This is a genomic window from Dyadobacter subterraneus, assembly GCF_015221875.1.
GTDB lineage: Bacteria > Bacteroidota > Bacteroidia > Cytophagales > Spirosomataceae > Dyadobacter > Dyadobacter subterraneus.
In genome coordinates this window covers 1,499,456-1,557,126 of sequence record NZ_JACYGY010000001.1, presented here as the reverse complement: position 1 = coordinate 1,557,126, position 57,671 = coordinate 1,499,456, and the positions used below count along the sequence as shown (strand labels likewise).

The window sequence follows — 57,671 nt, the reverse complement described above, 5'->3', positions numbered from 1 at the left end:
AAAAACCTTTCAAAAATGTTATCATGATAAATTTTGTCAATTCCGGGACCATTATCTTTAAAACTGATTGTTACATGGTCCGCATTACATTTGCAGCATATTTCCATCGCCAGACCATTTCCTGAATATTTAATCGCGTTGTCAATCAGATTATAAAAAATATTGGTCAAATGAACCGGATCCCCGAATACAAAACATGGTTCTTCCGAGGCATCAAATTGGATACTCGCATGACTGTTCATTAATTGCAGCTGCATCGACGAAATTACCTGCTGCAAGCCTGATTGCACATCATAAAGTTCCAGTTTAAGCGGTTGTTCCGTTTCATTTCCTTTGCTGATATTCAATACTTTTTCCACCATCAAATCAAGTCTTTTCAATTCATGCTGACTGATATCCAGATAATTTTGCAGCGTTTCCGGATTGTTGATCAGATTATATTTTTTGATTGATTCCAGTGCAAGCGAAACGGTTGCAATAGGCGTTTTAAACTCGTGGGTCATGTTGCTGGTAAAATCTGCCTTCGCATCGGCGTATAATTGTTGTTTTCGCAGCAGTCTCAATATATAATAAAACGCAGTGCAAGTCAGCAAAATCATGAGTAAAGATGAAGCCAGATAATACCGCATCCTGTACCAGACTACATTGTCAACGGAAGGTAATACTAATTGATATCTGTATATATTTTGTATGTTATACAGATATTTGCTACTGACAAAATCCGGACGTAATTGTTTTGGGACGTTGCTTTTAAATACTTCATTACTGTCGTAAACATAAATATTGTCGTAAAGGGGCGACGTGATTCCTATTTTCCTGAGCCCTTTCTCAACCTTTTGTTTCATAATCACAAGTGATAAACTGTCACTTATTCGCAGCTCTTCCGGAGTTTTTCCTGTATTCTTAACCACAGGTCGCCTCCGCTTCCTTTTGACCACATTGTCTTTCATACTGAAATGCATACTTACCGAAGTACTGTCATCCTCAATGGTGATGCTGGCTGTGGAACTCAGGTTATCCATTTTCATATTATCAAATGCCCGGCGAAGCTGCTCCCATTGCGGAGACAAAAAGAGCTGTTTAATCTGCCGAACATTTCCCGGGTTTTCAAAGGAAGTAATGCTGTAATACATATTTGTCTGAGCGGTTGAGCTTACAAAATGCTCTATCTCTTCTTTCAGCTGTTTCTGCTGCGCAAAAAAAAGTTGCTGCAGCCATACGATCTGCAACCCGCCGCTCAGAAGCAGCGAAAGCACGATCAGCACATATGTATATTTTGATTTAAACCATTTCATGCTGTGAAGTTGCTGATAATTTATCTTCTACCATCCTGTCAAGATAACGATTTAACTCTATTTAACTGAACTTAACCCCCGTTTAGGAAGCAGCGAAGTAGGTTTGTGTCGTAATCAAAAATAGACATGAAAACGATACTTAACATTTTACTCCTGCTGCTTTCTTTTCAACTATTTGCACAGCAAAATCTGACCGGAATTGTCAGTGATGAAAAAGGCCAACCACTTGATTTTGCCACAGTAACACTTTCCCAAAACGGACAGGTGTTAACCAGTCAGTTGACTGAGGCTGGAAAATTTACATTGACAAATTTGAATCAGTCGCCCTATGAACTTGCGGTTTCGCTGATTGGCTATAAATCTGTTTTGCGTGTATTCAATATGCCAAAGGATAGTCTCAATATTACCTTATTAAATGATGATCTTCAACTGAACGAAGTTTCTATTGTTTTTAAAAAACCAACGATTGAACGACAAATAGACAGAGTTGTCTTTAATGTTGCAAATAGTATTCTTGCCAGCGGCGGCACAGCCTGGGATGCATTAAGCAGAGCACCAGGCGTACAGACTGGCAATGACGGCGGCGTAAAAGCGAACAATAAAAAAGTCACCGTTTATATGGATGGAAAACCTGTACGTTTGTCGGGCGATGATCTCTCTGCTTATCTGCAAAGTATTCCGTCTGATAATATTGCCAAAATAGAAGTGATGCCAAACCCGTCGTCAAAATACGAAGCTCAGGGTGGTGCGGTGATTAATATTATATCAAAAAAGGCGACAATGGATGGTTTCAACGCCAGTTTGAGCGGTGGTTATACACGCGGACAAATGAACAGGTATACCAGTAACGGGGTTTTCAACTATCGCAAAAACAAGTTGAACATTTTTGGAAGTTACGGCTACTCCGACCGTAGTATTCAGCGCGACATCAACTTTTATACGAATTACCAGACACCGACCTCTTCTGCTTACTGGGACCTGAACAAGGTCACTGTAGTCAAAAGCAAAATCAATAATTATACCGCCGGAGCTGATTATAATCTAACGGAAAATCAGGTTGTTGGTGTGCTTATTACCGGTAATAATACTGCAAATGCCGGATATGGTACGGCCATTACCGACATTTATAACAATCATAAACCAAAGGCCGATTCTGTTTTAAATACATTGAGTACCAACCGTGGACATGCAAATCAATATAGTTTCAATCTGAATTATAAGATTAAACTGGATAGCGCCCGTGGCGGCGGACCGGGTAGAAGCCTGAATATCGATCTGGACTATGCTCCATTTTCAAAAGATAATGTGCAGAACCTGAAAAATTCAATGATTTTGCCGGATGAAAGTTTAGCATTTGCTCCGTATCAAACTTCCTCTCCTTCCATCCAAAAAATAGATATCTGGTCTGGTAAAGTCGATTATGGTTATTCGCTTGGCAAAATACTGACGATGGAGTCCGGTTTGAAATACACCAGCATCACCAGTGAAAACCAGTTTGATTTTTACAACACACCAGATGTTGTGCCCGTTTTGGATCCGACCAGAAGTGACAGATTTCAATATACTGAAAATACCGCGGCAGCTTATACCAGCTTGGCAGGCGTTTCAAGTAAATGGAATTTTAAAGGTGGCTTACGTGCAGAATATACACGCACGAAAGGATTTTCGCATTCTCTGGATTCTATCAACGTGAAAAAATACCTGCGCATTTTCCCAACGGCATTTGTAACCTACAAAGCCTCTGAAAACAGCGAGTTTGGTTTTGCTTATTCCAAAAGAATTGAGCGTCCGGATTACAGACAACTGAATCCGGCGAAAAATTATTCGAGCCCATACAACTACCAAAGTGGAAATCCATTTTTGAGACCTGCTATCATTAACAATCTCCAAATCAGATACACACTTCATCAAAATTATACTTTCTCGGCCGTCTACACGACGACAAAGGATATGGCCAGCAACGTTACCGTCCAGAATAATGATACTAAAACTTTCTACGATACCCAGCAAAACATTGGAAGTATCAGAGATATTGGTATTGAATTTTCGTCTATTCATCATGCCGCTTCCTGGTGGGAAATTAATAATACCGCACAAGGATATTTTAGAAATCAAAGCTCCAATCAGCCTGGAAATACATACAGCGACAAGCAGTTTTATTTTTATCTAAGAACTGATCATGCCTTCACCATTGACAACAACAACGGATTAAAAGCGGAAATGAGCGCCTGGTATAACAGCGCCGTGCAACAGGGAACGCTGAAACTTGCCAGAACTTACGATTTAAGTATCGGAATCAGCAAACCGGTTTTTAATAAACAGGGAACAATCCGGCTGAGTGCATCAGATATTCTTCTGGGCAATCCTTACCGAATTATAATCAATAACCAGGGACAAAATAATGGTATCTATCAAAAAAATGACACGCGCACTTTCACGGTAAGTTTCTCTTACAAATTGGGAAAAAACCTGGCCGCCGCACGTAAAAGAACAACAGCGAGTGAGGAAGAAAAAAGAAGAGCAAACTGAGTTTTAAAAAAGATTGTTAAAGAGTTTGGCTGCCATGAAATAGCAACATATTTCATGACTACCGGGCTCTTTGATATTTTTTTCGCATCATACTTAAAAATACCGGCGTAATTCCCAGATAAGATGCGATATGTTTTTGGGCGATACGTTGTTCCAGTTTTGGATATTGGTTTTGAAATAACTGATAGCGCTCTTCCGCCGGCATTGACAAATTCGATATAATTCGTTGCTGATATAAACTAAAACCATTCTGGATCATGATCCGAAAGAAACGTTCCAGTTTGGGAACTGTCTGGTAAAGCTCTTCAAGCACGTTGTAATTAAGATAAAATAGCTCTGTTTTCTCCAACGAACTTATGGTATAGAAAGCAGGCTTTTGTTCTGAAAAACTGGTCATATCCACTGCCCACCAATTTTCAGGCAAAAACAACAAATTATGTTCTTCGCCTTTTTCGTCAGTATTGAAGATCCGCAGGCAACCCTGGTTTACAAAATAGAAATTCCTGCAAACTTCTCCGGATTTCAGCAGCAGCTCATTTTTCTTCACTATTTTATATTCCAATTTCAACTTAATCTCTTCGATTTCTTCCATGCTCAATGTTATGTGCATGGCAAAATTGGCAAAAATGAGCTCATACATATTTTTTTCCTCCGAAGGTAAAGATAAGATTTATGGCTCAATTCCGACTAGCCAATATTGGTTAAAGGACCAAAAAAGCTGACAATTCGTGTGATCTGGTAGCTTTCGTTAAACTCAAAATAATCAAACCCTTCCCGAGTTTCTCCGGGTAATTCTACCTTCCAGGTGTAGCGGCCTACGTTATGGTGATAGTCCGGAACCGTCAGTTCAGAAAAAGTCCTGACAGGAAAAGTTTCAAGCGATTTGTGCGCCAGTCCTGCAATTCCATCTACACCGTTAATGTTATCAAAGTTCGGATCGGTATAGGCACCATCTACTGCCCAACATTTAGCGAATTCTCTTTGGTATTCCTCGATCCCCGTGCCATTCCATGCATTCATATATTGGCTTATCATTTCTTCAACTGATGTTATCATATCCATTTGATTTTTCGTGATATACAAAACAACAGAATGGAAATCTGAATAAAATTAAACTAGTTTAATAAAATGAAATCTTGATATATTATTATAACTTTAAACATATATCATTTTTCAATCTGAGAAACGTATATTAGGCATGGTTTTTGTATTTACTAATTCACTCAACCGGTTACGTTACCTTAAATGTTATTATGAAATTAGGCATTATTGATGATGAATGGATTTGTAGCTTTCTTGCTCAAAAGCTGATTCAGAAAGTTGTGCCTGATTCTGAAATTTCGCATTTCAAAAATGGGCTGGAAGCAATTGATTTTATGAAGCAAAACCGGCTGAGTCCTTTATCTCTTCCAGAATTTATCCTACTTGACATTAACATGCCAGTGGCGAACGGGTGGGATTTTCTGGATATGTTAAACGATCTTGAAATAAGCAATTACCATCCTGTAATCTATATATCCAGCTCATCACAGGATCCGGAAGATATAGCAATGGCCAAAAAGTACGCTTCCGTTAAGGGATTTCTCCCCAAACCATTAACACCTTTCAAGCTTGCAGGTGTACTTGACAATATTGGAGAATAAAATCTCTTTCATACCTTTCAAAAATATTTCAGATTTATTCCTACTAACAATTTCGAAAATTCGAGCAAAATTACCTGTGCCAGTTATAAAATTATTTCAACCCGGTTTGGCAGAATTTGTATATTTTTTGTCATTTCAGACAAGGAGACAATCAGCTATATTTGTTACGTAATCAGGTTCTAAACAGAACCAATTTTGGTAACAAAAAAGCTAAGAATATGAAAATTGCAATCAATGGTTTCGGAAGAATTGGACGTATGACTTTACGTGCATTACAAAATAAGGAAAATGTTGAAGTTGTAGCGATCAACGATTTGACTGATATAAAAACGCTTACACACCTACTTAAATACGATTCCTCACATGGCCACTTTCCAGGCCAGGTTTCGGAAGACGGTACTCATATCAAAGTAAACGGAAAGGATATTGTTCTTTTAAGTGAAAAAGATCCTGAAAAACTTCCCTGGAAAAATCTTGATATTGATGTTGTTATTGAATCGACGGGCCGGTTTACAGATCGTAAACATGCACAGTCGCATATTAACGCCGGTGCAAAAAAGGTACTGATTACAGCTCCTGCAACCGGTGGTGTCAAAACGATTGTGAGCGGTGTTAACAATGACATTATTACCGCCGATGATGATATTTATTCAACGGCTTCCTGTACAACCAACGCGATTGCCCCTGTTCTTCATGTACTTGATAAGGAATTCGGAATTGAATCCGGTTATATGAGTACGGTTCATGCTTTCACCGCCGATCAGGTTTTGCAGGATGCGCCTCACCGGGATTTAAGAAGAGCCAGAGCTGCGAGTCAATCCATTATACCAACCACAACTGGTGCAGCAAAAGCGATTGGTGATGTTTTGACAGGTTTAAAAGGCAAACTGGATGGATTTTCTTACCGGGTTCCTGTGGTGGATGGTTCAATTGTCGATCTTTCTCTGAATTTGTCGACTGAGGTTTCGGCTGATGATATTAATGAAGTATTGAAAAAATATGCGTCCAATGAGCTGAATGGCGTGCTTGAATATACAGAAGAACAATTTGTGTCGGTTGACATTTTAGGTAATACGCACTCATCCATTGTCGACGGAACGCTGACAAGAAGTATTGGAAAAATTGTGAAGGTGGTTGCCTGGTACGACAATGAAGTCGGAATTTCAAACCGGATTTCCGAACTTGTCTCCGAACTCATAAATACTACAAAATAAGTGAATGAATTGCAAGTAACGAAGCACTCAAAACTTGTTGTAATCGTCGCATTCCCGAACCTGCCATTACTCGAAATTGCAGGTCCGGGCGATGTGTTTTATCAGGCATCCAAAGTTCTTCATGAAAAGGTTGGCATTGAAAACGCTTATAAAGTCATTGTAGTCGCCGCCGACCGTTCCAATGAAGTCGTAACAAGATCCGGAATTGCGGTGAGTTGTCCGCTTAAAATCGAAGATATCAATCAACCTATTGATACACTGCTCGTTGCGGGATACACTTTTAATAATCCTGTCATTGAGAGATCGGATTTGTATCAATGGCTTTCACAGATATATCCGAAAGTCCGTCGAATCGGTTCTATTTGTGTGGGTACATTTGCCTTGGCAAAAGCCGGACTTTTAAGCAATAAAAATGTAACAACTCACTGGGAAAAGGGCGACAAATTGCATGATGATTTTCCTGATATACTCGTTAATTCATCCCAGTTGTTTATAAAAGACGGAAATATTTATACTTCGGGAGGAGTCTCTTCCGCAACTGATTTGTCACTGGCTTTGGTAGAAGAAGATTATGGCCGGGAAATTGCCGTTTCCGTCGCCCGGCATCTTGTACTTTACCTGAAACGTCCCGGATTTCAAAATCAATTTGCAGACCTGTTACCAGAACCGGAATTGGGAAATAGCGTCCTGGGTAGAATTCAAAGCTGGATGATTTCGAATTTGAATAAAGATCTAAGTGTGGAACAGCTCGCCGCTCAGAGCAATATGAGCCCAAGAAATTTTGCAAGAGTTTTTTTGAAAGAAACAGGTTTAACACCTGCCAAATTCGTAGAAAAATTTCGTGTAGAAATGGCGCGTAAATTACTTGAAGAAAGCGATTTAAATATCGAACAAATTGCAGAAAAAACCGGACTGGTAAGCCTTGTTTCCATGCGAAGAATTTTCCTCCGAAACCTGATGGTGACCCCGAGCGATTACCGACGCAGTTTTAAAACAACTAAAAATGAAGTTGGAGTTTGATCAGCTATCTCAAATTAAAACAATATTCAGGATAATGATTCAATTTGAGATAGTTTGATTTTATTGAAACAACAAAATATTTTATCAAAGATTAATTCCGTCCATATCCGTAGTCAGAACTTCACTCATATAATCAAAAAATGGACGCATATTTTTAAAGGCGTCACTGGCTTCTTTTAACAAGGAACCGCTGAGAACCTGATCATCTGAAAATCTTTTGATCAGCAAAAATTGTTTAAAACGAAGAAGCTCAATAGACGGATCATTTTTACCAAAACCTTTGGGTGTAGTTTTCACCTGTTCACCCTGCAAAGTCCCGAACGTATCTTTGAAAGGTTTACTATTCAGAATTTTTCGCAAAGGTGCCGGGTCAAAACTAATTTCATCACGGATCCTTTTAAGATCTTCCGCATTAGGCCCCTGAAATCCGCCGGCTACAAAGCTGTTTCCCGGTTCGATATGAAAATAATATCCGCCTCTTCTTTGTTTAGTTGCCCTTGTAAAGCTGCCACTCCAGTTGGTTTTGTATGGAATTTTTTCTTTTGAAAAACGTGTATCGCGGTAAATCCGGTGCAGGATTTTTTTGCCTGACGGCGTTTCAATTAAATCATGTTTGTTGAGTTCATTCAGCAACAATCCTGCGAATTCTTCTACGAAAGCCTGTTGTTCAATAAATTCATCCTTATGCACATTAAACCAGTCACGGTTATTATTTTCTCTTAATACTTTTAAAAAGTCCAGACTTGATGCCGGAATATATTGCTGCTCTTTTGACATGTCGGGTTGTTAACGTTGATGATTTTGTAAATAAAACAGAGTAATAAAACCGGTCCAAATTCTTAAAACTGACTATTTAATTTCTGATAAAGTTACCGTACTGGTGGCTCGGTTAAGGCCATAAATCAAATGTTTGTCTTTTACGGAATGATCAATCGCAATTCCTTGCCCATAAATTTCAGCAGGAAGTGTGCGCACATGTTCAAGTGTATAACCCGATTTCGGAAGTTTCATTACATAGAGCTCCGGCCTGTCGTGGCCAGTGCAATACAATAATCCGTCGTTCCCCCAGGCACCTCCAGAATTACTTTTTGGAGTAAAAAGCTCAACAATATTCCTGGGAAATATCCAGGATTCTGTCTGTCTCCATTCGAGATCAAATTTCACCAGTGAAGTTCAGCGGACGTCCCTGCCCTCACTCGCCTCCTTGCCACTATAATGTGCAAACCCGATCCACCAAAAACCATCTTTTTGATCAATCCAGGTCAATGAACCATGTTCAGCGATCCCAAAACTGTGGTTTCCAATATGTTTCATCGTATTAACATCAAAAATTTCTACTGAACTTGCCATTGGAATTTCAGGATAATTTGAGTTGGCACAATAAAGCTTCCCTTTGATGACTACACCACTATTCAAATGTTTAATTCCATCGCTGGTTCCATCCCAGGTGGTTACGAGCTTTCCATCTCCCTTAGTAAATTTGCCAATCGTGCTGTTATTGATCACGTAAAAAAAACTGATCGTCCACAGCAACTGCCTGCTTTGCCTCCGTTACCTTAAATTTTTTGATTTCCGTAACGGATTGAGAGAAACTGCTGCTACTCAGAAAAATAGCTGTTGTGATAAGTAAATAAAGTTTGATGTTTTTGTTTATCATTAGTCAACTTGGTTATGTCAAAATTTCAGTCTTCCTGAAAAAGTTTTTGCTGCGCAATTTCTACGGCTTTATGCAATTTTTCACGCAAAAGTTTTTGTGAAGGCAAAACGGTCAAATAATCTGCTACTCTGATATTGCTTTTGTCAAGCTGCAATAATTCAACATGCTCCTTACTTTTTCCTGTACAAAGAATCAGTCCGATGGGTGTATTTTCTCCTTCCAATTGCTCGTGCTTTTCCAGATATCTTAAATACAATTCCATTTGGCCTTTAAATCCGGCTTCAAATTCCCCGATTTTGAGATCAATCGCCACAAGACATTTAAGTCTTCGATGAAAGAAAACCAGATCAATATAATAATCACGATCATCGATAGTAATTCTTTTTTGCCTTGCCATAAAAGCAAAATCACTTCCCATTTCACTTATAAAGCGTTGTAATTCAACAATAATGGAAGTTTCCAGATCTTTTTCGGAATAAGTATCGGAAAGGCCCAAAAAGTTCAGGAAATATGGATCCCGAAATACCATGTCCGGACTAACTTTTTGCTGATTTTTAAGAAGGTCCAGATCATTTTGGATAGTCTGCTCCGGTTTTTTGCTAATGGCCGTACGCTCAAATAACATAGATTGAATCCGCTCCTGCAATTGCCTTGACGACCATCTTTCGAGCTTGCACATTTCTATGTAAAAGTTACGCTTTATAACATCATCAATTGTAATAATCTGTTTCAAATGTGTCCAGCTCAATTGTGCACGCAGTGCGTGCACAATTTCAATTTCCGGAAATATTTCTGCCGACTTCAAACAGTAATGCAATTGTCTTTTACTCCACCCGATACCAAATTTTGCAGTTAAATCATGCGACAAGGTGGCAATAATCTGCTTGCCATACTCTGCCTTGGTATTTTTTAATATTTCCTTATTGATCCTGCCACCAATATTCCAATACAATAGTGTGATTTCGGCGTTTACAGTTGTTGCGACGTTTTGTCTGCTTTGCTCAATAAGTGAAGTGATATCCGCGAAGAATCCGGAATTGTCGTTTTGCTTCTTTTCGACTTTTTTCATGTTGATAGTGGTGTGATTAAAAATTACGCAGACAATTTACGAGGAAGGAATCAATTGTCCATGCGATTTCCTACCACCAGTACCATCTTTTACCGTTATATTCCAGATACGATTATAAAAATAGAAAGAGCCCCGGAATCCAGGGCTCATCTATTAAATACGTAAACAAAAGTCTTTATTAAATCCGTCTTTAATGTAACGCAAAAATACTTTTTAAATTTTATTAAAATATCCTATTATTTAAATAAAAAATGGCCCTATGGACTATTAGAGGCATTTTTTGAAGTATACACAGATAAACTTAGCACCTCCTTTTAATCACACAAATTGATCTTGAAATCTTCAATTTAAATAAAAATCAATTTTTGATTTTTTCGCTAACGCGGAGAAAAAAGCTGTATTTCTTCTATTTTATTGTTAAGTTACCTAAGAATCTTTGAGAGACATAGATATCAGTTTTCATTTTTTCCTAACTAAAAAATGAAAATACGTTATTAAATGCCCCGACTCAGACCATGGCAGGCAAATAAAAATCCAATCTCAGTTAAAGCAATTGACGTCCAACTGAAAAGATATCAACGATACGACAAAATAATATTTTTTACTATTATTGTTTACCTTTGTTACATCGTTATTTAGTTAACTAAATTTTTAATTTTTGTTTACACAAAATGAAAGAAGATTCACTATCCAATAAGGCATATATTGAATTAAGAAAAAAAATATTATCCAATCAGCTTATTTCTGGTACACGACTAAAAGAAGATGAGTGGGCTAAGAAGCTGGATGCAAACCGTATTGCCATCCGTGAGGCGCTGACAAGATTAATGGGTGAGCAATTGATTGTACAGGGAGAAAAAGGAGGCTTTTTTGTTAAAACTCTTACGGTAGAAGACAGTCACCTCATTCGCGAACTTAGGGAGATCCTTGAAGTGGGAGCATTAAGACTGGTGATGCAAAAAATTGATGAAAAAGGCATAACAGAGCTTGAAAGAATTTGTGACGATTTCTCATCAATGGTTGAACGTGGGTATTTCGGAGGTGCTTGCGAAGCAGATGTCAAATTTCATGAAACACTTATTGAATATGCTGGTAATGATAAACTTATCGACTTGTACAAAGCCAGTAACATTCCTTTGTTTCATCAAAAGCTCGGAAAAATGCAGACACACATGGATGATTACGAACTTACCGACCAGGAGCACCGCGAGATTGTAGCAGGTATAAGAGAAAAAAATATTCAGCGCGCAGAAGAGGCGCTTGTTAAACATTTAATACGAGGTGAAGTAGCATCTATTGATCTTTCCTAGATTTAAATAAATAAAAACAGTAAAAAATCATATTAAAGATAAAGAAGCCGGCTTTTGGGAAAATCCCAAAAGCCGGCTTCTTTGCTTTCATGTGATAAGAAAATATAGATTTTACCTGAAAAATATTTTGTCAATTTTTTTGTTGACAAAATATTAATATATTTGTTAACAATTTATCGCAATTTATAGTAACCAAAATAAAGCTTCACACAAACCAGAGCTTGAAATATTTATTTTTACTAAACCATATTTTGCCTATGACAAAATAATTGTCTTTCCAAAGTATCCTCAACAGTTTGACTCAAGTCAGTAACCCAGTACAGATCGCTGGAAACAAGCAGGCCATGCGCCGTAAGAATTTAACCATTACTACCAATTCGTGTTCAGAAAAAAATTAGAATATGAAAAAATCTACAAAAACATTCAGGTCACCTCTGTTAAGAGATTTCCGGCCAAAGCCCTACGTTACGTCCCGATTTACTGCTGCCACTTTCATTTTATATTTAATACTGATTACATTTCTGGCACCGGCTCAGGCACAGCAGGTAAAAAAAGTTACAGGAAGGGTTCTGGACCATAAAGGCGCTCCGGTTCCCGGCGCATCTGTTATCGCAAAACAGTCGACATCAGGTGTACTGGCAGACAAAGACGGCGCCTTCAATATTACCGTACCGGCAAATGCAAACACGCTGGTGATTTCTTACATAGGAATGAAATCCCAGGAAATTGAAATCGGTAGTAAATCCGATTTGGGCGACATAATCCTGGCAGAAGAAAGTGTTGGCTTACAGGAAGTTGTAGTAACAGCGCTGGGTATTGAAAGATCTGCAAAAACCCTTACATATGCCACACAGAAAATCACAGGAGAACAGGTAAACGAAGTAAGAGATGCCAACTTTACTAATACACTTTCAGGAAAAGTGGCGGGCCTTACGATCACGCCCTCAGCGAACGGGCCAGGCGGCGCGACCCGCATCGTTCTGCGCGGCAACCGGTCAATTCAGGGTTCCAACAATGCGCTGATTGTGGTCGACGGGGTAGCAATTGACAATTCCTCACCAGCGGGACAGGTCCGCTATGACAGCGGCGGGCAGAGCGGCAGCGACGGAGCATCCAATATTAATCCTGACGACATTGAATCCATCAATGTACTTAAAGGTGCAGCCGGTGCGGCTTTGTATGGAAGTCGTGCTGCAAACGGGGTTATTATCATTACAACAAAAAAAGGCAAAAGTGGAAAGATCAACGTCAACTTCAATTCCGGCGTTACGTTTGACAAAGCATTAACTACCCCAAATTTCCAAAATTCTTACGCTCAGGGCGCTGGCGGGACTTATTCTACAATAACCAATGGCAGCTGGGGACCAAAAATTGCAGGACAAAGTGTTACCAACTGGGCCGGAAATACGGTGAGTCTTCAGGCTTATCCTGATAATGTAAAAGACTTTTTCCGCACCGCAGTTTCCAATAATAATTCTGTTGGGATTACCGCTGGCTCAGACAAAGTCCAGTCCTATTTTTCATATTCAAATAATTTTATCAACGGGATTGTACCTTATAACAGCCTGACCAGAAATACTTTCAACTCCCGTGTCACCTTCAATCTTACAGACCGTTTGACAGCGGACGCCAAAGTTACCTACCTGATCCAGGGTATCAAAAATAAACCGGGAGTCGGTGGAGATGGTATGGTTGTAGCCAACGTATACCGCATGCCGCGCAGCGTGGATCCGGAAACTTTAAAAAGCTACAAAAACGTTAGCATTACCGGCGTTGAAACGCCAACTTATTGGACCAGTCCGGACCCGGTTTATATGAATCCTTACTGGACAATCAATAATACTCATCACGACGAAAACAGAAGCAGAGTTACCGGTCTCTTGGTATTGAGATACAAACTGACCGACTGGCTTAATATCCAGGGACGCGTGAGTTCGGATAGTTACAATGATTTTATCACCCAGAAATACGCCAATAATACGGTCAATTATGCCAGACAGCCAGGCGGTTACTACTCGGAAGGAAATGATTTTATCTCCGAAAGAAACCTGGACATCCTTCTGACGGGCAACAATCAGATTACTTCTGATTTCAAAATTAATTACAATATCGGAGGATCGGTTTTAAACAGAAATCTTCGTCACCGTGTGAATGCAGCTGACGGACTTGGATTCAACAACAAATATGATTTAAGCTACGCCACCACACTTAAAGTAGAAGCTAACACGACAAAAAGAGAATTACAATCCGTGTATGGAACAGCTCAGTTCTCGTTCAAAGATTACCTGTTTTTGGATCTTACAGCCAGAAATGACTGGTCAAGCACGCTGCCATCGCCTTATTCTTACTTCTATCCATCGGTAGGACTTTCGGCGATTGTTTCTGAAATGCTGAAACTTCCTTCATGGGTTAGTCTGGGAAAAGTTCGGGGCTCGCTTACCAAAGTTGGTAACGATGCAGATCCTTATTTGCTAGGTCAGACTTATACGTATATACGTGGAGGTTTCGGCGGATATATTGCCAGCAGCAGCACAAAAGCCATAGCAAATTTAAAACCTGAACTAACACAATCGGCAGAATTTGGTACCGAATGGAGATTTTTCAATAGTCGCTTAGGGGTTGATTTTACCTATTATAAAACCAATTCAAAAAATCAGCTGCTAAATGTTGCCGCACCAGCTTCCTCAGGATATTCTACTTTAAATGTCAATGCAGGGAACATCCAAAATAAAGGTTTTGAGCTTGTACTATCCGGAAAACCGGTTACGGGCAAAAACTTCACCTGGAATGTCGGCCTTAATTATGCTGTCAACACCAACAAAGTTATTTCACTTTACGAAGGTGTAAGCCAGCTTTATCTGGGTTCATCAACCAGTGTACGTACAGCTACGCCATTGATAAAAGAAGGCGGATCTTATGGTGATTTGTACGGTTATAAATGGAAAACACTGAACGGAAAATATGTGGTTAACACCAACGGTGTTCCGGTTAAAACCGATGATATCCAACGACTTGGCAACTACAATCCTAAATTTTCAGCAGGTTTCAGCAACAGTTTTTCTTATAAAAACTGGACCTTATCCGTATTGGTTGATGGCAAATTTGGCGGTATAATCACCTCAGGAACAGCAGCGCAAACGGCTTATGCGGGAACTTCATCCGTAACTGAAAATTTCCGCGATGCAGGATCATGGACAGTAAATGCAGTAACGCCGGAAGGAGCACCCAACACAGTCGCAATCAATGCTGAAAAATTCTGGCAAACTGTTGCGCAGGGCGACTACTCCTGGGGTGAATTTTTCTCTTACCACGCAACCAACGTAAGAGTCAGGGAATTGACCTTCGGTTATTCATTTGGTAATCTTCCAGGTTTTATCAAATCGGCCAGACTATCTTTTGTAGCCCGAAATCTTTTCTTTATCTACCGCGGCAACGCCATTCTGGATATCCCCGGAATCGGCAAACGTAAAATGGATTTTGATCCGGAAGTTAGTTTTGGAAATAGTAATTATCAGGGAATTGAGTATTACAATCTTCCTTCGACCAGAAATATTGGACTTAACCTGAAACTGTCATTTTAAAATATTATATCATGTTTAAGACGATAAAAAACCAGCTTTTTTTACTCGCCATTACGGCGATCGGGCTCCATGGCTGCACCAATGATTACGATTCGATCAATACCGATGCAACCAAAATCAGTACCATTGGCGCTACTGAATACCCTTTTCAATTTGCGTATGCATTGATGACGCCCACTTTAAGTCCCGATAATTTTGAGGTTGGCGAAGGAACCATTGCTTCGGTATATTCCCAGTTTTTCTCCCAGGCAGCCCATTCGTTTCCTACGGATCGTTATGTGATTCGTCAGGACTGGATGCCGGCTTGCTGGAATCCAGTTTATACCGCAGCCGCGCCGCAGTTAAAAACCATTATGGCCGGCACCAAAGCCGAAACTTCTGAAAATGCGCTAGCCAATATATGGTGGGTCTGGATGTTTCACCGAATTACCGATTATTTCGGCCCGATTCCTTATTTTGATGCAGCTTCCGGTAACAGATATATTTCTTATACTCCGCAGGATTCGGTTTACTATGATTTTTTTAAAAGACTTGATGCTGCTTCAACCGTTCTGAAAGCGCATAATACTGACAAACCTTTTGGGACTTACGATTTAATTTACAACAAAAATGCAAGCCCGGCCACAGCCTGGATGAAATTTGCTAATACGCTAAGGCTCAGACTTGCACTTCGTATTTCGAAAGTAAACCCGACGCTTGCCAAACAGCAGGCGGAAGCGGCCGTGGCTGCCGGTGTTTTGACTGATATTGCAGACGATGCCTATATGCCAAAATCCACAACGACCTACAACGAATACAACGGATTAGCTGTAACTTCCGGTTGGGATGATATCCGGATGAGTGCTGCGATGGAATCCGTTTTGAAAGGATACAATGATCCGCGTTTGCCGGTTTATTTTCAGCCAGCCATCTCAACCGGAACTTTCGAAGGCGTGAGAAACGGACTTTTTACTTCTGAAAAAATCCTTGATATCAATTCAAGATTATTCAATTCCAATATGGGAACGCGCTGGGTAAACTGGGTGAACAACGACTGGAAAACCACCTACAACGTTTCCCAGGATATCATGCATACCGCAGAGGCCTATTTTCTTCGTGCGGAAGGTGCGCTTAACGGCTGGAATATGGGAGGAACCGCTGAGGATTTTTACAAAAAAGGAATCCAGGCTTCCATGGCCCAGTGGGGAATTACTGACAATGCAGCGATTACGAAATACATCAGCAGCACAGCAACGCCGATTGCACCACAGGACGGCATGAATTCTCCCGCTGTGAATGACTATCCGGTACTTTTCAGCGGCACAGAAAGTATGCAAAGAAAACAAATCGCGCAGCAAAAATGGCTAGCACTATATCCTGACGGCGCAGAAGGCTGGGCAGAATTAAGAAGATCCGGGCTTCCAAAACTTTATACGGTTGTACACAGCGAAAACACGGATTTGCCGCAAGGTACTTTCATCAGACGCATGCCGTTTCTGGATACCGAAAAACAGACCAATGCAGCCGAAGTGGCCAAAGCCGTTAAAATGTTAGGCGGTCCCGACAATGCAGCGACGCCATTGTGGTGGGATAAAAACTAGTATTTCTTTGAATCACAGCACTTTTAAACAAGTGCTGTGATTCAAAGAAATTTCAACTTTAACAATTTCAAAATGCGGTATTTCGGATTGTTTTTCTTTTTACTGATTAATTTTTCAGCAATCTATGCTCAACCTCATCACATAGACTCGCTGAAATTTATTAATTCCGCTGCACCCATTCCTGATCATCCCAGAATACTGCTGCTGGCAGGTGAAGAAAACAATATCAAAAAAGCGATTTTAGTACAACGTATACTGTCAGAGGTTCACAAGCAAATTCTATTAAAATGTGACAGTATGCTTTTGACAAAACCTGTTGAAAGAATTCTTTTTGGCGTCAGACTTTTAGCCAAATCCAGAGAATGCCTGAACCGGGTTTTCCATCTGAGTTATGCCTGGCGAATGACACATGAAAGGAAATATCTAAACAGAGCCGAGCAGGAATTATTAGCTGTATCCAATTTCTCAGACTGGAATCCGGACCATTATCTGGACGTTACCGAAATGACAATGGCCGTCGCAATCGGTTATGATTGGCTGTATCATGATCTGTCCGAAAAATCGCGTTCAATTATTAAGGAAGCGATTAAAAAAAAAGGAATCGCCACATCGTTTGATCCCGCCTATCCAAACTACCGCAAATGGCTGTCTGTCACCAATAACTGGAATCAGGTATGTAATGCAGGCAGATCTTTTGGTGCGCTCGCAGTTTATGAAGATGATCCGGCACTGGCAGAAAAGGTCATTAACCGCACCATTGCAAGTATTCAAATTGCAATGATAGACAATGGTCCGGACGGTGCATTTGCCGAAGGATATACCTACTGGAGTTATGGAACAACTTTCAATGTGATGTTTTTGAATGCCATTGAAAAGGTTTTCAAAACTGATTTTGGACTTAACAAAATACCGGGATTTTTAAAAACGGCCGCTTATCTTGAAAATATGATCGGGCCTACGGGTAAGAATTTCAACTACTCGGATGCTTCCGAAACCTCTACTTTACAGCCAGCCATGTTCTGGTTTGCGAGTAAATTAGAGGATCCTTTACTGCTTTGGAACGAGCGCATCTTTCTAACAAAAGAAAAACTCGCCCAAAACACCGACAGACTTCTGCCTGCGCTCATGCTATGGGGACAAAATATTGATATTGAAAAGATTAGCGCTCCCAAAAACAGAATCTGGACTGGCGCCGGGAAAAATCCTGTGGCTTTAATAAGGTCTTCATGGACAGATCCCAATGCTATTTTTGTGGGGATAAAAGGCGGCTCACCGTCTGTCACGCACGGACATATGGACGCTGGTTCTTTTGTTTTGGAAGCAGACGGAATCCGCTGGGCAAAAGATTTTGGTTTTCAGGAATACACAGCACTGGAACTGAAAAACATCGATCTTTGGGCGAATAAACAAAATGGACAACGCTGGGAGATATTTAGGTATAACAACTTCTCACACAACACTTTAACATTCAACGATTCTTTGCAGCGCGTGGACGGTTACGCTCCTATTACAAACTATTCCGAAAATTTACACTTCACAAATGCGGTTACGGATATTTCGTCCATATATAAAGGTCAGGTTAAAAAAGCGCAGCGTGGTATTGCGCTTATGGATGGACAATATGTAGTTGTTTCAGATGAAATTGAAAATCTGAACAAGGACACAAAAGTCCGCTGGGTTATGCTGACATCTGCCAAAGTAAAATTAAATGGTAATCAGGCTGAATTGATCCAGAATGGCAAAAAACTGATAATCAGCATTCCAAATTCAGCTGACATTTCAATAAAAACCTGGACAACAAATCCGCCGCACGATTATGATGATCCAAATCCGGACACCACGCTCGTTGGCTTTGAAACTGTAATTCCGGCAGGTAAAAAAGAAACATTTCAGGTATTTCTAATTCCGGGAAGTGGCAAAATTAAAGCGACAAATCCATTGCCACCTTTAAAAGACTGGCCAAAATAATCACATCAACGCAGGTTAAAAATCATTTCGTAAATATCTCAGAATGAAAAAATCAGTTACAAAAACCTGGATTTTATTTCTTTTTAGTATCAGTGCAATTGCACAAAATGAGCCTTTACTTTTACCCAAACCCAATTTCGTTCAGGTCAAAGAAGGAGTATTTCCACTTGAAAACCTTTCAGTATTTGTTCCAAAAAATGCATCGGAGGATATATCATTCGCTGTGAATGAGCTAAAATCCGTTGTTCAGGAACGCACAGGAAAATATCCAAAAACAGCTTCAATTTCGTCACAGGCTACTTTTCAATTTAAAATTAAAGAAACCGGACATCAACTTGCCGAGGTTTCTGAAATGGATGGAAACAGTGAAAGAGAATGGTATCAACTAAGCATTTCATCAGGAAAAATCCAGGTTGAAGCCCATACCTCCACAGGTTTATATTATGCTGTACAAACCCTTCGTCAGCTGGCTCAGGGATATGGCAAAAATGCTGCTTTCTCTTTTATTACCATTAAGGACAAACCAAAAATTACTTACCGGGGGATTATGATGGATTTCGCCCACGGTGGTCTTTTGACGGTGGATGAAATAAAAAAGCAGATTGATTTTCTGGCGAAATTCAAAACCAATCAATATTATTTTTATAATGAGGTAAGCATCGAACTCGATGGTTTTCCTTCTCTGGGATACAAAACAGGTTATTCCAAAAAGGATATTGTCGAAATAATTGCCTACGGAAAACAGCGTCATATGGATGTGATTCCTTTTTTAAATCTGTATGGCCATTTGCATGAACTGCTTAGAAATGAGAAATATGCGAATCTTTCCATCGGCCATTATGGTCATGAGCTGGATCCAGGAAATCCAAAAGTCAATGAACTGTTAACCAACTGGATTGGTCAGTATACTCAACTTTTCAAAAGTCCGTTTATCCATGTCGGTTTTGATGAAACCTGGGAAACCAAACGCATTGCAGATGATGGCGATATCAAAATCAGCTCGGAAAAACTCTGGCTGCAACAGCTGGATTTCGTTCAGTCTGAATTAAAAAAATATGGTAAAACCGTTATGACCTGGACGGACATGAATAACTATTATCCGGAAATAATTGGTAAAATCCCAAAGGACGTAATTCCGGTAATCTGGGAATATAAACCTGATACTGTTGAGATTAACAGGTATTTAAATCCGGTTCTTGTAGAAAAAAGAAAATTCCTGATTCAGCCTGCCGTATCCGGTTGGGGCCACATTTATCCCGATGCAGATTATACTTATACCAATATTGACCTATGTTTGAAAGCAGGAATCCGCAATAAAACATTGGGATTTATTAATTCAGTGTGGACCGATCCTGTTGAACCTTTCCTCCGACCTTCCTGGCTCTTTATGGCTTACGGCAGCATTGGTGCATGGCAAGGAATTACAGCGGATAAAAATAAATTTGCCTCCGATTTTGCGGCTCTTAATTTTCCCAAAGTAGCGGATAAAATGAAATCAGCCTTTGAATTTCTTCAAAAATCAAATCAAAATCTTGACAAATGTCTTGGTCGCAATACCAATGGAATGCCAAGAGGAACAATCATCGAAAGCTGGTCAAATCCGTTTTTGCCCTATTATCTTTCCAACACAGAAAAACATCTTGCGGATTTTAAAAATGCCAGAAAAAACAGTGAAGAAGCGCAATCAGCACTTATTTCCGCTTTGGAAAAATGTGATAAAAATGATGCACCGTTCATAAATTCCCTTTTAGTTTCGGCCCGACTTATGCATTATACCGCCACAAGGTTTCTCTGGGCAAAAACGGTTTGCGACCGCTGGAATGATTCGATGTTGAAAAAGAAGAAAAACGATTTTGTGGTTTATGACATCACTTATTTGTGTCACGGACTGCTTGTTGATATGATGGATGAAAACGGAGCATTAAAATCGGCTTACGAACAGGCCTGGAACTCAGAATACAAACCTTACCGGCTTAATACAATTCTGGGAAGATTTGATGTCGAGCACGCCCTTTGGCAAAAATTGCATCTGAAAGTGAATGATTACCGCATTCAAAATAATCCGGATCATGTGGCAACAAAGTCTTTTGAAGAACTATTTAAACCTGATTTTTGATCATGGTAAAATTTCGCGCGGCCAAATTCAAAATTATATTGTCAAACTATTTTATTGTTTACAAAATATACATATTTTTGTAAACAATAATTGATCAAATTATAATACTATTTCAGAGCAACTTATTTATCAGGTCGCTTTTAAGAGATAAATGTATTTGTAAACGTTGGTGAATATTATGAAGTTTTCAGATTTGAGCTATCCAAAGATCAACCAGCTTAGAGATAAGGTTATTGTTTTACCAATAGCCGCCATTGAGCAGCATGGTCCGCATCTGGGTGTTTCCACGGATACAGATCTGGTAACCTGGATTGCCCAAAAGGCTGAGCAAAATCTAAGTGAAGGTATTTTGCTTTGCCCGACACTGGCTTATGGTTCAAGTCATCATCACCTGGCATTTGGAGGAACAATCAGTATTACCGCTGATACCTATACGTTGATTATTGTTGAGCTTGTTGAATCCATGCTGAAAAGTGGCTTTCGCAGAATTGTTTTGCTAAACGGGCATGGGGGAAATATTACTCCGGTGAAACAGGCGCTGGCAATTTTAGGAAATAAATACGATTCAGATTTATCACCCAACATTGCACTGGTCACTTATTGGGAGACGGCCGGTAAAGTTTTCGCAGGACAGTCGCCTATGGAAAGTCCCGCGCTCAGCCACGCCTGTGAGTACGAAACCAGCATGATGCTTCACCTTTTTCCTGAAAAAGTATGGATGGAAAATGCCGTGCGCCCAATGCGGCCGGAAAGTAACGGATATATTCTCTGGGAAGATGACGAGGCATACCGGGGTGTCACCCTATTCAAACAAACGCAATTTATTTCCTCAAACGGTAGCAGCGGAGAACCGCAGCTGGCCAATGCTGAGAAGGGAAAACATTTGCTGGAAAGTGCAGCGGCTTCGGTTACTGAATTTCTTCAATCATTTAAAAACTGGCCTTTATCAAGAGATCTTTCAAAGAAATAATGAGCAAAATAGAAATTGAACATCCGGATAAAAAAGTCAGCACCGGCGCCTATTCAGCCGGCGTTTTGATCGACGGCTGGTTATTTATCAGTGGACAAGGTTCAGTGGATCTTGCCGCCGGTGAGGTAATTCATGGAACAATTGAAGAAGAAACACGCAATACACTCAATCATATAAAAAAGATCGTAGAAGCGGCTGGCGGCAGCATGGACGACATTGTAAAATGCAGTGCACATTTAAGCGATATCAATGAATTTGACCGGTACAATACCGTTTACGCCACATTTTTTCCAGGGATAAAACCAGCCAGAACAACAGTTCAATCTGTTTTGGGCGATGGAATCAAGGTAGAAATTGACGCAATTGCCAGAATAAAGACAAAATAATCCCAGCATTGACGGTAACATTATGGCTGAAAAATTAAGGATCGGAACGGTAGGACTTGGCCTGATGGGAAGCAGCATTGCAACCTGCATTCTGGCAGCTGGCCATCAGGTAACTTCCCTTGTAAAAGACATCATTGAAGCGCCTTCTGCGAGACAAAGAATTTATAATTTTTTGGTTGAACTGGAAAAAGAAGAATTGCTTTCAGAAACGTCACAGACTGTAATTGAAAGGTTAACGATTACCGATCTTGTGCAGGATTTAGCTGAACATGAAGTCGTTATTGAGTCAATTATTGAAAGTGTTGAAGAAAAGAAAAAGGTATACCAGGCGCTGGAATCCGTAATTTCTCCGGCTGCAATTATTGGAAGTAATACCTCCGCAATTCCAGTTTCTGTTTTGCAGCAGGGGCTTAAAAACCCTGAGCGGCTTTTGGGTATTCACTGGGCGGAACCTGCGCATATTACGCGCTTCATGGAAGTGATCTGCGGAAAAGATACAAATATCATTTATGCTGAAAAAATTATAGCACTGGCTGAAAGCTGGGGAAAAGAACCTTCGCTTTTAAGAAAAGATATCCGCGGTTTTATTACCAACCGCATCATGTACGCCATGCTTCGTGAAGCTTTCAATCTGGTTGAAAATGGATATGCGACGGTTGAAGATGTGGACCGCTCATTAAGGAACGATCTTGGTTACTGGATCACTTTTGCAGGACCGTTCCGCTTTATGGATCTCACCGGAATTCCGGCTTATCTGACCGTGATGCAAGATCTTTTCCCTGAACTTTCCAATACTTCCTCAGCACCACTTATGATGGAAAAACTGGTAGCAGGCGGTGCAAAAGGCGTGAGTAATGCCAAAGGATTTTATCTCTATACATCAGAAACGGCAGCGCAATGGGAAAAACTTTTTACTGAATTCAGTTACGACATCAGAAAGCTGGCAGAAAAATACCCCCAGAATATTGGTGAAGAATTAAACAGGACAGCGCATTGATATGACCACTATAACAGCAATCAAAGCAACCGAAGTCATTGTTCCGGCCAAACCGGGAAGCCTGAATTCTGAACAGGTTTTGGATAAGGACACCGAATTTGCCAAAAAATTCATGACCGGAGAAAGCTGGACGGAATTTGCCAACCAGCCAAAATGGATCATCGAAATCACTTTAAAAAACGGACTTACCGGCATTGGCGAAACATACAGAAGTGCGTCAAAAGAATTGTTGGAAGAGGCAATTCATGTTTTTTTAGGCGAAGATCTTTTAAAACTTAACTGGCGTAGATTGCCTGTTAGCGACCAAAGGATTTATGAAGCATTCGAATCCGCAGTACTGGATCTGGCCGGAAAATTATTAAACGTTCCGGTATATCAATTGCTTGGTGGCAAATATCGCGACAAAATCGATTGCATGGGCTGGACCGGCCGGAGAACGCCCGAAGATGCTGCACAAAAAGCCTTCGAAGCGATGCAAAAAGGGCACAAAGTTTTCAAATTCAAATGTTCTGATGAAGACGCGGTAAGACTATGGACCGAAGAAATCCACAAAAAATGTGGTGACGGAATTAAAGTTTTGCTTGACCCAAACCAGCGCTGGAAAGATGTTGATACGACTTTGAAACTTATGGAAGGGGTCGACAGAAATACGATGCTTGGACTTGAAGACCCCATTTTACATGCAGATGTTCAGGGATTTAAAACCCTGAAAGAAAAACTTCAAATGCCCATTTACCGCCATATTTCACTTCCATACACGCAGGATATTCGCGACATGATCACTTTTGTGAGAGCTGATGCGGCTGATGGATACAATTTCAACGGCTCGGCTTATAACTCGGTTTTGTTGGCGGAAATCGCAAATCTGGAAGGAAAATCATGTTGGCGCGGTTCAGAGGTAGATCTTGGTATTTCTGAAACCATGGGACTGCATATTGCGGCGGCCAGTATCAATTGCACAATACCGTCCGATATTTTCGGGGAACTGGTGCGTGTGGATGATTTACTTATCAATCCAATACATTTTGAAAATGGCGCAGCAACCGTTCCTTCCGGCAGCGGACTGGGCATTGAACTTGATCAGCAGGCAATCAATAAATTCAAAACCAACCGGTTTATAGAAAAAACATTATGAGCAAATCCGTCTTGTCATGGATCATTCTTTTTGTCTGCAATCTGATATGGTCATTTCATTTTACATGTATCAAACTAACGCAGGATCAGGTCGGCCCCTATTTTACGGTTTGGGCGCCCATGCTGCTGGCTACCATTTTCCTGGCACCTTTTGTAGTAAAAGATTTCAAAAAAGGAAACAGAAAACTTAAAGACCTGCTCATTTTTGTGCAACTGGCAGCCTTGGGCGCTTTTCCGTCACAGGTTTTTATGACCTATGGTACGCAGTATTCGCTGGCCAGCAACTCGGCGATTCTGGTTCTGGCTTTGCCGGTTATTACAGCGGTTTTTGCTTTTTTAATTTTAAAAGAAAAAATGAACCGTGCCCGCTGGATCAGCTTTGGCATCGCAATCATCGGCGTGGTTTTGTGCTCGACAGACGATCTTAAAAAGCTGGATTTCAGCTCAAAATATGCTTTGGGAAATATCCTTATCGTTCTTGCCATCATCGGAAATGGTTACTATAATGTTGGTTGCAAAAAAATCTCGGACAAGTTTACCGAAATGGAAATGCTGTTTTATACTTACCTTTTCCTGGTGATCTTTCTTGCCCCGTTGGTCTGGTATTATGAGCCGGAAATGTTTTTCAAAATCCCTGAGTACACTGCCCAAACCTGGACAGGTATGATTGCCCTTACGCTGTTTCACAATTTCCTTTCCATGCTGCTTTTCTTTAAAGCACTTAAAAATCTGGATGCAACACAAGTTGCACTTTCCAATTATCTGATCACGCTGATGGGGCTGCCTATCGCAGCATTTGTATTGGGAGAAACTTTAAAGACGCAGGCAATTATCGGCGGACTTCTGGTACTTGCCTCCACGTTGATACTAACCATTGTAGACTCAAAAACACAGCAGAAAAATATCGCAAAAGCTAATCAATCAATCAAATCATTATGAGCAATATCGCAGACGAACTCTTCGGCGTAGTTCCTATTATCCCGACACCTTTTACAGAAAACGAAGACATTGATGAAAACGCGCTTCGTGACCTGATCGACTTTGCCATAGCCGGAGGAATCAAGGCGGTTTGCCTTCCTGCCTATGCGAGTGAATTTTACAAACTGACCGACGAGGAAAAACTTCGTGTCATAAAAGTGGCCGTTGATCATGCCGCAGGCAGAATAAAAATTGTCGCTCAGTCCAATCATCCATCTTTAAAAATTGCGATTCGTCTGGCCCAGGCAAATGTCCAGGCGGGTGCAGATGTGATATCGCTGGCGGTTCCACGCATATTCAGTCTGCCTGAAAATTCTTTAAAAGAATATCTTTCAGAATTTTTACAATCCATTCCTAATACACCGGTTTTAATCCAGGATTTCAACCCGGGCGGCTCCTCGATCAGCGTTAGTTTTATCAAAAATCTGATGGACGAAAATCCGAATTTCAAATATCTCAAACTTGAAGAACCGCTATGCGCACCAAAATTTGATGATATTATCAAAACGACGGATGATAAAATCGGTCTTTTCGAAGGCTGGGGAGGCCTTTATATGCTTGAATTAATTCCAATCGGAATCCGCGGCGTCATGCCCGGACTTGCCGTTGCGGATATTCTTCAAAAAGTTTTTGAATTGAGAAAAAACGGAGAAAACAAGAAGGCTTTTGAGCTTTTCGAGAAAGTTATGCCGCAAATATTTTTCTCTTTACAAAATATGGAGCTCTTCCATTATGCAGAAAAAGAATTGCTGATAGCCCGAGGCGTGCTCTCCAACAGTATTGCTCGTAAAGCGGCCTATATTCCGGATGCTTCCTCGATCAGTTACATCAAAGAACTTAATCAAAATGTCATTGATTTGCTGCAAGATGAGAAGTATGGACTCACGCCGCTGGAAGCAAATGTCAGCAAGTAAAAAATCAGTTCCGTTTTACTTTTGGTAATACAAGTACTGCATTTACAGACCCAACGAAGCTTGTTATTATCAGATTTTACACAATTCCTGAACCTATGGATAATTTTGAAGGACAAGTTGCCATTGTAACCGGAGCTGCATCCGGACTTGGTTTGTCTATTGCCCGTAAACTTTTGAATAGCGGCGCAAAGCTGGCTTTACTGGATTTGAACGAAAGTGCCCTTTTGAGCTCATTTGATAGCTTTTCTGAGCAGGTTATGTGCGTGGGTATAGACATCACAAACCAGCAGCTGGTTGAAGAAACGGTATCAAAAATTCTGGCACATTTTGGCAAAATTGATATTCTGGTCAACTGCGCAGGCATTACCGGCCAGACCAACTTAAAAAGTCACGAGGTAAGTACCGAAAATCTGCAAAAGGTTTTTGAGCTGAATTTCATGAGCAGTTTTTACACTTCCAAGGCGGTGATTCCCAATATGCTTTCCAACAATTATGGACGAATTCTGCATATAGCATCAATCGCCGGAAAAGAAGGAAATGCAGGAATGCTCGCATATTCCGCCAGTAAAGCGGCTGTCATCGGGATGGCAAAAGTGCAGGGGAAAGAATATGCAGAAAATGGGATAACGGTGAATGCACTGGCTCCGGCTGTGATCCAAACGCCGCTGGTGGACGCAATGCCCGAAGCGCAGGTAAAATACATGACTGATAAAATACCGATGAAACGTTGTGGAACGCTGGAAGAAGCAGCTAATCTTGCCGCTTACATTGTGTCTCCATTGAACAGTTTTACCACAGGATTCACCTTTGATCTTTCGGGCGGAAGAGCAACTTACTAGGAAATTATGCACGGACAGGAAATGTATTTTATAAATCCCATTCATGGCGATATGATGCACGCCTGGGACGGGAAATTAAGCGGAGATTCGTTGAAAATCAAGGTTATCGTTTCTGCGCCAGCTAACCGGAAAATTACTATCAATGGTGTCGATACTGATTTTACAGATGGATTTTATCAGGCTGAAATCGATTTGGAAAACTATGAAAACAACGTTGAAGCCCTGGATACTGAATCCGGGAAAAGTATTTCAATAACAGTGTATCGCTTGAAAAACTTTGCCGGAAAATATCGTTTGTCAATTGATGATAACATCTGGTTTCTGCGTGATATTCAACAAAATGTGAGTCAGTACCAGTCACTTTTCGGGCATCCGTACATGGCCGTTTTAAAAGAAATAAACGATACTTACGGCACAAAAATCCATCTGAATTTATTTTATGAAACCGAAGGATTTAATCTTTCCGAATTCACGGATCGCTATAAAAACGAGTGGAGAGAAAATGCAGGATGGTTGACGCTAAGTTTTCACGCAAAAGGCGAATTTCCTGATCAGCCTTATATCAGTGCAGATTATGAAACAGTGAAAAAAGATTGCGATCTGGTTATTTATCAGATCAAACGTTTTGCCTCCGAAGACGTAATGACCAGCGTAACGACGATTCATTGGGGTGAGGCTACACGCGAAGGTTCACGCGTTTTAAGAGATGCAGGTTATAAAGGCCAGCTGGGTTATTTCAATATTGATGACGAACAATATCCTGCCAGTTATTATTTAAACGAAACGGAAAGACGGCATATCAAAAAACGGTTGGTCTGGAAGGATATGAGCGAGGATATTATTTTTATCAAAACCAGTATTGTTATTGATATGAAAAAAATAGACGAAATCGTTCCGTGGCTCGATCATTACAGTCAAAATGGTGGAAAACCGCCTTATGTTGATCTTTTAGTCCACGAACAATATTTCTATCCATCCTATTTCAATTACCAGCCCGATTACCGCGAAAAGCTGATTACGGCTGTGAAATGGGCACATGACAATGGATATGAGCCGGCAATTTTAGGTGATTGTATTCAGGACTAATGTTTGGGAGACGAAAATATTGAGAAAATCTTTTCTGTCATCACCTAATACGTATAAATGTATGCGTTACCCAGAAAATCGCATTTTCAGAAGTAGTATTTTATTCACAACGGAGTACTTATGGATAAGAAACGCAGAGACTTTTTAAAACTTACCGGATTGTCCGGAATAGGTCTGGCCACAGCTCAAACGGCTTTTGGCCATACTGATGACTATATTTCGGACCAGCATACTGAAAAAAAGTATATTCAGAAATTCAATATGTCAGGTTACGCTGCTCCGAAATTACCGGTTGTTCGTGTCGGTTTTATCGGGCTTGGCAACCGGGGAATGGCGGCAGTGGAGCGGATGAATAAAATTGAGGGTGTTCAAATAAAAGCGTTGTGCGATTTAAGAGCTGAAAAAGTTGAGGAAGCGGCCAAAATGGTTTCGCCTCAGGGACATCAGCCTAAAAAATTTTACACAGGTGCCGATGCATGGAAACAACTTTGTGAAATGCCTGATATTGATCTTGTTTACATCGTAACACCCTGGGCATTGCATACACCGATGGCTGTTTTTTCCATGAACCATGACAAACATGTTTGCGTGGAAGTGCCTGCGGCTAAAACCATTGAAGAATGCTGGCAGCTGGTAGAAACCTCAGAGCGCACACGAAAGCATTGCATGATGACAGAGAATTGCTGTTACGATTTTTCGGAACTGCTGACTTTGAATATGGCGCGCCAGGGATTTTTTGGAGAAATCACACATGGAGAAGGCGCTTATCTGCATAATTTGCAGGAATATGTGTTTTCCAAAGACCGGTTTTACCAGATGTGGGAGCTTGAAGAACTTTCCAAAAGAACCGGTAATCTCTACCCTACCCACGGTTTGGGACCGATTTGTCAGGTGATGAATATCAACCGCGGTGACCAGATGGACTATCTTGTTTCTATGTCAAACAATGATTTTATAATGGGCGAAACTGCAAAAAAACTGGCAGCAGATGATTTATTTTTTAAACCCTACGTTGGCCGGCATTTTAACGGCATGATAAACACCTCAACAATACGCACGCATAAAGGAAAAACGATTTTAGTTCAGTTCGATGTAAGTTCTCCGCGTCCATACTCACGGATACAGCTCGTAAGCGGCACCAAAGGAACCGCATTAAAATATCCGGAGCCAGCCCGTTATTCCAAAGATCACGAATGGCTGACAGCAGAAGAATATAAGGCTGTGGAAGAAAAATATACACCACCGATCATCAAAAAAATAGGAGAAGCGGCAAAACAGGTTGGCGGCCATGGCGGCATGGATTTCCTGATGGACTGGCGCACAATTGATTGCCTGCGAAACGGATTACCATTGGATCAGGATGTTTATGACGCGGCATTATGGAGCTCCATCGGACCGCTGAGTGAATGGTCGGTGGCACATCGCTCCAACTCGATTGACGTTCCTGATTTCACTTCGGGTTCGTGGAAAACAAATAAGCCAGTTGACATTTCAATGAAAGAAGGCGGAAATACCAAAGTATTGCTTTGACACAATTACCAGAATTTCCTGACAAGGATAAAAAGCTAAAATCTTAAAAAATGGAATCATCAAAATCTAGTTTTTCAAGAAGGGATTTTATCAAAAAGAATTCTTTGGCGGCCGCCGGCGCAGCACTTGCTTCGGTAGTTTCAAAACCTGTTTTTGCTTCCGGTCTGAGCCAGGTACAGACGCCTGCCATTTTAGGCGGGAAAGCGGCATGGAGCACTTCCAAATGGCCTGAATGGCCGATCTGGAATCCGGCAACAGATGAAAAACAGGTGCTGGAAGTTTTAAGAAGCGGCATCTGGTCCCGCGCTGAAGTGGTTACCCAATTTGAAAAAGAATGGGCTTCAACACTTGGAGCAAAACGCAGTCTGGCCGTTGTGAATGGTACAAATGCGCTGGTAATAACATTGAATCAGTTTGATATTAAAGCCGGCGATGAAGTGTTGGTGCCGCCGTATACTTTCATTGCAACAGTTTCTTCTGTTTTATCCAACGGTGCTATTCCGGTTTTTGTCGATATCGATCCTGAAACATTTCAGATGGACCCGGCAAAAATTGAAGCCAAAATAACACCGCGTACAAAGGCGATCATTCCGGTTCATATTCTGGGTTTGCCGGCGGATATGGATAAAATAATGGCCATTGCCAAAAAGCATAATTTGCTCGTAATTGAAGATGCGTGTCAGGCGCATTTAGCAGAAATCAACAAACAGAAAGTCGGTACAATTGGGGATGCAGGCTGTTTCAGTTTTCAAAATTCAAAAAATCTCCCGATTGGTGAAGGCGGCGCGATTGTCAGCAATAATGAAAAATTTATGGACCGCTGTTATTCCTATCACAACTTCGGTTATGCTTATGGAACTGCCGTTGGCGCTGTCAGCAGTGGTTGTATTATCCAGGGAACGAAACTCAGATTTACTGAATATCAGGCTGCGATAGGGCTCGCTCAGCTTAAAAGGCTCGACAGCCAGACTACAACCAGAAATGAAAATGCAGCCTATCTTAAATCACAGATCAAGGATATTCCGGGCATTGTTCCTTATAAACTTTACGACAATGTGACCCGAGCCGCTTTTCATCTTTTTCCATTTCGCTATCAAAAAAATGCATTCAGCGGTTTATCAAGGGAATCTTTTATTAAAGCACTCACCGCCGAAGGGATTCCGTGTTCGAGCGGTTATGCGACTCTAAATACGCAGCCGTATTTGAAAGACACTTTTGAATCAAAAAATTACAAGAAAATGTATCCAGCTCATTTGCTGGACATTAACGCTTATAATGAACAAAATAAATGTCCCCAGAATGATCTGCTTTGCAACGAAGAAGCCGTCTGGTGTACCCAGAATATGCTGCTTGGAACCAAATCAGACATGAAGGATATCGCCTCAGCGATTGAGAAAATCCACAAGAACTCGGCACAGATTAAAAAAATGGGAAAATTATGAAAGTAATATTCTTTCTGACAACACTGGCCTGGTTGGTATTTCCGGTACAATCTCATGGACAAAATAAAGTGCTGGCCAATGACAAAAAGGGCTGGAAAGCTGGTGTCGCCAAGGTGGTTATCACGCCTGCACAATCGATGTGGATGGCAGGTTTTGCCTCGCGTACGGGTCCGTCAGAAGGAAAACTGCACGATTTGTGGGCAAAAGCCCTGGCACTCGAAGACGCTGATGGCCAGCGTTCTGTGCTGGTAACAATGGATCTTCTGGGCCTGCCAAAAATGATTTCGGATACGATCCGTAAAGCCATTGAAAATCACTACCATTTATCAAAAGCACAAATAATTTTAAATGCTTCCCACACACACTCCGGACCGGTTTTGAGTACCGCTCTTTCGGATATTTATCCAACGAATCAGGATGATGAAAAGAAGATACAATCCAATTCCATTCATCTCACTGAACAGATTATAAATCTGGTTGGCAGTGCGATTAAAAATTTAGCCCCCGCATCTTTATTTGCGCAAAATGGAGTGGCACGTTTTCAGGTCAACCGAAGAAATAATGATGCTGCTAAACTTGAAACATTGACTGCATTAGTAGGCCCCTCGGATCCTGCCGTGCCGGTGATTAAAGTTACGGATACAAAGGGAAATATTATTGCAATCGCTTTTGGATATGCCTGTCACCCAACGGTTTTGAATGAGAATCAGTGGTCAGGTGATTATCCGGGATACGCTCAAATAGAGCTTGAAAAACTTTATCCAAAAGCCACTGCGCTATTTTTCCAGGGCGCCGGTGCAGACCAGAATCCCCTGCCAAGAAATACAGTTCCGCTCGCTGTTCAATATGGGAAAACGCTTGCCGCGGCCGTTGAACGCGTTCTTAGCGAAGATATGAAATCACTTGAAGCAAAATTAACAACCGCTTATAACGAGATTGACCTTTCCTTGACCACCGCACCGTCCGAAGAAAAACTTACCAAAATGGCTGAAAAGGAAACCGGTTTTCAGCAGCGCTGGGCGAAAAGAATGCTGGAAAAGATAAAAAACGGACAGCCATTTCAAACCACTTATCCCTACCCCGTACAAATTTGGAAACTGGGAGAGCAGCCCATTATGACGCTGGGAGGTGAGCTGGTTTCTGAATACGCCATTAATCTTAAAAGGATTTTCGGTCAAAGCACTTTTGTGATGGGCTATTGTAATGACGTAGTAAGTTATATTCCAACATCCACCATTTTAAGAGAAGGCGGCTACGAAGGTGATCTCGCGCAAATCGTTTATGGTTTACCCGCCACCTGGGCATCAGATACGGAAACAAAAATCATGAATGGCATGATTCAATTGGCGGAAAAAGCGGGGGTAGTAAAACCGGAATCGCAACTAATCAAATGATCTTGATTTGAGGATTATATGATTGGCAAGATTTAAACCTGAAAGCCCTTATTCAAATAATTTTTATGAAAGATACTGAAACAGTTACAGAGCCCGAAACTCAGGCAAAGACATTAATAGCCAAACATTATTTTTCCGGATTTGATAAAGCGCATGATACCTATAATGCAATTTCAGCTGCCAGCGACGGGAAAATTTACTACGTACTTTCTTCTGATCAATATGACATCGGTGGACGTATGTATGTTTATGATCCTGAGAATGAAAACATAAAATTTCTGGGAGATCTGACTGAAATCTGCGGAGAAAAAAAGCTAAAAGCGATTGCACAGGGCAAAAGCCATGTGCGTTTTTATGAACTTAATGGAAAGCTTTATTTTTCAACTCATGTGGGTTATTACCAGCTAATTGATGGCATGGATCGTCTGCCCGAAACTGCACCGGATGGCTGCAAACTATACATTGGCGGACATTTTTTATCTTATGATTTACTTACTGGCAAATTCGAAGATCTGGCAGTAGTACCAAACGGCGAAGGGATGGTTTCCATGACCATGGACTTACAGCGTGGACATCTATATGGAATTTCGTGGCCAAATGGACATTTTATCCATTACGATGTTGACCAGAATATTTTAAAAGATTCAGGCCCAATTTCAAAAAAAGGTGAAGCGGGCACGCCTGGTGATGATTTCCGATCTTTATGCCGGTCTCTTTTTGTGGATCCTGAAAATGGAACCGTTTATTTTTCTGTCGCGGAAGGTGATATTTTTTCTTACAACCCATCGCAAGGAAATATTGAAAAACTGCAAAATGTAGATTTAAGATTAGACTACTTTGGTAAATACGATCCAACCCGGCCGGGAAGTATGTCTTATAACTGGCGAAAGATTTTTTGGCATCCGCTGGAAAAAGTCGCCTATGGTGTTCATGGCAATTCGGGTTATTTGTTCCGCTTTGATCCAAAAGAAGAAAAAATTGAAATCGTTGACAGGATTACTTCCGAACCTTCGAAAAAAAGTGGGATGTTCGATCAATTCAGTTATGGCTATCTTGGTTTTCAGCTCGGGCCGGATCAGCAAACAATTTACTACCTTACCGGCGGCCCGATTTATGAAAATGGTAAACGTTTGAAAGGTGAAGAACAAATAGCAAAAGGCGCCGCGAAAGGACTTGAAAATCTTCATCTTATCACTTATCATTTACCAACTCAAAAGTACATAGATCACGGTCCTGTTTTTTATGAAAATGGGCATCGACCTACCTATGTAAATTCTATTGCCGTCGACGCCAAAGGAGATATTTATACCCTCGCCCGTTTTAAACATCAGGGCAGCATTATTCAGGATCTGGTAAAAATCCCAAATCCATTTTAACCTTGTCGTTATGAAATTCACTCCGATCTGCTCTATTATATTATTACTTCTGATCTGCTTTGGTTGTAAGCAAAAACATTATTCTGATGCCCTAACGCCGGAAGAAGCGCTTAAAAGTTTCGAGCTTGACAAAAATTTCAACATCGAAATCTTTGCCACTGAACCCGTCGTTAAGGATCCGGTTGAGATGGTTTTTGATGAGCAGGGACGTGCCTTTGTTGTAGAAATGCCCGACTATCCCTACAAACCTGAAAACGGAAAAGGAAGTGGCCGGATTAAAATGCTGGTCGATACCAACGGCGATAACCGCATGGATAAATTCTATCTTTTTGCTGATAGTCTCTTGGAAGCAACGAGTATTTTGCCCTGGAAAGGTGGACTTTTGGTAGCAGCGGCTCCCAATATTTTATATATGAAAGATACCACCGGTGATTTCAAAGCTGATATCAAAGAAGTACTTTTCAGTGGTTTTTTTGCGGGTAACTCCGAGGCGCAGATTACGAATTTACGGTTTGGAATTGACAACTGGATTTATGCTTCCAATCATGGACAGGACGGAGAAGTTTCCTTTTCAAAACAACCCGGGGCTCCTGCCCTTCCTATGAAAAATGCAGATTTCCGATTCAGACTGGATAGGAATCAGTTTGAACTGGAAACTGGTCCCGGACAATTTGGTCACACCTTTGATGATTTCGGACATCGGTTTGTGACTCAAAATACGATCAGAATTCAGCACATGGTGATACCCTGGCGGTATTTACATCGTCACGAATATCTGTCTTCAAAAAAAGGCATGCTGGATATTTCCAACGGCGATTTGACCATGTATCAGCGCACCGACGCGCCTTACTGGCGTGCAGAAAGGTCAGCTCGCAGAAACAAGGAGTATAAAGAACAACAGCTTGATCGCATCGAATATGCCGAAGATCATTTCACCGGCGCATCGGGAGGCACTTTTTATGGTGGTAATACTTTTCCTGAAAAATATTATGGTAATGTTTTCACAGGTGACGTGTCAGGAAATCTGGTTCACCGCGATATTATTGCACCGCTGAATTCCAGTCCGACCTATGCTGCGAGCCGCGATTCTGTTTTGGAAAAAGAACGGGAATTTCTAAGCTCAACTGATCCCTGGTTTCGTCCGGCCAATTTGACTACCGGGCCTGACGGCTCCTTGTATGTGATAGATATGTACCGCCAGCATATTGAAACACCCGTTTCTATTCCCGAGGATTTAAAAACGGATATGGATTTTCTGGCAGGCGTTGATAAGGGCAGAATTTACAAAATAACACCGAAAAACCCCAGGTCTGCGCCTTCTGCTTCGGTCAATTTAGCTAAAATGACATCCACGGAGATCGTAAAAATACTATCTGACCCGAATCAGTTTTACAGGTTACAAGCACAAAGGATATTGCTCGAACGTCAGGATAAAAGTGTTATTCCTATGGTTACAGAATTATTTTCAAAAGGAACTGATGCGCGCGCCAGGCTTCATGCTTTTTTTGTTTTGGAAGGATTGAATGCCTTAAATGAAAGTTTAATAAAAAAAGCGGTGAACGATACAAATCCCGGCGTGAGGGAATACGGGATTATTCTTGCTGAAAAATATCCGGGACTTCTACCGGAAATCATAATCAAAACTACTGATACCAATGCGCGTGTGGCATTTCAGGCCACTTTAAGTCTGGGTCAATTTCCGTCTTTTAAATCCACAGCACCTCTGGTAAATGTCATCAACAAACACTTTAATGATCCCTGGTTCAGACTGGCGGTTCTAAGTTCTGAACCGGGGATTTCAAATGAATTTGTAAAGCAACTCGCATCGTCAGGCTTCTTTTCAAATGCTGAAAATGAAAAAATGGATTTCGTTAAAGATCTTTCTCAAACCATAGGTGCACGAAACCAAAATGGCGAATTGGGAAAATTCTTAACAATACTTTCAGTTCCAACTATTGCAAAAAATCAGGATTGGATGCTTTCGGCTTTAACTGGCGCAACAGAAGGTTTGAAAACGGCTAAAACAAAGCCTGATGCAGGTCTTTTAAAAGTGCTGACAGATATCAGTACAAATCCCTAGCCAAAATTAAAAACAGCGGCTACGCAAGTTTTAACCGTAATTAAATATTAATAATCTGTTGCAGCAATATGGAATTTTCACGTCGTCAGTTTTTTCTTTTATCCGGATTTGGGATTTTTTTTACGGGCTGTAATGGAAAAAGTGACAAAGAAACCAGCGAAACAAAGGCCGTAACGAATGCTGACCCATGCTCGGATTTTTCAGATGTCAGCGAAACAGAACTAAAAAAACGGCAGCAGCTGGGTTACGTAAAACAATCACCATCAACAGAATCCTATTGCAGTAACTGCCAACTCTGGCTGCCGCCAAAAGAAAGTAAAGATTGTGGAAATTGTCAAATTTTTAAAGGACCCGTGCTTGCACAGGGGTATTGTACTTACTGGGCGCCGCAAATGAGTTGATTTTTTTGACTTAGCGATTTTAAAATTCATCTTAAAAATTGTTATCAATCTTCCGGTATGATTTCCGCATTTTTAAGAATAGCAACGATCGCCATGATACAATTTTTTCTATTTGTATCACTTCCCGCCGGATAGGGAACTGCTTCCATTTTTTTGATCGATTGTATCCCTGAAAGTTCCACCGCGCTGGTCACTTCCTTTTGCAGATCTTTCATTAAAATAATTACAATTTCCGGCTGGTAAATCTTCAATCGTTCGCTCAAAGGGGAAATACCGGCGTTACGCGCCAGTTTTCTTGCCGGCATATCTTCCTTGTTTACGGGCTCCGTACTTAAATGATCAATATAACAACCCATAGACTTGAACAAACCAAAGAATTCTTCGTTTGATTTAAAATCTCCGTAGAGTTCTGCAAAAGCCGATTTAACGGTTCTAAAAAGATTGGTATTGCCAAGATAAAACCTTCTGGCACCAACTGCCGGCGCCTCTCCAACAAATAAGACCTTTACTTTTTCTGGTTTATGTTTAAGTCTTTCGGGATCATGTGTATGCATCATTTTCTAAATTCAAAAATTCCGTTAAAACAGGAAACTAACTTCCTTTTAGTTTTCTAAAATCATTCCACATTTTCTTTCCTGACAGATTTAGTATGACATAGCAGAATAGCTGACATAAATTGAACGTTCGGCTATATACCTCACTAACAAAAAGATACACATTAAGCACACATTTTAAGGGAGTTCAGGATCACAAAAAAAAGTATCTGTAATAGGAATAATTCCAAATTTCTCATACCGACTGAAAAATCTTCTTTTTGACATTGAATACTTTTTTAAGGTTTGTAAGTTTGATGTGTGCTGAATGATAAAGGAACAATTATGCAAAAAATGTCTCGCAAAAACGTACGGCTGACTGACTTTCAGATCAAGCGTTTACAACAGTTAAGCGAACTTGACGGATCTGATCCGGTGGATCATGTAAATAGGGCCATTGACGAGTATCTTAAAAACCAGAAACTGGATTTGACATCTCCTAGTGAATCTGATATTGTTGCAGAATTCAAAGAGCGGCTGGATGAACCGACCATCGCCGGAGCACTTTGGGTTTCTGGAGTTGTTGATCAATATGAATTTTCGGCGCTGATTCTCAATAACGTTACAAAACTTGGCATTGATAAAGGGCGAATTTCAAAACTGGCCATCTGGGATCCTGTTTTGCGTGAGAGTACCAACAACTTTATCAAATCATGCATTGTAAACTATGACCGCGGCTGGGATATTCGTCCAAGCAAAATTGCGCTGCCCTATTATAACAAAGTAAAACAATTGCTGGACAGCTCAATGCATAAATTTGTTCAGAAACGGATTTACAGATAAACTCTGATTCAGCTATGAAAATTACTTCGGACTAATTTAATAAACCGGATTAAATAGCTCAGGCGGATTTTAATGGCAAACCGATTGAAACCGTAGTTCCAAGGCCGCTAACCGAATCAATAACCAGACTTCCCAGGTGGAAATCCATTATTTTTTTGACAAGCGAAAGACCAATACCAAAACCGTTTACCTTACCCGTATTTTGTCCCCGCATCATGGGCAGGAAAATATTTTGAAGATCATCGGGCAAAATGCCAATCCCTTTGTCAGAAATTTTAAGCACCAGCATTTCTTTATCTTCAATTATTTTAATATTAACTGTCTGAAAATCAGAATATTTACAAGCATTATCCAGCACATTATTTATCGCAGAACGCAGCAAATGCGGAACACCCTCGGTAACTGCCTGAAAATCGCCTTTCTTTAATTCATTCTCAACAATTTCCAGATTTACAGGCTGTGATGGATATTTCTGGTTGATGTATGATACTGAATCAATTACCAGGTCGATAATGTTTATACTTTGCTTTTCAGCCTTAAAACGCAGCCCTTCAATCTCGGCCAGAAATAATAAATTATTGGAAAGTTCAATGGCATGATTGACCTGCTCAACAGCCTCCCCAGCCGATTGCGTCCATTCTTCTTTATTATTATCATAACTCATTGAAGTTTGCAGGACGCCTTTTATGACGGTCAGCGGCGTTCTGAGCTCATGGGAAGCGTACGAAATAAAGCTGCGCTGATTATCTGCAAGCTCTTTTATTTTTTCAAGCAATCCGTTAAACGAACTTCCCAAAGAAGCCGCTTCATTTTGTTGGGAGCCGACTGCGATCCGGAAACTAAAATCGTCAACCGGCGCTTTATCCATTTGTTTTATCAAATAATCAAACGGCAGCATGGCTCTTCTGGAAAAAAAATATCCGGTAATACCAATAATCACCAGTGCCAGAAGATTGCCAAAAAATAAAGAAAGCCGTAGCGTCCGGCGCATGTTGTAACCATGTACATCATAAGCCGTCACCAGCGCCAGATAAGTTTTCCCGTTTTGGGAATACGTCAACCCGACGCCCTCCTTTTTTAAATCAAACAAAGGAGAATTATAGGTAAAACCATATTTCTTTTTCGACCTGACCAGCGCCATAAATGCTGCATCAGGAACGTAATCGCAGTTTTTGGAAGTAGCCGCGATCAGATTATTATGCTCATCGTAAACCGCTTCACATTGTTCGGCAAGGGGAAAGAAAACATCCGTTTTGAAAGTTTCAGGATTACTGAGCAATCTTTGGGTAGCCTCTGCTTTTTCAGAAAGCCTTTCCTGCATCAGTTCCGCCCTGTAATCTTCGTAAGAATAGTAGACAAACACAGAAAACAACGCCAGAATGGTGGCTACAATCAGCGTAAAAGCAACGGTGATATTTTGCTTTATGCTCATGGTTCACGCAAAGTATATCCCCTGCCCGTAATGGTGTGGAGCAATTTTTCGGTAAAATTCTTATCAATTTTCCTTCTTAAATAATTGATATAAACGTCAATGACATTTGAATTGGCATCAAAATGAAGATCCCAGACCCTGTCCAGAATGTCTGCACGACTTACAATTTTACCTTTATTATGCATAAGGTATTCGAGAAGTTCATATTCTCTTTTAGTAAGTTCAATCGCAATATCCCCGCGCCGAACATGCTGGTTGTCTGTGTTTAGTACTAAATCACCAACCTGCAAAATTTTGGCATGACTGGAAAAACTGTTGTTTTTTCGGGCGAGCGTTTTGATACGCGACAATAATTCTTCAAACTCAAAAGGCTTTGTCAAATAATCATCAGCGCCCGCTTTGTTGCCCAAAACTTTATCCTGCAACATGCCCAGAGCGGTCAGCAGCATCACAGGCGTTTGAGGCCATTTATTTTTTATAAATATGCACAAATCAAAACCATTGATCCCCGGAAGGTTCACATCCAAAATAATAGCATCAAATTTTCTTTGCTCGCACAAGCGTTTTCCCATCAGGCCATCGTAGGCTATTTCCAGATTAATCTGCTCTCCAAGAAAACCTTTTCTTATAAATCCGGCCAGTTTGGGGTCATCTTCCACCAGTAATATCTGCATCGTAACAACATTGGTATGGCTGCGAATTTATGGTGCGGGTATTAAAAAACGGTCTATAAAAAATTAAAAGATGATTAATATGCACGTTAATGCATGGCACGCACAGCTCAGTGATCAGGCTCTGATTCGTTTTCTTCTTCTTCCTCAGGATCAGGCATTTTCTTCATGGTTTAAATTTTATTTTACAATACTGAACTTGTAAATACCAAATGCGAAAAATATTGATCCCGACTGACAGAAATATTTTTATCAACCTGATTAACAAAAAGTTAAACAGAAATTACAGGAACTGGATGGCATGAATACCATTTCAATTTGACATGCTTTATCATTTTGGAATTAACCCGTCCCCTTCTCTTTATTCATCAAAACAATCACGACCGAGTAGCCCTTCAATACTTCCTGACCGTATTAGTAAAGGACAATCCTTGGCATTTTCCGCGAATCAGACTACAAACAGATGCAGCTTCTAAAAAATATTTTTCAGGTCGGTGGCGATCTCAACGGAATCACTTTTGACTTGCAGGGCGCTTTATGGAACGATGGTAATTCGTACATAATAAAAACAGAAAGCGGTTTGATCATGGTTGATTGCGGTTGTGGTGATACGCTGCAACAGATTTTCTCCAATATGAAATACTGGGATTTGAACCCGGATGATATTGCCTATTGTATTTTGACCCATGCCCATTTTGACCATGCCGGAGGCGGCCATATTTTAAAAAAACAGGGAGTAAAATTTATATCATCGGCAGAAACGGCTGATGCTGTTTTATCTGGTGATGAGCGCTGCTGCGGTTATTTATATCATAAAATCTTTACTCCTTTTGAAGTAGATCAAACTGTTTCAGATGGAGAGAGATTTACGGTTTTGGGTATTGAATTTACTACCATGCACTTGCCCGGACATAGTATGGGTTGCACTGCTTTTGGCATGCAATGGGAAAATAAGCACGTAGTTTTCAGCGGTGATGTAATCGGAACATTGCTTGGAGGAGATTTTGGCTGGGGTGGTTCTATTGATTTTGACAAGAAAATATATACCGAGTCTTTAATAAAATTCGCGAAAGTTGATATGGATGTGATGATCCCCGGTCATGGCCTGAGCTACTTCCATAAACCGCGACACAGGGTTGAAGTTGCGTTGAATTCAGCACTGATGCAGTGGCGTTGATGAAGGATTTTAAATAAATAGTAATAGGAAGATTGATTGTATCTAAAAGGATGATGCGGCTGCGTCATCCTTTTTTTAAAGTTTAAATTGTTTGATATGAGCTAAGTAACATTTATGAAAACGAAAATTACAAACAGATCATTAAAGACATTAAAGCAAAATTAAAAAGGCTTATCACCCGGTATAAGGATGATGCAGCCCTTTCAATTATATTAAAAGAATAAAAAACGTTGAGTAAACCAGATATGATAATTAAAAGAGTCTGCCAGAAATCCGGTTATTTCCAACGGATCGAAAAGGAATAATTTCCTGATCCGACTTCATAAACCTGTGAGCCGTTTTCAAATCTTAAATAGCGAATAACATCCGATTTTTTCACAGACTTATTATTTTCCAAAACCAACTGATCCCGATTTTGCACCGGAATCCAGATTTCAGAAGTGCAGTTGGCCGGGATAGAAATATCCAGTTTAAATTGCCCGTTTTCAACTTTCCAGCTGCTGCCAATCCTGCCTCTTATGGATAGATAACTACCTTTCGCCCACGTAAGATCACCAGCTGGCACCGGGCGGATCTGTATTTTTTCAAAACCTGCCGACAATGAATTGATACCCAAAAGCGAACGGTAAAACCATTCGATTACAGAGCCGAACATGGGATGATTGTGTGAATAAATGCCATCAGAATAGGCCCAGGTTTCCCATAGCGTTGTTGCACCGCTTTCAACCATATGCCCCCAACCGGGAAAATCTTTCTGGTTAGCAATTTGATAAGCAATGTCATTTCTGTTTTTATTTCTGAAAACATCAAACATCATCTTGGTTGAAAAAATACCGGTTGAAAGATGTCCGTTTTTTCTTTCAATTTCTTTTTCAAGAACACCAAAAACAACTTCCTTTTCAGTTGTTGGAGCTAAATCATAATACAGGGCAAATATTTGAGCAGCCTGCGTCGCATTATCAAAACGACCAGCTCCGGGCACATAAAATTTTTCAACAATCGCTTTTTTAACCCGGTCGGTAAGTTTGGCATATTTTAACGAATCAGAAGATTTACCCAGAATGCCGGCAAATTCAGTCATTAACTTCAAATGATGATAGTAAAATGAAGAAGCGGAAAAAGCTTCCGGCTTTGTGTCCAGTGACTCGTGATCGCTGATGTCGTGGTAAAATAAATTACCATCTGCTTTACCGATTAAAAACTCGATTTGTTTATGAAAAACATCATAGTTTTCTTCCAGCACCCTTTTGTCTCCATAAAAATCATAAAGCTGTTTGATCATATATGGATAAGCCAGCTGCCAGCCCAACGGCCCGCTATCATCACCGGGACCTCTGTCGGCAATACCAACATAGGGCGCCGTTTCCGTCATTCCTCCCTGCGGTCTTTGGTCGTTTACAAAATCCTGAACGGCTTTTCGGTAAAAATTAGCCATGTCAAAATTGTAAAGAAAAGATTCGGCCGTGGCCACAATGTCGCCGCCATATCCGAACTTTTCCCTGGCCGGGCAATCGGATTGCACGCTGAAAACATTGCTCAAAAAAGTCCACTGCGCCATTTCATTGATGCGGTTAATCATGGCATTTGAACTGGAAAATTCTCCCGAAGAAGTAAGATCTGAATTTAACCTAAGCCCTTCAAGATCATCAAGCATGGGTTTTCCCGGCCAACCGCTTACTTCAACATATCGAAAACCGTGAAAGGTAAAACGAGGATTCCAGGTTTCTTTTCCCTCACCTTTCAAAATGTAATTATCCTGCTGCCAGGCTACATCAGGCGCACCCGGACCTCCGGTACCTTTTTGTTTGATTTGCCCGGCTACCGTAGTCAGAATATTTAGCGAGCCATCCCTATTAAGATCCTCACCATATCGAAGACTGATTTTTGTGCCTTCAGGCCCATTGACATGAATTCTTGCCACACCGGCAAAATTCTGTCCCATGTCAAAAATAAAAACACCTGGTTTGCTTTCTGTGATTTTAACAGGTTTTACAATTTTCGTGACCCGGATTGCAGGCTGCATCTGAACACTTAAAATACCCGGCGGACCATCAGATTCCGTAGCATTTTTCCAGTCCGCGGAAATTTTACCAGCCATGTTCCATCCTCTTTTTTCAAGACGCGCATCATAATCTTCTCCCAAATAAACGCTGTTTTTCACAACTGGTCCCGGCGCAGTCTGCCAGCTTTTATCAGTTAAAATTGTCTCCACAGACCCGTCTTCATATTGAATACGAAGCTGTGATTTCACAACCGGACGTCCTGTCCACTGCACGTCACGCAAATTGAATTTACCGAAAAGTCGTAAAGGCAAAGCATCGTACCAGCCTTTACCAAGCATAATGCCTGCTGCATTTTCTCCTTTTTTTATATGACCAGTAACGTCATAAACCACATAAAAAGCTTGTTTTTGATACGCAGTCCAACCGGGATCAAGCATATGATCACCGATTTTTTGCCCGTTCACATAAGCTTCGTAATAACCCAGACCACTAACATAAAGCCGGGCCGACTTAACTTTTTTATTAATTTTAAACTTCTTTCTAAACAAAGGAGAAGGATCTGTTTTATAAAAATCTTCTTCTCTTTCAAACTGTTTGCTTCCATCGCCAATCCATTTTGCCTGCCAATCGGAAGGGTTAAGCATGGCTGTTTCAAACCAGGCTGGTTTACTCCAGGCGGAAACTTTTCCATCTTGATCATAAACCCTTACCGACCAATAATATCTTATAAATGATTTTAGCAGCTTGCCTTGGTAATTGATATGCAGACTTTGATTAGAAACCACTTTTCCACTTTCCCAGTAATTACCCTTTCCTGCTAAAATCCCGGTGGCATTATCGCTAATAATTATTTCGTAAGCCGATTGTTTTGCACCTCTTTCATCTGCGCGCAAAGTCCAGCTTAGTCTTGGGATCGCGGTATCAATCCCTAGCGGATTCTCAATGTATTCACAAGTTAGCTTATCTGTTAAAAGATCAGCACAGATTGCCGCTGCTGGGAAAAGCAGCGCGGCTGTAAATATTAAAGCAAATATTTTTTTCATTTGTTCGATGATTTGTCGGATCAAAACGCTTGGTCAGAGCATTCCGAAATTAAATACAGTTTGCCTTCTCCCGGCAAAAAATTACCTTTCAAAGAGCCAGATTTTTTGTCTAATACTGTTTTTTGTGCTTCTCCGCTAACCTTTGAAATTTCTTGTACTTTTTTAATTTTTTTATCCAGCTTAAATGCGAATTTTTCAGATGTTTTAAAAGATTTATTGACTATCATCACATACTGCTGCTTGTTATTCTGATCTTTAAAATACGAAATAATCAGTTTGGAAGAAGATTCCGCGGGTTTGAAAAAAAAATCTGCCGGAACAGGTTTTGTTCCCATCCACAGACTATCGCCCGAGTGATAAACTTCAACCGCATCCAGATGAATAAGGGTTTTTCCAAGCTGCGTCATTTCAGCGTTAAATCGTTGGAATGGTCTGTACAAATCCGTTTTTTGTCCGAGCGAATCAATGACAGCATTCATAAATTTCTGATCACCTTGTCCAGTTGGTGTTGCATAGCAAAACCAGACCGGATTTTTAATTCCGTATGCAAGATTTGAATAAACATTCAGCCGCATTTCATTTTGATCCGGACGACGGAATGTATTTATAATGCCAAATGATTGCAGATAAGAGGAGGTTTTTACTTTATATTTTAAGCCGGCGCGGCGGATGATATCCAGATTGTTGTAATATGATTTTTCAAACTTCCCTTTTCTCAAATAAGGATAATTATCATAGGAAAGATATTTAAGATTTTCTTTACCGACACCTTCAATCCATCTTTCTACATAAGCTTTTTCATAGTTTTTTACGGCGAAATCAGGGTATAAATTGACGTGAGGAATTTTGTCCTTGTCAAGGGAAGCGATTTTCCGGTAGGTTTTTATGGCCCAATCCAGCATAGCACTGTCAGGTTCATCCCGAATATAATAACCCGCTGTGGCCGGATGATGGCGGTAAGTTTCCACCATCTCTTCAATTTCTTTGTCTGAACCTGTCACCCTGGGATCTGAAACATAGACTTTCATCCCATATTTCTTTGCCAGATCCAGCATTTTGAAATTCTTTTCCGGCGTATTCAAATCCGTGCTCGAAACATTCTGAATGCAATTCACATGTGATTCACTCAGGATTTTGTATTGTTCATCGTTGGTAAACTTCCAGACAGGCGGCCAGAAAATCCCGATTACAAATTCCTCTTTTTTAGTCTGCGCATTTGCCTGAAAAGCATTCAAAAACAATATTCCTGCCAATAAAAATATAGGTCCTGCTGAATGGTTAAGAAGCGCCATTCCAATTTTAATGAAAAGTTTGGATAAGGTTAAATGGTGGCAAAAATTCATCATGACGATCAGCTGGTTGATTAATCAAAAACGGTTACATTTATTATACCCTGTAATCATATTTTCAGGCTAACAATCTCCCGATTTAGCAGCTTATCAAATTGATAAAATCTTATCGTTTTGATAGACAATATGCCAATTTAAACAACCAAATTAATAATATAAATTGCTTAAAATCAATTCATTATATTTATAAAAATATAAGCTTGAATGATTGGCATAATTTTATTACGTATATAGCAATAAGTTTAATTTAACTATCTAAAAAGATACGAATGCCATGTTCTTTCTAATCCTGGGAATTCTTATAGCCATCAGTGGTTTTATGATCAGTAAATCTTCATTAAATATTTTTCGTTATGGCTCCATTCTGAAAGTTTCAGGAATTGCCATTGCTATTTTGGGAGTCCTTTCAGCCAGTATTCGTCAGATTGACGCGGGCACTATCGGAGTTCAATCTTTATTCGGAAAAGTGAATCCGAAAGTGTTGGAAAACGGTCTGAACTTTGTAAATCCGCTGTCTCAGGTTACTATTTTCGATACAAAAACGCAGAACTACACCATGTCTCAGAAAACATCGGAAGGTGAAGTGCAAGGCGATGATGCGATCCGCGTTTTGTCGGCTGACGGACTGGAAGTTGTGATTGATTTGACGGTTTTATACAAGATTATGCCAGACAAAGCGCCTGCTATTTATAAAGGAATCGGTCCGGATTATAAAGACAAGATTGTAAGGCCCATAACCCGTACGCGGATTCGGGACAATGCGGTTTATTATGATGCGGTTGCACTTTATTCCAAGCGGCGCGATGAATTTCAAAGCAGGATTTACCAGACCATTGATAAGGATTTTAAAAGTCGTGGATTGATACTGGAACAGCTTTTAATCCGTAATATCAATTTGCCGGAATCGGTCAAGAAAACCATTGAATCGAAAATTAATGCCGAACAGGACGCACAAAAAATGGAATTTGTTCTCCAAAAAGAAAAACAGGAAGCAGAGAGAAAACGTGTTGAGGCCAGAGGTATTTCGGATTACCAAACCATTATCGCGCTGAGTCTGACTGACCGTCAGCTTCAATATGAAAGTATTAAAGCACAGAAAGAACTGGCCGCTTCGCCGAACGCTAAAATCATCGTATTGGGCGGCAAAGGAAATGTACCGCTGATTTTAAACGATCATTAAAGATTTTGAAATCACTTAAATCACTTTCAGATAAAACTGAGCGTGATTTTTCGTTTTGGTGAAAATGGATTTATAAATCTGTTTTCGCCACTTTGGTATAATACCAGTAAACCGGAACACCGGATAAAATCAGCAGCAAACCTGTCAATGCCTGAACCGGCTGATTGACCGCACTGACCACGACCAGTAAAAAGCAGAAAGCCGAAAATATGGCAGGAATCCACAAAGGCACTTTGTACGGCCTTGGCATTTTATTTTTCCTGAATAAAATAACGCCAAAAGCAGCGGCTCCGTAAAAGAAAAATGAAGCAAAAACCAGAAGATCCGTAAGCGCATCAAAACTGCCAGACCATACCAAAACAATCGACCATATTGCCTGAATCAAAATTGAAAAAGACGGCGTATTGTAAACAGGATGAATGACAGCCGCCTTTTTAAGAAATAACCCGTCACGGCCCATCGCAAAAAATATTCTGGCTGACATCAGGATTGTTCCATTTGTACAATTGAAAGTGGTTAATACAATCAGCACAGAAAGTAAAACCGCTCCAAGATTCCCACCCAAAACGCGGGATGTTTCAACGGCTGCAATCTGGTTAATTCCCAGATTTTCAATTGCAGAGGGAGCTAAAATGAAAAGATAAACTGCATTGATCAGAAGATAAAGGACGATCACGATCAGCGTTCCGATACCTAGCGCGAGCGGCAAATTCTTCTGCGGATTATTGACTTCTTCACCAATAAAACCAATATTATTCCAACCTTCATATCCCCAAAACGCGCTTAGTGAGGCGGCAAACATTGCAGCAAAAAGTGGCCAGCCAGTAGGTGCGCTCACGGCAGTTTGCGTAAAGTGTTCCGTATTTCCTTTGCCCGAAAAAAGTGCAAAAATCACAAAGGCAAGAATTGAAATTACGATTCCTGCTATGAAATAACGGCTAAGTTTTTCACCAAATGAAACGCCGCGGTAATTCACGTAACTCAAAACGATGATTAGCAGTGAAGCAATAATTTTGATACTGGCGCCTCCAAGACTATGAATCCGGGGAATAATTTCGTGGAGTGATTCTGAGAAAACATAGGCAAGCGCGGCAATAGTGGCCGTTTTCATAACCGCCAGACTTGCCCAACCGTAAATGAAGGAAAAGAATTTTCCGTAAATTTTATTGAAGTAAATATATTCCCCGCCCGACCCCGGCATCATGGATGCCAGTTCGGCGCTGCTGAGCGCTCCCATCAAACTCAATACGCCGGCAAGTGTCCAGCAAAGCAGTACCAAAACCGGTGAATGAAGCTGATCCATCATCGGCGCCACTTTCTTGTAAATGCCTGAGCCGACAATCGCGCTGGCGACAAGAAAAATGGCAGAAAGTGGTTTGATCGATCGCTTTAAAGTATTTTCATTCATCAGAAGCCTGGTTTTGACTGTATGGAAAGATATCCGTCCCGTAATATAAAACCACTTTCCTTATAATCTTCCAAAAGATCAAAACTACCATCCAAATCCAGGTATTTTGTATTTTGACAGGCAAATGCTGCGTGTAGAGCCGCCGTAATGCTAAGATCACTTTCATCATTGCAACCCCAGAAAAGATCAATTTCTGCCTGCCGGGCGATATTGGCGATTTCAAAAGCTGACACGAGACCGCCGCATTTCATCAGTTTGATATTAAAAATCCCAAATAATTCGTTCCGCGCAATTTCAAAAGCTGCTTTCGCACCAGTGAGTGATTCATCTGCGGCTAGTTTTCGCCTTACATCTTTTGGAAATTTTAAAAGTTCATTGTTAAATTTCGGATGAAAAGGCTGCTCAATTAATTCAAGTGTAGTAGATGCAGTTTGTTTTAAAAATATTTCAAGATCACCTGCCGAATATCCCTCATTGGCATCTACACGAATTGTGAAATAATCACCAAAAGTTTCATTAAGCCGGATAACCCGCTCTGCGTCCAACTCCGGATTTAAACCCGTTTTTACTTTTAAAACCTTAAATCCCTGTTCTTTATATTCTTTTGCTTCCTGAATAGTTTCAGCGACATCTTTTATTCCAATGGTTACAGATGTTAACATTTTGGAATGATGACGGCCGTAAAAATCGACAATCGGCAATTCGATCCATTTCCCGAACGCATCATGCAGCGCAATATCAAGCGCTGCCAATGTCGCCGGAAAACGTGCAAAGACATTTCTGAAATAGGCGATGTGGGATAAAAATTCACGAATATGTTTTCCCTTTAAATAATCTGAAACCTCATCGGAACTTAGATTTTCCAGTGTTTGAGTGGCTGTCTCTCCTATTACTTCCGGATCAGGATTTGCAGCGCCTCGTCCACAGATTCCATTGGATAAAGTAATCTCAAAAAAGATAATTTCCGCCTCGCTTATGGTTTCCCGCGCGATGGTATATGGCTTTTTTAGCGGTATTAATTGTGCGTATGCTTTTACTGAGCTAATGTTCATTTTACAAGCGATTTAAGCACATCAATAACAGGATCACAACCTTGCTGAATGGGCAGCAGAACCGGAATTCCAAACTCTTTTTGGTATAATTCCTGAAAGGACAAATACTCTTCTTCTGTGCAATTTTCAGTATTCAATGCCAGTGCAATGACATTGGATCCATATAATTTTATCAGTTCAATTTCAGAATTCAGGGTCGGGATTTTGCCAAAATGTTCCTCCATATCAAAAAATTCGCGTTTCGGAGAATGCACCAGAATTACATTTTTTGCCCCGCCGGAAAGAAGAAATTCGGCGCCGCACGGCCCGCTTGGATTTCTTAATGCGGATTGTCCTTCAATAAAAATAATATCAGGATTTGTTTCTTTATCACAGCTCAAAATCGCATGTTCAAGCTCACCTGATACAAAATCATTCAGTGTCGAATCGAAAATAAATCCATATTTCCCACCTTGAAGCCAACCCGTTTGTCCGGTGTAAATCATCTGTGCTTTCAGTCCTGCATTTTCACAGGATTTGATAAGCAGCCGTGTGGTGGTTCTTTTTCCAAGCGCACAGTCCGTACCCATTACGGCTACAACCGGCGTTTGAAAATTCAATACTTCGCCGGTCCAGAAATGCAGATCTTTAAATGCTTTTGGCTTACGGATATCAAGTAATTTCACGCCGTTCACCTCTGCAAGCGCAACCATATCTTCTCTTTCAGAAAGATAATCGTGCAAACCATTGACGATGGAAAGTTTGTTTTCAATCGCCGTTTCTACGATTTTAAGCATAAAATCAGGAAACCGTCCGCCTGTTGTCGCTACACCGATAATACAATATGCCGGCTCAACTTCTTTTGCTTTTTCAATACTTTCAAATACAGGAATATTCCGAAATTTTCCATCCAGCACTTCTCCAGCATCTTTCCCAACATGCTTGCTGTCGACAATACCTACAATCTCAAAACGCTGGCTTTCACGGATCAGTCCGTGGGCCGTTTTGGCATCTACCGTATCAAGAAGTCCGGCAGTTAATACAATTGCTCTTTCCATCTGATTTTTAAATGAATCAAGTAAAAATAGATTAAAATTCTACAAAATAATATTTATTTGTAATAATATTCTTAAATTAGAATTTGATATAGAATATAATTCCAAGTAAAGATTATTATTAGATGACAGATGAACTGGACAAAAGAATTCTGAATTTCCTGCAAAAAGATGCCAAATTAACCATCAAGGAACTGGCAGAGTCGCTTGAAATGAGCACGACGCCAATTTTTGAACGCATCAAACGGATGGAAAGAGACGGTGTGATCAAAGGTTATGTTGCGCTGGTTGATCAGGAAAAAGTCGGGCGAGGACAAACGGTTTTTATCAACATCAGAATGCCGGTATATACAGCTGAAAACGTAGCAGAATTTGAACAAACAATACGTGAAATGCAACAGGTTCTTGAATGTTATCACCTCGCCGGGACCATCGATTACCAGCTGAAAGTGGTTGTAGAAAACATCAAGGAATATGATCGGCTCCTGCTGGAAATCTCAAAAATCAAAAATGTAAATGTAGAAAGCAGCGTGATCGTACTTCACGATGTAAAACAGCAAACTGCTATACCGTTATAAACATGAAATTATCTCCTGCAAAAGTTTTATTTAAATCTGCTATCATTCTTTTCACTGCACTAAGTTTTACTTCATTCAAGAATCCGAAGCTAAAAGTACAGCCGGATCTGACCGTCAAGCTGGATAACATTTTTGCGGCTGTCCCGGATTTTAGCGGTGTTTTACTGGTTGCAGAAAAAGGTAAACCTGTATATCATAAGGCATTTGGATACAAAAGCTTTATGACGAAAGAACCAATGGAAACATCAACTGTTTTTGAGCTGGCCTCCGTTTCCAAGCAGTTTACAGCCATGACCATCATGCAGATGAAGCAGGAAGGAAAACTTTCCTTTGATGATCTTCTGGAAAAATATATACCCGGACTTCCTTACCCTGGTATCACCATACGGCATCTACTCACGCATACCTCCGGACTCCCTGACTATCAACAGGTCATGGATCAACATTGGGATAAAACCAAAATAGCCGGCAACGCGGAAAATATTGCTTACCTGATTCAATATCATCCTGAAAAACATTTTGAACCTGGGGCAAAATATGAATACAGCAATACGGGCTTTATGCTTTTGGCGAGTATAACTGAAAAAGTATCCGGAGAGGATTTCGTTGAATTTTGTCAAAATCGTCTTTTCAAACCGGCAAAAATGAGCCACACTGCGATCAGAACAATTGATCAGAAAAAGAAGCTTTCGAACCTGGCACTGGGTCATATTTATGTTCCGGAAAAAAAGCTTTACGTTCCTGCCGATTCCTTTCCGCAGTTCAATTATGCAATCTGGCTAGGTAACCGCAAGGGGCCGGGGCGTGTCAGTTCCACATCCACGGATCTTTTAAAGTGGGACAGGGTTTTGTATTCTGATAAAATGGTTAAGGCAGAAACTTCAAAGCAGGCATTTTCACCTGCCCGGCTTAATGACGGTTCCTTATCAAATTACGGTTTTGGCTGGAAGATCAAGGAATCAAAAATTGGAAAAGTGGTCTGGCACGATGGAGATAATCCTGGTTATGCAACCGAATTTATACGCTACATTGATGCGGATAAAACAATCATTTTGCTTTGTAATAACGCTCATCCCAAGATGCCGGAAATTTTGAAAAACGTCGAAACAGCTGTGGAAGAATAACAAAAAAAGGCTTGTGGAAAACCGCAAGCCTTTTTTCAATTTTACAATTTAACTATTGCATTTCAATAACACGTTCAGTTTTTGGTTCGGAAACCTGAAAAGTTTTAATCTGACTGTCATTTTTACTCTTTACTTCAAGTTCATACTGACCGTCTTCCAGTTTTTCTACATTCAAAACACGTCCGAATCTTTGATTCCCTTTTTCAACAACTTCGCTATATACAACCTCACCGCTTTCATTTTTAATTAAGATCGTGGTGGTCGCATCTTCATTTGCCTGGTCAACTAAAACATTGATCTTTCCTTCCTTATTAACAAATACGCCTGTGTTTAGATCAGATGTCTTTTTGTTATCTCTTCCTTCTGCGTTTGCTGTAAAAGCAAATGAAGTAACTATTGCAAAAGCAACTAATATAGTTTTGATTGAAGTTCTCATGATATTTATTTGAATAATGATGTAACGGCCTGGTATTCCGGTTTTTTATTATTTTTTATTTTCTTATTGAACATGTCAAAGTTATGCTGACAGCCGGTACTATGTTATACAAAGTACACAAGTGGCTATATTAATATATCAGGCGGTCGAGATCTTCATTAAATGTTATGTTAAAAAAAATATTTAAATTATCCTGTTATCGAAACGCCAAAGTTTCAACAAAAATTTCAAAATACAGGTTAAAAAATTGTTAACTGATCTCTATTTTGCTCGTAAGACTACATATTCAGATTTTTATAATTTCAGACAACTGGCATCTATACTTTAAGTAATTTTTCCAAATTATCGACTGGCAGAATATTACTTTCCACAACCGTATCCTACACCAATATTCTTTTGATCAGAAAAAAGTAACTTTTGCTCAAAAAAAAAGTTTTGCTATGCTTTAATTTCATCCAAAATGAAGCTGTTTTAACCTGATATTCACTCCTGATTTTATGAATAATTACTATATCAACAACGGTTTCGATTGTTGGGAACGACCACATGGATTCAAACAGGTAGCCTTGCTGATCATTTTAAAGACGGTAGTTCAAGCCTTTTTCAACTGGATTTATCTATATTGGTGTAATTATTAACTTTGAAATCCATATGATTAATCAAATGCTACCGAATGTACGTTAAGGAAGTTTTTTCAATCTGGCGCCTTTTAAAAGGGATATGGGTCGGAGTTCTTGCAGTGACCAGCTATGCCGCTTTTGTATTTTACCTTTATCAATATCAAAACTGGCATTTTCTGGTTTTCCCAATTTCTATTATTGCCATTGTAGGTACCGCGCTCTCACTGCTTCTGGGTTTTCGGACCAACTCAGCCTACGACCGTTGGTGGGAAGCCAGAAGGTTATGGGGTGCTATCGTGAATGACAGCCGCACATTGGTCAGACAATCTATTGCTTTTATCAAAACAGATCCAGTTGAGAAAAAGAAAATCATCGACAACATCGCGCACTTGCAGATTGCCTGGTGTTATGCTTTATGCAACACGCTGCGACAGGAGCCGGTCCTGATTGATGCCAATTTACATCTAGAACCCGAAGAGCTGGAATTTGTTTCCAAACACCAGAATATTCCCAACGCGATTATTCTGCTGCTCGAACAAAGGATTACAGCAGCCTATGACAAAGGCTATATCACTCCTATTTTATTCCAAAGCCTTGATAGTACATTGGCGAGACTAACTGATTCTATGGGCGGTTGTGAACGGATTAAAAATACCATTTTCCCTACCCAATACAGCTTTTACGTCCATCTGACTATTTTCATTTTTACATTGATTTTGCCAATGGGGCTGATTGATAGCATCGGAAGAATTGCGATTCCGATCACTTTTGTCATTTCCTTTCTTTTCTTTTATGTTGAAGGAATTTCCTACGTGATGCAAACGCCGTTTGAAGGAAACCATAACGACATTCCTATGCGCTCACTTTCGCGCACGATTGAAATAAATTTGCTGCAAACCATTGAGGCTGATTTGATTCCGGACAAGATTTTACCGAAGGATGGGTATGTGATGTAATTCAAATCTTTAATGAAAAGAATTTAGAGCCTGTTTTTTAAGCTCTAAATTCTTTATCTTTATTTAACCAATCGAAGATGAATCATGAGCACATATCTGGAATTATTGTCCAACACTTTTAAATCCGATAGCAAACAAAGCTTTGCATTTAATGCCTTGCTTGAAAAAGGAAAACAGGTTTTCGGAAATGCCGAAGAATTTAGTTTATGGCTTGAAAATTCTTATTCCAACTCAGATCAAAAGAGTATCGACTTTATTATGGATGAAATCGACAGACTTGCACAAGGTTATTGTGTTTGAACAAATCTGATTTTTCTGAAACTTTACCTACTCACTCCTCAAACTCTTCACAGGATTGGTCAGTGCCGCTTTCAGACTTTGTAAACAAATCGTTATTAAAGTAATAACCAGCAGAAGTAGTGGCGGAATAATAAAGATTGAAATTCCCAGAGCAATGTGAAATGCGTAATTATCCAGCCAGGTACTTGCGGCAAGATAAATGACCGGAATCGCGATCACGGATGCTATGCATACAAGCTTCACAAAATCCTTCGAAATCAAAACCAGCAGTCCGCTTACCGAAGCGCCCAGCACTTTTCTGATACCGATTTCTTTTGTTCTCAGTTTGATCACAAAACTGGAAAGTCCTAAAAGTCCCATACAGGCCACCACGATTGTCAGCACTGCAAACAAGCCAAAAACATTCCCCAAACGGGCGTCTGCCTGATACTGCCGGTTAAAATATTCATCAAGGAAAAAGTATTCAAACGGATTTCCTGGAAATGCTTTTTTGTAAAGTGTTTCCACATCTGAAATACTTTTTGCAGCCTCAGATGCTTTGATGTTTACAGAAATATATTTCCAGCCTTGGTAAGATGGATAGTAAAACAAAATCGGATCGAATTTCTCTTTCATGGAACGCTGATGGAAATTTTTAACCACTCCGGAAATTTTGCAAAGAACATCATCCTGACCAAGCACAAACCGGATATCCTGATTTACAGCTTCCTCGGCTGAATTAAATCCCAGCGCTTTTACGATTTCCTCATTGACCATAACTTTTGTATACTTATTTGGTCCTAATGATGAGCTGTCGGTCGCTTCCAGATTTTTTCCGGCTACGAGTTGAATATTATATGTCGGGATAAAATTTTCATCGATTTCCATCAGATAAGTAGTGAAATTATGCTGCTTATCCTCAGCTGCTTTTCTCACACTATTGCGGTAACGGATCATATTTCCCGGAATATCCGATGTGACAGAAGCGTCTACTACCGAAGCGGTATTCAGAATTTCAGATTTAAAATAACTGTATTTATTGCCAATCGTTGAATCTGCAATGGAGGGAGCTTTAACAATCAGTACCTGATCTTTTTTGTAACCCAAACTACCGTTTCGCATAAAATTAAATTGCCGGAAAACCACAAAAGTCGAGGCAATCAGAATAATGGAAAGTACGAATTGAAAAGATACCAACACCTTTCTAAGCGAAATACCTTTTCCTGTTGGCACCGGTGCACCTTTCAATACTCTTACGGGCAAAAACGATGACAAAACAAAAGCAGGATAAGCACCGACCAGCAACGCGCCTGCCATAAAAATGCCAACCACACTGATCCAGAATAAGGGATTACTGCCAAGTCCGTTTGAAAAGAATCCCAAACTGATATTCCTTCCAATAAAATGATTGAAAGATGGAGTCAGAGCCAAAATGATAAATCCGGCAAGTACCAGCGCAAGAAAATTAACAATGACGGATTCAAGTAAAAATTGTATTACCAATTGTGTTTTCTCTGCTCCAACCACTTTTCTCAGTCCAACTTCCTTGGCCCGCTCCATCGATTTTGCCGTGGACAAATTGATGTAATTGATCCAGGCAATAAACAGTATAAATACGCCGATAACCGCCAGAAAATAAATCTCCTTTTCGCTGCCATTCGCCTCAGCCTCTTTTAGATAATTGGAAGTGAGATGTATATCCGTCACTTTTTGAAGATGAAATGCTGACCTGAAATTCAGTTCTTTCATTTTCGCACCAAGATATCTTTCAATAAAAGCAGGAAATTTGGCTTCCAGTTTTTTAATATCTGTTCCCGGAGCCAGTAATACATAATTGTAGAATTCTGGCCAGGTCCAGTTGTCCTCACCAAATTTTGGTCCCAAAACAGCAAAAGGGACAAGCATATCAAATTTGATATGTGAATTTTCCGGCGCGTCAGCAAAAACAGCGCTCACTTTCATCGGGATTCTGCCATTCACTTTGAGGGTCTGCCCGATCGGATTTTGTTCGCCAAAATACTTTTTCGCCTCTGATTCTGAAATGACAATAGAACCCTCATTCACAAGACAGGTTTTCTTATCTCCGTAAATTAACGGATAAGTGAAAACATTGAAAAACGATGCGTCGGCCATGTAAATATTGCTTTCATTGAAAGTTTTGGTTTCACCAACAGGCGGCGCGTAGGATATTGAAAACGCATTCATGAAAAGCGACACATTAACCACCCGGACAAAATCAACAACTTCCGGGAAATCAGCTTTCATCGCCGGCCCTACTGCCGGGTGGTTCGCAGCTGTTGTCGGCACATTGGCCATACTTCCGGAATAGGAAATTGGCACACGATATAGGTTTTCGGCATTGGTATTAAACTTATCGTAACCCGACTCAAAATTTACATACTGAAAAATAAAGAAACATGCCGCGATACCGATGGCAAGTCCAAAAATATTGATGGCAGAAAAACCTTTGCTTCTCCAAAGATTCCGCCTGGCGATTTTGAAATAGTTTTCGAACATAGATTTTGATGTTAGCTGTTAGCAATTGGCTTTTAGCCGGAAGGGTTATAGAATAGTTTCTTATATATGCTGAAAATACAAAATCTTTTAGGCATTAACTAGCCGCTTTTCAGAGACCAGACCGGTTTTATCAACCTTAACATAATTTAGAAGCATTGTCAGGAGATTTAAACAGACCAGTTTTTATAGTTTTCAACAAATTTATGCCAGTAAACCAAATGTGCCATTCCAGACAACAGAGCTTGTTTTTAATTTTAAAAATGTCCGAATTCGAACAATGATTTGTTCGGATTTGTGATCAAAAAATATAGTGTGAAGTCACATTTATCTTGGGACAATCAATTCCTCAAAATTCCCAACTACCAGTATTTGATAGATGGTTTATTTTTCCTGCAAGTTTCAGATCAGAAGACGCTGTTTTTTAAAGATTTCAGATTCCAGATAAGGGTTGATCGAAAAACACATCATCACGTAATTTGATAAAAGAAAAATCTGGGATGCCGACAATTGAATTTTTGAAGTTTTCAAGGAAAATGAAATTCATGATCAAGAGTTACATGAAGCAGGATATCAGCATTTCGAATTCATAGATGATAAAAATCCAGGACCCCGATTATGTTTTTACCGGTTACTTAGAAAACATTTTTCAAAAGATAACCGATCTGTTTTTTATAAAACGATATGGTAAAAAATACAGGACAAGCGACGTATCATTCTTATTCACACGACCGAATTGAGGCCCATTTAGTAAGTCTAAGATATAAATATCACTAGGACATCAAAATTGAGGACGAATATAACTTACTTATAATTGTTAAAAATAACCACAAGTTACTAGCTTCAATTAACTCATTGTCAGAGTATTAATTTAATTATAATTCATTTTCGTTCTAAAATTAAAACATAAATATTCCAGGATTTGCAAAT

Annotated in this window: 47 protein-coding genes (1 of these 47 cut by a window edge); 30 read left to right on the top strand and 17 right to left on the bottom strand. The window is 40.2% G+C overall.

Annotated features, from left to right (window positions below):
• On the bottom strand, positions 1-1,295 hold the 5' portion of the coding sequence (locus tag IEE83_RS06490) for a sensor histidine kinase (RefSeq protein ID WP_194119801.1). Its footprint begins 160 nt before the window's first position; the window shows 1,295 of its 1,455 coding nt (coding positions 1-1,295); the start codon lies at positions 1,293-1,295; its stop codon lies beyond the left edge, outside the window.
• 126 nt (positions 1,296-1,421) lie between these two features.
• Here IEE83_RS06490 and IEE83_RS06485 point away from each other — a divergent pair, with 126 nt between their 5' ends.
• A complete protein-coding gene (locus tag IEE83_RS06485; RefSeq protein ID WP_194119800.1) occupies positions 1,422-3,824 on the top strand; it encodes a TonB-dependent receptor in 2,403 nt (800 codons plus the stop codon).
• A gap of 58 nt (positions 3,825-3,882) precedes the next feature.
• Here IEE83_RS06485 and IEE83_RS06480 read toward each other — a convergent pair whose 3' ends face one another.
• Both IEE83_RS06480 and IEE83_RS06475 read right to left on the bottom strand, forming a co-directional pair.
• Complete coding sequence (locus IEE83_RS06480; protein WP_194119799.1) at positions 3,883-4,464, bottom strand: Crp/Fnr family transcriptional regulator; 582 nt, start codon at positions 4,462-4,464, stop codon at positions 3,883-3,885.
• Between the two features lie 47 nt (positions 4,465-4,511).
• Positions 4,512-4,880, bottom strand: a complete 369-nt coding sequence (locus IEE83_RS06475; protein WP_194119798.1) for an isomerase — start codon at positions 4,878-4,880, stop codon at positions 4,512-4,514.
• A 197-nt stretch (positions 4,881-5,077) separates the two neighbouring features.
• Between IEE83_RS06475 and IEE83_RS06470 the strand changes: the two genes are divergently transcribed.
• The 3 genes from IEE83_RS06470 to IEE83_RS06460 all read left to right on the top strand — a co-directional run bounded on the left by IEE83_RS06470 (position 5,078) and on the right by IEE83_RS06460 (position 7,701).
• The gene (locus IEE83_RS06470) at positions 5,078-5,467 is read left to right on the top strand and encodes a response regulator (protein WP_194119797.1); all 390 of its coding nucleotides are present in this window, start codon (positions 5,078-5,080) and stop codon (positions 5,465-5,467) included.
• A 218-nt stretch (positions 5,468-5,685) separates the two neighbouring features.
• Entirely contained in the window at positions 5,686-6,681 is a 996-nt protein-coding gene (gap, locus tag IEE83_RS06465; RefSeq protein WP_194119796.1) for a type I glyceraldehyde-3-phosphate dehydrogenase, read from the top strand.
• Positions 6,682-7,701 (top strand): GlxA family transcriptional regulator, encoded by a 1,020-nt coding sequence (locus IEE83_RS06460; RefSeq protein ID WP_194119795.1) that lies wholly within the window; start codon positions 6,682-6,684, stop codon positions 7,699-7,701.
• Positions 7,702-7,785: 84 nt separating this feature from the next.
• Here IEE83_RS06460 and IEE83_RS06455 read toward each other — a convergent pair whose 3' ends face one another.
• The 4 genes from IEE83_RS06455 to IEE83_RS06445 form a co-directional block, all read right to left on the bottom strand.
• Positions 7,786-8,478: a DUF2461 domain-containing protein gene (locus tag IEE83_RS06455; RefSeq protein WP_194119794.1), complete on the bottom strand. Its 693-nt coding sequence runs from the start codon at positions 8,476-8,478 to the stop codon at positions 7,786-7,788.
• Between the two features lie 72 nt (positions 8,479-8,550).
• The gene (locus IEE83_RS32865; RefSeq protein WP_228101698.1) at positions 8,551-8,865 is read right to left on the bottom strand and encodes a hypothetical protein; all 315 of its coding nucleotides are present in this window, start codon (positions 8,863-8,865) and stop codon (positions 8,551-8,553) included.
• Between the two features lie 9 nt (positions 8,866-8,874).
• Positions 8,875-9,207 carry a hypothetical protein gene (locus tag IEE83_RS32860; RefSeq protein ID WP_228101697.1) on the bottom strand — a complete coding sequence of 111 codons (333 nt, stop codon included), beginning with the start codon at positions 9,205-9,207 and terminating at the stop codon, positions 8,875-8,877.
• Between the two features lie 176 nt (positions 9,208-9,383).
• Entirely contained in the window at positions 9,384-10,427 is a 1,044-nt protein-coding gene (locus IEE83_RS06445) for a PDDEXK nuclease domain-containing protein (RefSeq protein WP_194119793.1), read from the bottom strand.
• 671 nt (positions 10,428-11,098) lie between these two features.
• On the opposite strand from IEE83_RS06445, the gene IEE83_RS06440 reads away from it, so the two are divergent.
• The 19 genes from IEE83_RS06440 (at position 11,099) to IEE83_RS06350 (ending at position 36,509) form a co-directional block, all read left to right on the top strand.
• Complete coding sequence (locus IEE83_RS06440) at positions 11,099-11,737, top strand: GntR family transcriptional regulator (RefSeq protein ID WP_194119792.1); 639 nt, start codon at positions 11,099-11,101, stop codon at positions 11,735-11,737.
• 401 nt (positions 11,738-12,138) lie between these two features.
• Positions 12,139-15,318 carry a SusC/RagA family TonB-linked outer membrane protein gene (locus tag IEE83_RS06435; protein WP_194119791.1) on the top strand — a complete coding sequence of 1,060 codons (3,180 nt, stop codon included), beginning with the start codon at positions 12,139-12,141 and terminating at the stop codon, positions 15,316-15,318.
• A gap of 11 nt (positions 15,319-15,329) precedes the next feature.
• Positions 15,330-16,898: a SusD/RagB family nutrient-binding outer membrane lipoprotein gene (locus IEE83_RS06430; protein WP_194119790.1), complete on the top strand. Its 1,569-nt coding sequence runs from the start codon at positions 15,330-15,332 to the stop codon at positions 16,896-16,898.
• 72 nt (positions 16,899-16,970) lie between these two features.
• Positions 16,971-18,866: a heparinase II/III domain-containing protein gene (locus IEE83_RS06425; RefSeq protein ID WP_194123317.1), complete on the top strand. Its 1,896-nt coding sequence runs from the start codon at positions 16,971-16,973 to the stop codon at positions 18,864-18,866.
• 43 nt (positions 18,867-18,909) lie between these two features.
• Positions 18,910-20,982 (top strand): family 20 glycosylhydrolase, encoded by a 2,073-nt coding sequence (locus tag IEE83_RS06420; protein ID WP_194119789.1) that lies wholly within the window; start codon positions 18,910-18,912, stop codon positions 20,980-20,982.
• 178 nt (positions 20,983-21,160) lie between these two features.
• Positions 21,161-21,952 carry a creatininase family protein gene (locus IEE83_RS06415; protein WP_194119788.1) on the top strand — a complete coding sequence of 264 codons (792 nt, stop codon included), beginning with the start codon at positions 21,161-21,163 and terminating at the stop codon, positions 21,950-21,952.
• Positions 21,952-22,338: a RidA family protein gene (locus IEE83_RS06410; RefSeq protein WP_194119787.1), complete on the top strand. Its 387-nt coding sequence runs from the start codon at positions 21,952-21,954 to the stop codon at positions 22,336-22,338. The genes IEE83_RS06415 and IEE83_RS06410 overlap by 1 nt, the downstream gene beginning before the upstream one ends.
• A gap of 22 nt (positions 22,339-22,360) precedes the next feature.
• Positions 22,361-23,335: a 3-hydroxyacyl-CoA dehydrogenase family protein gene (locus IEE83_RS06405; protein WP_194119786.1), complete on the top strand. Its 975-nt coding sequence runs from the start codon at positions 22,361-22,363 to the stop codon at positions 23,333-23,335.
• A 1-nt stretch (position 23,336) separates the two neighbouring features.
• Positions 23,337-24,470, top strand: coding sequence for a mandelate racemase/muconate lactonizing enzyme family protein (locus IEE83_RS06400; protein WP_194119785.1), 1,134 nt, complete (start codon positions 23,337-23,339; stop codon positions 24,468-24,470).
• Positions 24,467-25,408 carry a DMT family transporter gene (locus IEE83_RS06395; RefSeq protein WP_194119784.1) on the top strand — a complete coding sequence of 314 codons (942 nt, stop codon included), beginning with the start codon at positions 24,467-24,469 and terminating at the stop codon, positions 25,406-25,408. Before IEE83_RS06400 ends, IEE83_RS06395 begins: the two co-directional genes overlap by 4 nt.
• Positions 25,405-26,361 (top strand): dihydrodipicolinate synthase family protein, encoded by a 957-nt coding sequence (locus tag IEE83_RS06390; RefSeq protein ID WP_194119783.1) that lies wholly within the window; start codon positions 25,405-25,407, stop codon positions 26,359-26,361. The genes IEE83_RS06395 and IEE83_RS06390 overlap by 4 nt, the downstream gene beginning before the upstream one ends.
• Before the next feature lie 95 nt (positions 26,362-26,456).
• Positions 26,457-27,200: an SDR family NAD(P)-dependent oxidoreductase gene (locus tag IEE83_RS06385; RefSeq protein WP_194119782.1), complete on the top strand. Its 744-nt coding sequence runs from the start codon at positions 26,457-26,459 to the stop codon at positions 27,198-27,200.
• Positions 27,201-27,206: 6 nt separating this feature from the next.
• Complete coding sequence (locus tag IEE83_RS06380) at positions 27,207-28,286, top strand: hypothetical protein (RefSeq protein WP_194119781.1); 1,080 nt, start codon at positions 27,207-27,209, stop codon at positions 28,284-28,286.
• Positions 28,287-28,406: 120 nt separating this feature from the next.
• Positions 28,407-29,816 carry a Gfo/Idh/MocA family protein gene (locus IEE83_RS06375; RefSeq protein WP_194119780.1) on the top strand — a complete coding sequence of 470 codons (1,410 nt, stop codon included), beginning with the start codon at positions 28,407-28,409 and terminating at the stop codon, positions 29,814-29,816.
• Positions 29,817-29,866: 50 nt separating this feature from the next.
• Positions 29,867-31,258 carry a DegT/DnrJ/EryC1/StrS family aminotransferase gene (locus IEE83_RS06370; RefSeq protein ID WP_194119779.1) on the top strand — a complete coding sequence of 464 codons (1,392 nt, stop codon included), beginning with the start codon at positions 29,867-29,869 and terminating at the stop codon, positions 31,256-31,258.
• The gene (locus IEE83_RS06365) at positions 31,255-32,652 is read left to right on the top strand and encodes a neutral/alkaline non-lysosomal ceramidase N-terminal domain-containing protein (RefSeq protein ID WP_194119778.1); all 1,398 of its coding nucleotides are present in this window, start codon (positions 31,255-31,257) and stop codon (positions 32,650-32,652) included. The genes IEE83_RS06370 and IEE83_RS06365 overlap by 4 nt, the downstream gene beginning before the upstream one ends.
• A gap of 65 nt (positions 32,653-32,717) precedes the next feature.
• Positions 32,718-34,028, top strand: coding sequence for an NHL repeat-containing protein (locus IEE83_RS06360; protein WP_194119777.1), 1,311 nt, complete (start codon positions 32,718-32,720; stop codon positions 34,026-34,028).
• Positions 34,029-34,038: 10 nt separating this feature from the next.
• Positions 34,039-36,108 (top strand): PVC-type heme-binding CxxCH protein, encoded by a 2,070-nt coding sequence (locus IEE83_RS06355; protein ID WP_194119776.1) that lies wholly within the window; start codon positions 34,039-34,041, stop codon positions 36,106-36,108.
• A gap of 68 nt (positions 36,109-36,176) precedes the next feature.
• Positions 36,177-36,509, top strand: coding sequence for a high-potential iron-sulfur protein (locus IEE83_RS06350; protein WP_194119775.1), 333 nt, complete (start codon positions 36,177-36,179; stop codon positions 36,507-36,509).
• A gap of 44 nt (positions 36,510-36,553) precedes the next feature.
• Here IEE83_RS06350 and IEE83_RS06345 read toward each other — a convergent pair whose 3' ends face one another.
• The gene (locus IEE83_RS06345) at positions 36,554-37,066 is read right to left on the bottom strand and encodes a uracil-DNA glycosylase family protein (RefSeq protein ID WP_194119774.1); all 513 of its coding nucleotides are present in this window, start codon (positions 37,064-37,066) and stop codon (positions 36,554-36,556) included.
• Between the two features lie 330 nt (positions 37,067-37,396).
• Here IEE83_RS06345 and IEE83_RS06340 point away from each other — a divergent pair, with 330 nt between their 5' ends.
• Positions 37,397-37,885, top strand: a complete 489-nt coding sequence (locus IEE83_RS06340) for a DUF7678 domain-containing protein (RefSeq protein WP_228101696.1) — start codon at positions 37,397-37,399, stop codon at positions 37,883-37,885.
• 58 nt (positions 37,886-37,943) lie between these two features.
• Here IEE83_RS06340 and IEE83_RS06335 read toward each other — a convergent pair whose 3' ends face one another.
• The gene (locus tag IEE83_RS06335) at positions 37,944-39,317 is read right to left on the bottom strand and encodes a sensor histidine kinase (RefSeq protein ID WP_194119772.1); all 1,374 of its coding nucleotides are present in this window, start codon (positions 39,315-39,317) and stop codon (positions 37,944-37,946) included.
• Positions 39,314-39,991 (bottom strand): response regulator transcription factor, encoded by a 678-nt coding sequence (locus IEE83_RS06330; protein ID WP_194119771.1) that lies wholly within the window; start codon positions 39,989-39,991, stop codon positions 39,314-39,316. Before IEE83_RS06330 ends, IEE83_RS06335 begins: the two co-directional genes overlap by 4 nt.
• Positions 39,992-40,451: 460 nt before the next feature.
• Here IEE83_RS06330 and IEE83_RS06325 point away from each other — a divergent pair, with 460 nt between their 5' ends.
• Positions 40,452-41,165, top strand: coding sequence for an MBL fold metallo-hydrolase (locus tag IEE83_RS06325; RefSeq protein WP_194119770.1), 714 nt, complete (start codon positions 40,452-40,454; stop codon positions 41,163-41,165).
• A gap of 277 nt (positions 41,166-41,442) precedes the next feature.
• On the opposite strand, the gene IEE83_RS06320 is transcribed toward IEE83_RS06325, so the two are convergent.
• Positions 41,443-44,211, bottom strand: a complete 2,769-nt coding sequence (locus IEE83_RS06320; RefSeq protein WP_194119769.1) for a family 78 glycoside hydrolase catalytic domain — start codon at positions 44,209-44,211, stop codon at positions 41,443-41,445.
• Positions 44,212-44,231: 20 nt separating this feature from the next.
• On the bottom strand, positions 44,232-45,557 hold the full coding sequence (locus tag IEE83_RS06315; RefSeq protein WP_194119768.1) for a beta-galactosidase: 1,326 nt from the start codon (positions 45,555-45,557) through the stop codon (positions 44,232-44,234).
• A gap of 277 nt (positions 45,558-45,834) precedes the next feature.
• Here IEE83_RS06315 and IEE83_RS06310 point away from each other — a divergent pair, with 277 nt between their 5' ends.
• Positions 45,835-46,740: a prohibitin family protein gene (locus tag IEE83_RS06310; RefSeq protein ID WP_194119767.1), complete on the top strand. Its 906-nt coding sequence runs from the start codon at positions 45,835-45,837 to the stop codon at positions 46,738-46,740.
• 70 nt (positions 46,741-46,810) lie between these two features.
• Here the strand turns inward: IEE83_RS06310 and IEE83_RS06305 are convergent, their stop codons facing one another.
• Genes IEE83_RS06305 through IEE83_RS06295 form a run of 3 tightly spaced genes read right to left on the bottom strand, consistent with a single transcriptional unit; the run spans position 46,811 to position 50,237 of the window.
• A complete protein-coding gene (locus tag IEE83_RS06305; RefSeq protein WP_194119766.1) occupies positions 46,811-48,148 on the bottom strand; it encodes an APC family permease in 1,338 nt (445 codons plus the stop codon).
• Positions 48,148-49,200 carry a dipeptide epimerase gene (locus IEE83_RS06300; RefSeq protein ID WP_194119765.1) on the bottom strand — a complete coding sequence of 351 codons (1,053 nt, stop codon included), beginning with the start codon at positions 49,198-49,200 and terminating at the stop codon, positions 48,148-48,150. Before IEE83_RS06300 ends, IEE83_RS06305 begins: the two co-directional genes overlap by 1 nt.
• Positions 49,197-50,237, bottom strand: coding sequence for an N-acetyltransferase DgcN family protein (locus IEE83_RS06295; RefSeq protein WP_194119764.1), 1,041 nt, complete (start codon positions 50,235-50,237; stop codon positions 49,197-49,199). The genes IEE83_RS06300 and IEE83_RS06295 overlap by 4 nt, the downstream gene beginning before the upstream one ends.
• 122 nt (positions 50,238-50,359) lie before the next feature.
• Between IEE83_RS06295 and IEE83_RS06290 the strand changes: the two genes are divergently transcribed.
• Both IEE83_RS06290 and IEE83_RS06285 read left to right on the top strand, forming a co-directional pair.
• Positions 50,360-50,812, top strand: coding sequence for an Lrp/AsnC family transcriptional regulator (locus IEE83_RS06290; RefSeq protein ID WP_194119763.1), 453 nt, complete (start codon positions 50,360-50,362; stop codon positions 50,810-50,812).
• A gap of 2 nt (positions 50,813-50,814) precedes the next feature.
• On the top strand, positions 50,815-51,936 hold the full coding sequence (locus IEE83_RS06285) for a serine hydrolase domain-containing protein (RefSeq protein ID WP_194119762.1): 1,122 nt from the start codon (positions 50,815-50,817) through the stop codon (positions 51,934-51,936).
• A 52-nt stretch (positions 51,937-51,988) separates the two neighbouring features.
• Here the strand turns inward: IEE83_RS06285 and IEE83_RS06280 are convergent, their stop codons facing one another.
• Positions 51,989-52,372: a T9SS type A sorting domain-containing protein gene (locus IEE83_RS06280; RefSeq protein ID WP_194119761.1), complete on the bottom strand. Its 384-nt coding sequence runs from the start codon at positions 52,370-52,372 to the stop codon at positions 51,989-51,991.
• Between the two features lie 673 nt (positions 52,373-53,045).
• Between IEE83_RS06280 and IEE83_RS06275 the strand changes: the two genes are divergently transcribed.
• Together IEE83_RS06275 and IEE83_RS06270 are read left to right on the top strand one after the other, a co-directional pair.
• On the top strand, positions 53,046-53,948 hold the full coding sequence (locus tag IEE83_RS06275) for a bestrophin family protein (protein WP_194119760.1): 903 nt from the start codon (positions 53,046-53,048) through the stop codon (positions 53,946-53,948).
• An 84-nt stretch (positions 53,949-54,032) separates the two neighbouring features.
• The gene (locus IEE83_RS06270) at positions 54,033-54,248 is read left to right on the top strand and encodes a hypothetical protein (RefSeq protein ID WP_194119759.1); all 216 of its coding nucleotides are present in this window, start codon (positions 54,033-54,035) and stop codon (positions 54,246-54,248) included.
• A gap of 27 nt (positions 54,249-54,275) precedes the next feature.
• Here the strand turns inward: IEE83_RS06270 and IEE83_RS06265 are convergent, their stop codons facing one another.
• Positions 54,276-56,744: an ABC transporter permease gene (locus IEE83_RS06265; RefSeq protein WP_194119758.1), complete on the bottom strand. Its 2,469-nt coding sequence runs from the start codon at positions 56,742-56,744 to the stop codon at positions 54,276-54,278.
• Between the last annotated feature and the right edge of the window lie 927 nt (positions 56,745-57,671).

Coding starts and splice junctions, on each gene's coding strand:
- IEE83_RS06430 (WP_194119790.1), top strand. CDS start 15,330: ATGTTTAAGACGATAAAAAACCAGCTTTTTTTACTCGCCATTACGGCG.
- IEE83_RS06390 (WP_194119783.1), top strand. CDS start 25,405: ATGAGCAATATCGCAGACGAACTCTTCGGCGTAGTTCCTATTATCCCG.
- IEE83_RS06330 (WP_194119771.1), bottom strand. CDS start 39,991: ATGCAGATATTACTGGTGGAAGATGACCCCAAACTGGCCGGATTTATA.
- IEE83_RS06420 (WP_194119789.1), top strand. CDS start 18,910: ATGAAAAAATCAGTTACAAAAACCTGGATTTTATTTCTTTTTAGTATC.
- IEE83_RS06410 (WP_194119787.1), top strand. CDS start 21,952: ATGAGCAAAATAGAAATTGAACATCCGGATAAAAAAGTCAGCACCGGC.
- gap (WP_194119796.1), top strand. CDS start 5,686: ATGAAAATTGCAATCAATGGTTTCGGAAGAATTGGACGTATGACTTTA.
- IEE83_RS06455 (WP_194119794.1), bottom strand. CDS start 8,478: ATGTCAAAAGAGCAGCAATATATTCCGGCATCAAGTCTGGACTTTTTA.
- IEE83_RS06440 (WP_194119792.1), top strand. CDS start 11,099: ATGAAAGAAGATTCACTATCCAATAAGGCATATATTGAATTAAGAAAA.
- IEE83_RS06325 (WP_194119770.1), top strand. CDS start 40,452: ATGCAGCTTCTAAAAAATATTTTTCAGGTCGGTGGCGATCTCAACGGA.
- IEE83_RS06355 (WP_194119776.1), top strand. CDS start 34,039: ATGAAATTCACTCCGATCTGCTCTATTATATTATTACTTCTGATCTGC.
- IEE83_RS06350 (WP_194119775.1), top strand. CDS start 36,177: ATGGAATTTTCACGTCGTCAGTTTTTTCTTTTATCCGGATTTGGGATT.
- IEE83_RS06435 (WP_194119791.1), top strand. CDS start 12,139: ATGAAAAAATCTACAAAAACATTCAGGTCACCTCTGTTAAGAGATTTC.
- IEE83_RS06405 (WP_194119786.1), top strand. CDS start 22,361: ATGGCTGAAAAATTAAGGATCGGAACGGTAGGACTTGGCCTGATGGGA.
- IEE83_RS06470 (WP_194119797.1), top strand. CDS start 5,078: ATGAAATTAGGCATTATTGATGATGAATGGATTTGTAGCTTTCTTGCT.
- IEE83_RS06385 (WP_194119782.1), top strand. CDS start 26,457: ATGGATAATTTTGAAGGACAAGTTGCCATTGTAACCGGAGCTGCATCC.
- IEE83_RS06290 (WP_194119763.1), top strand. CDS start 50,360: ATGACAGATGAACTGGACAAAAGAATTCTGAATTTCCTGCAAAAAGAT.
- IEE83_RS06360 (WP_194119777.1), top strand. CDS start 32,718: ATGAAAGATACTGAAACAGTTACAGAGCCCGAAACTCAGGCAAAGACA.
- IEE83_RS06485 (WP_194119800.1), top strand. CDS start 1,422: ATGAAAACGATACTTAACATTTTACTCCTGCTGCTTTCTTTTCAACTA.
- IEE83_RS06365 (WP_194119778.1), top strand. CDS start 31,255: ATGAAAGTAATATTCTTTCTGACAACACTGGCCTGGTTGGTATTTCCG.
- IEE83_RS06380 (WP_194119781.1), top strand. CDS start 27,207: ATGCACGGACAGGAAATGTATTTTATAAATCCCATTCATGGCGATATG.
- IEE83_RS06285 (WP_194119762.1), top strand. CDS start 50,815: ATGAAATTATCTCCTGCAAAAGTTTTATTTAAATCTGCTATCATTCTT.
- IEE83_RS06295 (WP_194119764.1), bottom strand. CDS start 50,237: ATGGAAAGAGCAATTGTATTAACTGCCGGACTTCTTGATACGGTAGAT.
- IEE83_RS06445 (WP_194119793.1), bottom strand. CDS start 10,427: ATGAAAAAAGTCGAAAAGAAGCAAAACGACAATTCCGGATTCTTCGCG.
- IEE83_RS06340 (WP_228101696.1), top strand. CDS start 37,397: ATGTCTCGCAAAAACGTACGGCTGACTGACTTTCAGATCAAGCGTTTA.
- IEE83_RS06305 (WP_194119766.1), bottom strand. CDS start 48,148: ATGAATGAAAATACTTTAAAGCGATCGATCAAACCACTTTCTGCCATT.
- IEE83_RS06400 (WP_194119785.1), top strand. CDS start 23,337: ATGACCACTATAACAGCAATCAAAGCAACCGAAGTCATTGTTCCGGCC.
- IEE83_RS06345 (WP_194119774.1), bottom strand. CDS start 37,066: ATGATGCATACACATGATCCCGAAAGACTTAAACATAAACCAGAAAAA.
- IEE83_RS06480 (WP_194119799.1), bottom strand. CDS start 4,464: ATGTATGAGCTCATTTTTGCCAATTTTGCCATGCACATAACATTGAGC.
- IEE83_RS06270 (WP_194119759.1), top strand. CDS start 54,033: ATGAGCACATATCTGGAATTATTGTCCAACACTTTTAAATCCGATAGC.
- IEE83_RS06395 (WP_194119784.1), top strand. CDS start 24,467: ATGAGCAAATCCGTCTTGTCATGGATCATTCTTTTTGTCTGCAATCTG.
- IEE83_RS06315 (WP_194119768.1), bottom strand. CDS start 45,557: ATGATGAATTTTTGCCACCATTTAACCTTATCCAAACTTTTCATTAAA.
- IEE83_RS06320 (WP_194119769.1), bottom strand. CDS start 44,211: ATGAAAAAAATATTTGCTTTAATATTTACAGCCGCGCTGCTTTTCCCA.
- IEE83_RS06265 (WP_194119758.1), bottom strand. CDS start 56,744: ATGTTCGAAAACTATTTCAAAATCGCCAGGCGGAATCTTTGGAGAAGC.
- IEE83_RS06375 (WP_194119780.1), top strand. CDS start 28,407: ATGGATAAGAAACGCAGAGACTTTTTAAAACTTACCGGATTGTCCGGA.
- IEE83_RS06310 (WP_194119767.1), top strand. CDS start 45,835: ATGTTCTTTCTAATCCTGGGAATTCTTATAGCCATCAGTGGTTTTATG.
- IEE83_RS06415 (WP_194119788.1), top strand. CDS start 21,161: ATGAAGTTTTCAGATTTGAGCTATCCAAAGATCAACCAGCTTAGAGAT.
- IEE83_RS06280 (WP_194119761.1), bottom strand. CDS start 52,372: ATGAGAACTTCAATCAAAACTATATTAGTTGCTTTTGCAATAGTTACT.
- IEE83_RS06275 (WP_194119760.1), top strand. CDS start 53,046: ATGTACGTTAAGGAAGTTTTTTCAATCTGGCGCCTTTTAAAAGGGATA.
- IEE83_RS06475 (WP_194119798.1), bottom strand. CDS start 4,880: ATGATAACATCAGTTGAAGAAATGATAAGCCAATATATGAATGCATGG.
- IEE83_RS06370 (WP_194119779.1), top strand. CDS start 29,867: ATGGAATCATCAAAATCTAGTTTTTCAAGAAGGGATTTTATCAAAAAG.
- IEE83_RS06300 (WP_194119765.1), bottom strand. CDS start 49,200: ATGAACATTAGCTCAGTAAAAGCATACGCACAATTAATACCGCTAAAA.
- IEE83_RS06425 (WP_194123317.1), top strand. CDS start 16,971: ATGCGGTATTTCGGATTGTTTTTCTTTTTACTGATTAATTTTTCAGCA.
- IEE83_RS06335 (WP_194119772.1), bottom strand. CDS start 39,317: ATGAGCATAAAGCAAAATATCACCGTTGCTTTTACGCTGATTGTAGCC.